At 73.7% G+C, this 46,124-nt stretch carries 36 protein-coding genes, 1 tRNA gene, 1 pseudogene and 1 riboswitch; of the genes and pseudogenes, 12 read left to right on the plus strand and 26 right to left on the minus strand.

The window, feature by feature from the left end; all coding sequences use genetic code 11:
- Positions 1–119: 119 nt before the first annotated feature.
- Entirely contained in the window at positions 120–785 is a 666-nt protein-coding gene (msrA, locus tag ABZ885_RS05885; RefSeq protein WP_360183794.1) for a peptide-methionine (S)-S-oxide reductase MsrA, read from the plus strand.
- Positions 786–928: 143 nt separating this feature from the next.
- Positions 929–1,294: a cupin domain-containing protein gene (locus tag ABZ885_RS05890; protein ID WP_360183796.1), complete on the plus strand. Its 366-nt coding sequence runs from the start codon at positions 929–931 to the stop codon at positions 1,292–1,294.
- Positions 1,295–1,329: 35 nt separating this feature from the next.
- On the opposite strand, the gene ABZ885_RS05895 is transcribed toward ABZ885_RS05890, so the two are convergent.
- The 4 genes from ABZ885_RS05895 to ABZ885_RS05910 all read right to left on the minus strand — a co-directional run bounded on the left by ABZ885_RS05895 (position 1,330) and on the right by ABZ885_RS05910 (position 5,717).
- A complete protein-coding gene (locus ABZ885_RS05895; RefSeq protein ID WP_360183798.1) occupies positions 1,330–1,821 on the minus strand; it encodes a DUF1203 domain-containing protein in 492 nt (163 codons plus the stop codon).
- Positions 1,822–1,986: 165 nt separating this feature from the next.
- The gene (locus ABZ885_RS05900) at positions 1,987–3,279 is read right to left on the minus strand and encodes an Ig-like domain-containing protein (protein WP_360183800.1); all 1,293 of its coding nucleotides are present in this window, start codon (positions 3,277–3,279) and stop codon (positions 1,987–1,989) included.
- Positions 3,280–3,469: 190 nt separating this feature from the next.
- Positions 3,470–3,805, minus strand: coding sequence for a hypothetical protein (locus ABZ885_RS05905; protein WP_360183802.1), 336 nt, complete (start codon positions 3,803–3,805; stop codon positions 3,470–3,472).
- Positions 3,806–4,316: 511 nt separating this feature from the next.
- Positions 4,317–5,717, minus strand: coding sequence for a cystathionine beta-synthase (locus tag ABZ885_RS05910; RefSeq protein ID WP_360183804.1), 1,401 nt, complete (start codon positions 5,715–5,717; stop codon positions 4,317–4,319).
- A 264-nt stretch (positions 5,718–5,981) separates the two neighbouring features.
- Here ABZ885_RS05910 and ABZ885_RS05915 point away from each other — a divergent pair, with 264 nt between their 5' ends.
- The 3 genes from ABZ885_RS05915 (at position 5,982) to ABZ885_RS05925 (ending at position 9,797) form a co-directional block, all read left to right on the plus strand.
- Positions 5,982–7,145, plus strand: coding sequence for a GDSL-type esterase/lipase family protein (locus ABZ885_RS05915; RefSeq protein ID WP_360183806.1), 1,164 nt, complete (start codon positions 5,982–5,984; stop codon positions 7,143–7,145).
- A 117-nt stretch (positions 7,146–7,262) separates the two neighbouring features.
- The gene (locus ABZ885_RS05920) at positions 7,263–8,483 is read left to right on the plus strand and encodes an acetyl-CoA C-acetyltransferase (protein WP_360183808.1); all 1,221 of its coding nucleotides are present in this window, start codon (positions 7,263–7,265) and stop codon (positions 8,481–8,483) included.
- A gap of 333 nt (positions 8,484–8,816) precedes the next feature.
- Complete coding sequence (locus ABZ885_RS05925; protein WP_360183810.1) at positions 8,817–9,797, plus strand: hypothetical protein; 981 nt, start codon at positions 8,817–8,819, stop codon at positions 9,795–9,797.
- 152 nt (positions 9,798–9,949) lie between these two features.
- Here the strand turns inward: ABZ885_RS05925 and ABZ885_RS05930 are convergent, their stop codons facing one another.
- From ABZ885_RS05930 to ABZ885_RS05940, 3 genes are all read right to left on the minus strand, one after another.
- Positions 9,950–10,291: a hypothetical protein gene (locus ABZ885_RS05930; protein ID WP_360183812.1), complete on the minus strand. Its 342-nt coding sequence runs from the start codon at positions 10,289–10,291 to the stop codon at positions 9,950–9,952.
- 81 nt (positions 10,292–10,372) lie between these two features.
- Positions 10,373–11,284 (minus strand): Bax inhibitor-1/YccA family protein, encoded by a 912-nt coding sequence (locus ABZ885_RS05935; RefSeq protein ID WP_360183814.1) that lies wholly within the window; start codon positions 11,282–11,284, stop codon positions 10,373–10,375.
- A 146-nt stretch (positions 11,285–11,430) separates the two neighbouring features.
- Positions 11,431–11,512 (minus strand) — tRNA-Leu (locus tag ABZ885_RS05940).
- Positions 11,513–11,915: 403 nt separating this feature from the next.
- Between ABZ885_RS05940 and ABZ885_RS05945 the strand changes: the two genes are divergently transcribed.
- Together ABZ885_RS05945 and ABZ885_RS05950 are read left to right on the plus strand one after the other, a co-directional pair.
- Complete coding sequence (locus ABZ885_RS05945) at positions 11,916–12,689, plus strand: ABC transporter ATP-binding protein (RefSeq protein WP_360183816.1); 774 nt, start codon at positions 11,916–11,918, stop codon at positions 12,687–12,689.
- Positions 12,690–12,733: 44 nt separating this feature from the next.
- Complete coding sequence (locus tag ABZ885_RS05950) at positions 12,734–15,292, plus strand: FtsX-like permease family protein (RefSeq protein WP_360183818.1); 2,559 nt, start codon at positions 12,734–12,736, stop codon at positions 15,290–15,292.
- A gap of 276 nt (positions 15,293–15,568) precedes the next feature.
- Here ABZ885_RS05950 and ABZ885_RS05955 read toward each other — a convergent pair whose 3' ends face one another.
- From ABZ885_RS05955 to ABZ885_RS05985, 7 genes are all read right to left on the minus strand, one after another.
- Positions 15,569–16,942, minus strand: a complete 1,374-nt coding sequence (locus ABZ885_RS05955) for an NAD(P)/FAD-dependent oxidoreductase (protein ID WP_360183820.1) — start codon at positions 16,940–16,942, stop codon at positions 15,569–15,571.
- A gap of 442 nt (positions 16,943–17,384) precedes the next feature.
- On the minus strand, positions 17,385–18,326 hold the full coding sequence (locus ABZ885_RS05960; RefSeq protein ID WP_360183822.1) for a Ppx/GppA phosphatase family protein: 942 nt from the start codon (positions 18,324–18,326) through the stop codon (positions 17,385–17,387).
- Positions 18,323–18,985, minus strand: coding sequence for a DUF501 domain-containing protein (locus tag ABZ885_RS05965; RefSeq protein ID WP_360183824.1), 663 nt, complete (start codon positions 18,983–18,985; stop codon positions 18,323–18,325). The genes ABZ885_RS05960 and ABZ885_RS05965 overlap by 4 nt, the downstream gene beginning before the upstream one ends.
- Positions 18,975–19,448 (minus strand): septum formation initiator family protein, encoded by a 474-nt coding sequence (locus ABZ885_RS05970; protein ID WP_360183826.1) that lies wholly within the window; start codon positions 19,446–19,448, stop codon positions 18,975–18,977. Before ABZ885_RS05970 ends, ABZ885_RS05965 begins: the two co-directional genes overlap by 11 nt.
- Before the next feature lie 133 nt (positions 19,449–19,581).
- Positions 19,582–20,868 carry a phosphopyruvate hydratase gene (gene eno, locus ABZ885_RS05975; RefSeq protein ID WP_360183828.1) on the minus strand — a complete coding sequence of 429 codons (1,287 nt, stop codon included), beginning with the start codon at positions 20,866–20,868 and terminating at the stop codon, positions 19,582–19,584.
- Positions 20,869–21,246: 378 nt separating this feature from the next.
- Positions 21,247–22,164: a transglycosylase family protein gene (locus ABZ885_RS05980; protein WP_360183830.1), complete on the minus strand. Its 918-nt coding sequence runs from the start codon at positions 22,162–22,164 to the stop codon at positions 21,247–21,249.
- Between the two features lies 1 nt (position 22,165).
- Positions 22,166–22,335, minus strand: a riboswitch (cyclic di-AMP (ydaO/yuaA leader).
- 226 nt (positions 22,336–22,561) lie between these two features.
- On the minus strand, positions 22,562–23,851 hold the full coding sequence (locus tag ABZ885_RS05985; protein ID WP_360183832.1) for a cytochrome P450: 1,290 nt from the start codon (positions 23,849–23,851) through the stop codon (positions 22,562–22,564).
- Positions 23,852–24,174: 323 nt separating this feature from the next.
- Between ABZ885_RS05985 and ABZ885_RS05990 the strand changes: the two genes are divergently transcribed.
- Positions 24,175–24,600 carry an SDR family NAD(P)-dependent oxidoreductase gene (locus ABZ885_RS05990; RefSeq protein ID WP_360183834.1) on the plus strand — a complete coding sequence of 142 codons (426 nt, stop codon included), beginning with the start codon at positions 24,175–24,177 and terminating at the stop codon, positions 24,598–24,600.
- 88 nt (positions 24,601–24,688) lie between these two features.
- On the opposite strand, the gene ABZ885_RS05995 is transcribed toward ABZ885_RS05990, so the two are convergent.
- The 3 genes from ABZ885_RS05995 to ABZ885_RS06005 form a co-directional block, all read right to left on the minus strand.
- Complete coding sequence (locus tag ABZ885_RS05995) at positions 24,689–25,717, minus strand: MazG family protein (RefSeq protein ID WP_360183836.1); 1,029 nt, start codon at positions 25,715–25,717, stop codon at positions 24,689–24,691.
- Positions 25,718–25,926: 209 nt separating this feature from the next.
- A complete protein-coding gene (locus ABZ885_RS06000) occupies positions 25,927–26,523 on the minus strand; it encodes a hypothetical protein (protein ID WP_360183838.1) in 597 nt (198 codons plus the stop codon).
- 375 nt (positions 26,524–26,898) lie between these two features.
- Positions 26,899–27,219, minus strand: coding sequence for a hypothetical protein (locus ABZ885_RS06005; protein WP_360183863.1), 321 nt, complete (start codon positions 27,217–27,219; stop codon positions 26,899–26,901).
- Between ABZ885_RS06005 and ABZ885_RS06010 the strand changes: the two are divergent.
- A pseudogene (locus tag ABZ885_RS06010) lies at positions 27,116–27,340 on the plus strand (phosphatase PAP2 family protein); the annotation flags it as partial. The gene ABZ885_RS06005 and the pseudogene ABZ885_RS06010 overlap by 104 nt on opposite strands.
- A 147-nt stretch (positions 27,341–27,487) precedes the next feature.
- On the opposite strand, the gene ABZ885_RS06015 reads toward ABZ885_RS06010, so the two are convergent.
- The 5 genes from ABZ885_RS06015 to ABZ885_RS06035 form a co-directional block, all read right to left on the minus strand.
- Positions 27,488–28,213 carry a response regulator transcription factor gene (locus tag ABZ885_RS06015; RefSeq protein WP_360183840.1) on the minus strand — a complete coding sequence of 242 codons (726 nt, stop codon included), beginning with the start codon at positions 28,211–28,213 and terminating at the stop codon, positions 27,488–27,490.
- A gap of 7 nt (positions 28,214–28,220) precedes the next feature.
- On the minus strand, positions 28,221–29,666 hold the full coding sequence (locus ABZ885_RS06020) for a histidine kinase (protein WP_360183842.1): 1,446 nt from the start codon (positions 29,664–29,666) through the stop codon (positions 28,221–28,223).
- A gap of 179 nt (positions 29,667–29,845) precedes the next feature.
- Positions 29,846–31,516: a protein kinase gene (locus tag ABZ885_RS06025; protein WP_360183861.1), complete on the minus strand. Its 1,671-nt coding sequence runs from the start codon at positions 31,514–31,516 to the stop codon at positions 29,846–29,848.
- A gap of 59 nt (positions 31,517–31,575) precedes the next feature.
- Positions 31,576–32,391 carry a hypothetical protein gene (locus tag ABZ885_RS06030; protein ID WP_360183843.1) on the minus strand — a complete coding sequence of 272 codons (816 nt, stop codon included), beginning with the start codon at positions 32,389–32,391 and terminating at the stop codon, positions 31,576–31,578.
- 160 nt (positions 32,392–32,551) lie between these two features.
- A complete protein-coding gene (locus ABZ885_RS06035) occupies positions 32,552–34,765 on the minus strand; it encodes an N-6 DNA methylase (RefSeq protein ID WP_360183845.1) in 2,214 nt (737 codons plus the stop codon).
- 227 nt (positions 34,766–34,992) lie between these two features.
- Between ABZ885_RS06035 and ABZ885_RS06040 the strand changes: the two genes are divergently transcribed.
- Positions 34,993–35,637 carry a DUF4352 domain-containing protein gene (locus ABZ885_RS06040; RefSeq protein WP_360183847.1) on the plus strand — a complete coding sequence of 215 codons (645 nt, stop codon included), beginning with the start codon at positions 34,993–34,995 and terminating at the stop codon, positions 35,635–35,637.
- Between the two features lie 245 nt (positions 35,638–35,882).
- Here ABZ885_RS06040 and mfd read toward each other — a convergent pair whose 3' ends face one another.
- Complete coding sequence (mfd, locus tag ABZ885_RS06045) at positions 35,883–39,542, minus strand: transcription-repair coupling factor (RefSeq protein WP_360183849.1); 3,660 nt, start codon at positions 39,540–39,542, stop codon at positions 35,883–35,885.
- 591 nt (positions 39,543–40,133) lie between these two features.
- Here mfd and ABZ885_RS06050 point away from each other — a divergent pair.
- Entirely contained in the window at positions 40,134–41,447 is a 1,314-nt protein-coding gene (locus tag ABZ885_RS06050) for a nucleotide sugar dehydrogenase (protein WP_360183851.1), read from the plus strand.
- A 139-nt stretch (positions 41,448–41,586) separates the two neighbouring features.
- On the opposite strand, the gene ABZ885_RS06055 is transcribed toward ABZ885_RS06050, so the two are convergent.
- Positions 41,587–42,012 carry a beta/gamma crystallin domain-containing protein gene (locus ABZ885_RS06055; protein ID WP_360183853.1) on the minus strand — a complete coding sequence of 142 codons (426 nt, stop codon included), beginning with the start codon at positions 42,010–42,012 and terminating at the stop codon, positions 41,587–41,589.
- Positions 42,013–42,399: 387 nt separating this feature from the next.
- Here ABZ885_RS06055 and ABZ885_RS06060 point away from each other — a divergent pair, with 387 nt between their 5' ends.
- Positions 42,400–43,068: a hypothetical protein gene (locus tag ABZ885_RS06060; RefSeq protein WP_360183855.1), complete on the plus strand. Its 669-nt coding sequence runs from the start codon at positions 42,400–42,402 to the stop codon at positions 43,066–43,068.
- Positions 43,069–43,092: 24 nt separating this feature from the next.
- On the opposite strand, the gene ABZ885_RS06065 is transcribed toward ABZ885_RS06060, so the two are convergent.
- Entirely contained in the window at positions 43,093–44,472 is a 1,380-nt protein-coding gene (locus ABZ885_RS06065) for a hypothetical protein (protein WP_360183857.1), read from the minus strand.
- Between the two features lie 265 nt (positions 44,473–44,737).
- Positions 44,738–45,967, minus strand: a complete 1,230-nt coding sequence (locus ABZ885_RS06070) for an SUKH-4 family immunity protein (protein WP_360183859.1) — start codon at positions 45,965–45,967, stop codon at positions 44,738–44,740.
- Between the last annotated feature and the right edge of the window lie 157 nt (positions 45,968–46,124).

A 46,124-nucleotide genomic window follows, 5' to 3' on the forward strand; every position in this document is an offset into this window, starting at 1 on the left:
GGGCCTGATCCCGGGATCAGGCCCCGATCAGGCCCCGCCACGGCCGCTCCCGGAATCCGGGAGCGGCCGTCCGCGTTTCAACCTGCGCCACCACCGATCCCGACCCGCTGGAGCAGGCCGTGCTGTTCAACCGCCACAAGTCCTCGCTCGTCCCCGCCGACCAGGCGCTGCCCGGCCGGGAGACGCCGGCCTTCGCGCTGCGCGAGCCGCACACCGTGCTCGGCAACCCGCTCACCGGCCCGTACCCGGAGGGGCTGGAGGTGGCCGACTTCGGGCTCGGCTGCTTCTGGGGCGCCGAGCGCACGTTCTGGCGGCTGCCCGGCGTCTGGACGACGCTGGTCGGCTACCAGGGCGGCTACACGCCCAACCCCACGTACGAGGAGGTGTGCAGCGGGCTGACCGGGCACACCGAGGCGGTCCGGGTGGTGTTCGACCCGGCGGTCCTCCCGTACGAGCGGCTGCTGAAGACGTTCTGGGAGGCGCACGACCCGACGCAGGGCAACCGCCAGGGCAACGACGTCGGCACCCAGTACCGCTCCGCCGTCTACACCCACTCCCCCGCCCAGGCGGCGGCAGCCGTCGCCACCCGGGACGCCTTCCAGCCCGCGCTGACGGCGATCGGGCTGGGCGGGGTCACCACCGAGATCGCCCCGGCAGGCCCGTTCTACCCGGCCGAGCCGTACCACCAGCAGTACCTGTCCGACGCCAAGAACCCGAACGGCTACTGCGGTCTCGGCGGCACCGGCGCCAGCTGCCCGATCGGCGTCGCCCGCACCGAGGGCTAGCACTGCAACGGTCCTTACCGTGACGGTTGCAGTACTAACGCCGCGCGGCGCCCGCGCTCCGGGCGCAGACTGAAGGAAACCGTCCGCCGGCCCCTGTCACCGAACGCCGGTGGCAGGGGCCGGCGCCGTCCCGAGGAGCAGCGATGGCCGGTCTCGTGCGCAAGAGCTTCGACGAACCCGAGGAGGTCCGCCCCTTCGAGGCGGGCATGGGGGAGCTCCGCCTGGTCAACCAGGAGAGCGGCGGTGTCGGACGGGCGGTGTTCCAGCCCGGCTGGCAGTGGTCCAAGCACATCAAGCCGCTCGCCGGCACCGACAGCTGCCAGGCCTCCCACATGGGCTACGTGCTCTCCGGCCGGATGAAGATCGTGATGGACGACGGCCAGGAGGCCGAGTTCGGCCCCGGCGACTTCATGATCTGCCCGCCGGGCCACGACGCCTGGGTGCTGGGCGACGAGCCGTGCGTCGCGCTCGACTGGCAGGGCTTCGTCGACTACGCGAAGAAGGGCTGAGCCACCGTTCCGGCACGCGGTCCGGCCGGGCGCGCTCAGCCCCGCCGGACCTCGTGCAGGAAGCAGCCGAACCGCAGCGCCCTGACGTGCACCACGGCCACCTCCGGATCGGCGAACAACGCCGCGGCGGTCGCCTCGGCGGTCTCGGGGGTGACCGGCACGCCGCCCAGGATGTGCCCGCGCCGGTCGTACGCGCGCAGCACGCGCTCGCCGTCGTGGAACCCGGCCGGCCAGCCCGGTCCGGTGCCGGGGCACGGGCCGTCGTGCAGGAAGACCGGGCCGACCTCGTCGTACGGGCCCGGGTCGGCCCCGGTCTCGGCGGCCCAGCGGCGGAGCGGGGCGTAACCGGCCAGGGCGATCCGGTCGCCGGGCAGCGCCCGGGTGAGGCAGCAGCGCAGCGGGGCACCGCCGGTCTCGTCGACCGAGCGGACGGGCGGACGCCCGGCGTCGTCGCGCACCAGCAGGGTGCGGTGCACGGCCGGGTCGACCGGGCGGACGGCCAGGGCGGGGGCGGTGATTGGCGTCATGCGTCCACCCTGCCGCCGCGCCCGCCCGCCGTCCGGCGGTTTCCCGCCGTCGCGTTCGCCGGCCCGCCCGGGCCCGCGGGACGGCGGCGAACGCGCTGAACCCGGCCAACGCGCGCTGCCCCCGGAGTCCGGGCGGGCCGAGGAGATGTTCCCGGCCGGGCGGGATCAGACCGCGCTGCCGGCCTTCCAGGCGGCCCAGCCCACGTTCCAGCCGTTCAGGCCGTTGGACGGCTCGACGGTCCTGTCGCCGGAGTTCACGACCTCGACCACGTCGCCGACCATCGAGCTCCGGTAGAACGCGTAGCCGTCCACGCCCTGGTCCTGCCCGCCCTTGGCGTCCCTGAGGCCGACGCAGCCGTGGCTGGTGTTCTGGCTGCCGAAGATCGACGGCTGCGACCAGTAGTTGCCGTGGATGAAGGTGCCGGAGGTGGTGAGCCGCTGGGCGTGCGGCACGTCGGCGATGTCGTACTCGCTGCCGAGGCCGACGGTCTGCGAGTTCATCCGGGTCTGCTGGTACTGCTCGGAGATGACCATCCTGCCGCCCCAGGTGCGGTGATCGGGCGCGCCGCCGGAGATCGCGTAGACGGCGCTGACCCGGCCGTCGGTGGTGACGGTGAGCTTCTTGGCGGCGAGGTCGGCGACGCTGGTCTGCGCGCGGCCGATGGTGAAGCGGACGTCCTTGGACTGGGTGCCGTACACGCCCCTGGCGCCCTCGACGTCCTTGAGCCGGAGCTTGAGGGTGACCACGGTGCCCTTGGCCCAGTACTCCTGCGGCCGGAAGTCGAGGCGGGTGCTGGAGAACCAGTGCCCGACGATCTCGACGCCCGGCTCGGCTATGACGGTGATCGCCTGCTGGACGGCCTTGCGGTCGGTGACCGGCTTGCTGAAGTTGATCGAGACCGGCATGCCGACGCCGACGACGGAGCCGTCCTCGGGGGTGAAGTAGCCGACGAAGGTGTTGGCCGGGGTGGCCGTGGTGAAGCCGGTGTTGGCGATCGCCTCCAGCTTGTCCTTGTCGGTGGCAGAGGCGGTGACGGTGTACTTGGTGCCGCTGGCCGGGGCGGTGGCCGAGGTCCAGCTCGTGCCGTCCGCGGAGAGCTCGCCGGCCAGCGCCTTGCCGGCGGAGTCGGCGACCTTGACCGCACCGAGGGTGCCGCCGGCGACGGCGACCCGGACCGGGTCGCTGAAGCTGGCCGCGGTGGCGCCGTCGGCGGGGGTGACGGTGATGACGGCCACGGAGGTCTTCGGCGCGCTGGTCGCGCCGTCGGCGCTGCCGGTGGCGCCGCCGGACGCGGTGCCGGTTCCGGGGCCCGGGGATCCCGCGGTGCCGCTCTCGCCGCTCTTGGTGTCGTTGCAGGCCGCCAGCAGCAGGACCGGAGCCCCGATCAGACCGGCCAGCACGCCCCGCCGGCTCCAGTTGCTTCCGGCCGCGCGGCCCTGACCGTCCCGTGTCGTCACGTCGCGCTCTCCCTGCTGATCATCCGGGCATTACGGATACGGAAACGCAAATTACCCCTTCACGGTTCCATCACCAATGGGAATCGATCGTATGAGATGACCCAACTTCCTACCAAATATGGACAAAACGCCCGACCTGCCGAAGGCAGACCGGGCGTTCACCCACCGTGCGGTGGTGGCGGGGCGGCGACTACTCGGCGGACTCCTCCACCGTGTACTCCCAGCTCTCGTCCTCGGGGTCGAACTCGGTCTGCGCGGACTCCCAGGTCGCCGAGGCGAGCTCGACGCCCGGGACGTCGCCGAGCAGCGCGACCGGGTCGATGAAGTGGGCGAGCGAACCCGACGGGTCCACCTCGATGGCCTCGACGGACTGGGCGCGCTCGTCGTCGTCGAGGTACTCGTCGTCGGCCACCTGCTGGAGGGCCGCCGCCTTGAGCGCCCCCTCGTCGGTGATCTCGGCGATGAGCTCGATGCTGAGCCGGACGTAGCGCGGGGCGTCCTGGCCGGAAGTTTCAGTGCTGGTCATGCGTGCGAGCGTACGGGAAACCGCCGCCCGCCCCGCGCAGCACGCTGCCACCTGCCCGGCCCCGGGGGCCGGCGGGCGGAACGACCGCCGGGCCGGTCCCCCGGAGAGGGACCGGCCCGCCGTCCCCGCCGGGGCTCCCCCACCCGGGAGCCGCGGAGACGCGCCTGGTGGCGCGGTGGTCGCCGCAGGAGCCGCCGCACCCTGTCGACCGGCCGGAGCCGGACAGGGGCGGGACGACGGCGCCCCCTGCGGTGAGGCCCTCCTGCCCGTTGCCGGGCGCGGAGGGAGGACACGGCCTGCCGGGTCGGGCCCGGCCGGTGTGTCCGGGGACGGCCGCGGTCGCCGGGGAGCCGCTCCCGGACGTTGCCGCCGTCCCGCTCGGCGTCTCGCCGTGGTCACCACGATGACGCACGGTTGTTAACCACGTGCTGCGTGCACGTGACGCCGGTGTACCACTTCGCCCGCGGACGAACCCTCAGCCACCCGGGCGGATGGCCGGGGTGACCGGGCGTCAGTGCCCGGCGCGGGCGGTGAGGAAGCCCAGCAGGTCCTGGCGGGTGACGATGCCCTGCGGCTTGCCCTCCACCAGCACCACCGCGGCGTCGGCCTTCTCCAGCACGGTCATCAGGTTGGTGACCGTCTCGCCCGAGCCGACCACCGGCAGCGGCTTGGACATCACCTTGTCCAGCGTGTCGGTCAGCTGGATCTCGTTCGAGAAGACGCCCTCCAGCAGCAGCTTCTCGACCACCGAGCCGATCACCTCGCCGGCCATGATGTCGGGGTGCCCGGCGCCCGGGGAGACCACCGGCATCTGCGAGACGCCGTACTCGCGCAGCACGCGCACGGCCTCGTCGACGGTCTCGTTCGGGTGCATGTGGACGAACTGCGGGATGCCCTCGTGCTCGATGGCGTCCTTGCGGGCGAGCACCTCGCCGATGTGCGCCTCGTCGGTGGCGGACGGCAGGAAGCCGTAGTCGGCCATCCAGTCGTCGTTGAAGATCTTGGACAGGTAGCCGCGGCCGCCGTCCGGCAGCAGTACGACCACGACGTCGTCCGGGCCGAGCCCGCGGGCGACCTCCAGCGCGGCCACCACGGCCATCCCGCAGGAGCCGCCGACCAGCAGGCCCTCCTCCTTGGCGAGGCGGCGGGTCATCTGGAACGAGTCCTTGTCGGAGACGGCGACGATCCCGTCCGCGACGTCGCGGTCGTAGGCGGTCGGCCAGAAGTCCTCACCGACGCCCTCGACCAGGTACGGCCGGCCGGTGCCGCCCGAGTAGACCGAGCCCTCCGGGTCGGCGCCGATCACCTTGACCTTGCCGCCGGAGACCTCCTTCAGGTAGTTGCCGGTGCCGGAGATGGTGCCGCCGGTGCCGACGCCGGCCACGAAGTGGGTGATCTTCCCCTCGGTCTGCTCCCACAGCTCCGGGCCGGTGGAGTAGTAGTGCGAGGCGGGGTTCTCCGGGTTGGAGTACTGGTCCGGCTTCCAGGCGTTGGGGGTCTCGCGGACCAGGCGGTCGGAGACGTTGTAGTAGGAGTCCGGGTGCTCCGGGGCGACGGCCGTCGGGCAGACGACGACCTCGGCGCCGTACGCGCGCAGCGTGTTGATCTTGTCGGTGGACACCTTGTCCGGGCAGACGAAGATGCACTTGTAGCCCTTCTGCTGGGCCACGATCGCCAGGCCGACGCCGGTGTTGCCGGAGGTCGGCTCGACGATGGTGCCGCCGGGCTTCAGCGCGCCCGAGGCCTCGGCGGCCTCGATCATGCGCATCGCGATCCGGTCCTTGACCGAGCCGCCGGGGTTGAAGTACTCGACCTTCGCCAGCACTGTCGCGCTGATGCCCTCGGTGACCTTGTTCAGCTTGACCAGCGGCGTGTTGCCGACCAGGTCGATGATCGAGTTGTGGTACCGCACGGGGGTCCTCCCGGTCTGTGGGCATGCGAGTGCTTGTGCTTTCGGTACTGCAAAGCCTAGGCCGTGCCACCGGCCCCAGCCCGCCCTCTCGCCACACCCGCCCCCGCGCGCTCCTCCCCCCTCTCCCCGCCCCGCCCCCGTCCGCCCCCGCCCACGGATGGCCCACCACCGTCGTAGCGCGCCGCCAACGCGGGTAGGAGGGGGTGTACAGGTGCACTGGAGAGGCCCCGTCGGGGCGGCACGAGACCGTGAAGGGGGCACCGGATGCCAGGGGCACAGGAGTCGCGGGCCCGGGTGGCCCGCCGGATCGCCACCGCGGCGGCCTACGGCGGCGGGGGGCTCGGCCTGCTGGGGGTGGGCCTGGTCGGCCTGCTGCTGACCGAGAGCAAGCTCGCCATCCAGGCCATCGGCATGCTGGAGGGCGACCCGCCCAAGGCGGACGGCGTCTACGGGGAGGCCTTCGCCGACGGCACCGACCCGCAGCCGCCGCTCGTCCTGGCCTTCCTCGGCGACTCCACCGCCGCCGGCCTCGGCGTGCTGCGGGCCCGCGAGACCCCGGGCGCACTGCTCGCCGCGGGCGTGGCCTCGGTGGCCGAGCGGCCGGTCCGGCTGGTCAACGTGGCCCGCTCCGGCGGGCGCTCCGGCGATCTCCCCGGCCAGCTGGAGCTGGCCCTCCGGCACCGCCCCGACATCGCCGTGATCATGGTCGGCGCCAACGACGTCACCCGGCACAGCCCGGCCCAGGTCGCGGTGCGCCAGCTCGGCGAGGCGGTCGCGGCGCTGCGCGCCAACGGCTGCGAGGTGGTGGTCGGCACCTGCCCGGACCTCGGCACCATCAAGCCGGTGCGCCCGCCGCTGCGCTGGGTGGCCCGGCGGCTGAGCCGGCAGCTGGCCGCCGCGCAGACGATCGCCGTGGTGGAGTCGGGCGGCCGGACGGTGTCGCTGGGCTCGCTGCTCGGGCCGGAGTTCGCGGCGCGCCCGGAGATGTTCGCCGCCGACCGCTACCACCCGTCCGCCCAGGGCTACGCGACGGCGGCGATGGCCGTCCTGCCCTCGCTCTGCGCCGTGCTCGGCCTCTGGCCGGAGGAGGAGCGGCCGGCCGGCCCGGTCCCGGGCGAGGCGGTGCTGCCGGTGGCGGTGGCCGCGGCGGCCGCGGCCGGCCGGTCCGGCACCGAGGTGACGGCGGTGGGCGCCGAGGGCACGATCCGGCGCTGGGCCCTGCTGCGGCAGCGGCTGCGGATCGGCCTGCCCGCCGCCTGGACGGTGGAGGCCGCCACGGCGGGACCCGTGACGGACCCTGCGGCGGACCCCACCACAGGCCCGCCGGCGGCCCCCACGGCAGGCCCCACGACGGGCCCGGCGGCGGGACCTGCGGCGCAGGACGGGAACACGTCGGCCAGCTCACACGCCGGGGCGGGTGACGCCTGACCTACCAGGCGGTAACTTTCCTCCCGGACGTCCGCGTCCGACCGGCCCCGGCCGGGCGGCCGCCCGGGCGCCCCAGCCCGAAGGACAGTCCGAAGGTCACCCAGCGAGGAGCCCGCCATGCCCGAAGCCGTCATCGTCAGCGCCACCCGTTCGCCGATCGGCCGGGCCTTCAAGGGCTCGCTCAAGGACGTCCGCCCGGACGACCTGACCGCGCACATCATCCAGGCCGCGCTCGCCAAGGTGCCGCAGCTGGACCCGCGCGAGATCGACGACCTGATGCTGGGCTGCGGCCTGCCCGGCGGCGAGCAGGGCCACAACCTGGCCCGCATCGTGGCCGTCCAGATGGGCATGGACTACCTGCCGGGCGCCACCATCACCCGCTACTGCTCCTCGTCGCTGCAGACCACGCGGATGGCACTGCACGCGATCAAGGCCGGCGAGGGCGACGTCTTCATCTCGGCCGGCGTCGAGACCGTCTCGCGCAGCGTCAACGGCACCTCGGACGGCATGCCGGGCACCATGAACCCGCTGTTCGACGCGGCCCAGGCCCGCACCGCCAAGCGCGCCGAGGAGGGCGGCGGCGAGTGGCACGACCCGCGCGAGGACGGCCTGGTGCCGGACGCCTACATCGCGATGGGCCAGACCGCGGAGAACCTGGCCGCGCTCAAGGGCATCACCCGCGCCGAGCAGGACGAGTTCGGCGTCCGCTCGCAGAACCTCGCCGAGGCCGCCATCAAGGCCGGCTTCTGGGAGCGCGAGATCACCCCGGTCACGCTGCCGGACGGCACCGTGGTCAGCACGGACGACGGCCCGCGCGCCGGCGTGACCCTGGAGGGCGTGTCCGGCCTGAAGCCGGTGTTCCGCCCGGACGGCACGGTCACGGCCGGTAACTGCTGCCCGCTGAACGACGGCGCCGCGGCCCTGGTCATCATGTCCGACACCAAGGCCCGCGAGCTGGGCATCACCCCGCTCGCCCGGGTGGTCTCCACCGGTGTCAGCGGCCTCTCCCCCGAGATCATGGGCTACGGCCCGGTCGAGGCCTCGAAGCAGGCGCTCAAGCGCGCCGGGCTGTCCATCGGCGACATCGACCTGGTCGAGATCAACGAGGCCTTCGCCGCGCAGGTCATCCCGTCCTACCGCGACCTGGGCGTCGACCTCGACCGCCTGAACGTCAACGGCGGCGCCATCGCGGTCGGCCACCCCTTCGGCATGACCGGCGCCCGGATCACCACCACCCTGATCAACTCCCTGCAGTGGCACGACAAGCAGTTCGGTCTGGAGACCATGTGCGTCGGTGGCGGCCAGGGCATGGCGATGGTCATCGAGCGCCTCAGCTGACCCCTGGGCGTCACCCGACACGGGGGCGTCTCCGCCGGGGCGCCCCCGGCTGTCAATCCCGGGCGGTCCAGACCACCCATTTGGAGTGACAGTGCGTAATTGAGGGCCGGATCACACCGAGAGGTCGATCCGGCCCTCTTTTCTTTCGGATCCGGACCGGAAATCGACAGTGCGGAGCGGATCAACTCCGCTGCGTAGAACGGTGTTACCTAACAATTTGGGGACAAGGGCGAAACTCACGGACAAATTAGACATTCGCCACTGCGGTAACAGCCCCGTATGCGGCAGTGTGGAGACGTAACCCCGTTCCACTCCTCCCTAGGAGTACGTTCCGTGAGCGCCGTCTACACCATCCTGCTGCTGGTCCTGATCGCCGCGTCGACCGCCGTACTGCTCCACCTCCGGGGAATCTCCCGCCGGCTGGACGCGCAGGCCGCGGCCGCCGCCGCGCCCGCACCGGTCGACGAGGCCGCGATACGCCGCGCCGTCGCCGAGGCGCTCGCCGCCGACCGCGAGCGGGAGATCACCGAGGCCCGGGCCTTCTGGGCCGAGCAGGAGGCCCGCGCGGCCGAGGACGCGCCGCTGTTCGACTCCCCGTTCGCGAGCGTGCTCGGCACCACCGACGAGTGGCCGCTCTTCTTCCCCCGGCCGACCGGGCCGCAGGACGCCGCCGACAACTCCGGGACCATGGACCCGGAGTTCGGCGAGGCGCTGCGCTCCGCACTGGAGGACCTGATCAACGACGGCGGCGCGGGCCCGGCCGACGGGCCCGGCACCGAGGGCGGCGCTCCGCTGCGCCCCGGCCACCCGGCCGGTCACCCCGCCGGTCACCCGGCCGCCCACCCGGCCGACGGGAGCGGCGGCGACGCCCGGGCCCGGCGCGAGGCCGACCTGCTGGCCACCGGCCTGGAGGCCGGACTGCTGGACACCGAACCGGCCGTCGAGGACGCGCCTGCGGCCGCTCCCGACCCGCGCCGCCACCCCTCGCACCCCGACTTCGTGCCCAGCCAGGCCCCGTCCCGCGAGTGGACCGACACCCGGCTGACCGCGCTCGCCGAGGACTGCGTCGCCCTGGTGGACGTCCGTCCCGGCCCGCTCGGCACGCTGGACGTGTACGCCTTCGCCGACGGCACCACGCTCTGCGTCGCCCCCGGCGACCGCGAGGCCGCGTACCGGCTGATCGACGCCGTCCGGGCGGGCGAGGACGTCCGGCTGCTCGGCGGCTCGCGGTTCTCCGGCTCGTACTCGCTGACCTTCTCCACCGACGAGGACGCCGTCTACGTGCTCGCCGACCGGGTGGTCGCCAGCATCTGACGACTCCCGCCGCTCCCGAGGGCCGACCGGATCAAGGGGTTACCGATCCGGGCGGCCTTCGCCGTGTCCGGCCCCGCACCCCGCCCTCACGTCCGGGCCCCCGCACCCGGCCCTCGCACCCGCCACCGCGCCGTACGGCAACCGCACCACGCTCACGCGCAGAGCGCCGCCGTCTCGCCGACCGCCGCCACCGCACCGGCCAGCACCGCGGACGCCCCGTCACCCTCCGGCAGCGCCGCGAGCGCGGCCGCCAGGTCGTGCCCGGCGACGGCCACCTGGTCGCCCGCCGCGAACGCCCCGGCGTCCGGGAACTCCCGCGCCGGCCCGCCCTCCGCCTCCAGCGCCAGCGCGGCCAGCCGCCGCGCCAGCGCCAGCACGGCCGCCGCCCGGGACTCGTACCCGGGTACGGCGCCCAGCAGCTTGCTCTGCGGCATCGAGCGGAAACGGTCCGCCAGGGCGTCGACGGCTTCGACCAGGGGCTGTGCATCAGGCATGCCGTGAGCCTAACCAAAAGCCGCCGGGCCCCGGAGCGGAGAGCTCCGGGGCCCGGCGGCAGTGCACCGACGGCGCGGTGATCAGTCGTCGCCGCGCAGGCTCGCGATCAGCCGCAGCATCTCGATGTAGATCCAGACCAGCGACAGGGTGAGCCCGAAGGCGGCCCGCCAGGCCTCCTTCTGCGGCGCGCCCTGGGCGATCGCCCGCTCGATCTCGTTGAAGTCCAGCGACAGGTAGAAGGCGCCGATGGCGATGCCGATCAGACCGACCGCCACGCCCAGCGGACCGGCCCACAGGTTCAGTCCGGAGCCGAACATCCCCGCGAGCATGTTGACCATCAGCAGGACCGCGAAGCCCATGCCGATCGCGATGCCGATCCGGGTGTACCGGGGGGTGACCCGGATCCGGCCGGACTTGTACGCGAACAGCATCGCCCCGAACACCGCCGCCGTCCCCAGCACCGCCTGGATCGCGATGCCCTCCCAGATGGAGTTCAGGACGTGCGTCACCGCACCGACCGCAAAGCCCTCCAGCGCCGCGTACAGCAGGATCAGCGGCGGGCTGACGGTCGGCTTGAAGGTGATGACCAGGCCGACCACGAACGCGATCAGCGAGGCGGCACCGGCGAAGCCGAAGTTCCGCGCCGGCAGCACGAACCAGGCGAGCGCGCCGAAGGCGACCAGGGTGAGCAGCGTCATCGCGGTGCGCGCGACCACGTCGTCGAGCGTCATCCGCCCGGTCGACAGCGGACCGGCGGACGGCGCGCGGTACATCTCGACCAGCTGCTCGTCCGTCAGCGGACCCTGGCCCGGCACCTGCTGGGCGTACGGGTTGTTGCCGTACGGGTTGTCACCGTACGGGTTGCTCTGGCCGTAGGGGCTTCCGGCGTGCGGGCTCCCGGCCTGCGGGGTCTGTGGGGTGCCGAAACCCGCGTAGCCGGGCTCGCGGGTGAACGACCCCTCCCGCGAGAAGACCGGGTTGCTGCTTCTCATTGCTCATTCCCTCCGTGGCGGCACTGCACCGCCCGAACGACAAGGGTAATGGCTTGGCAAAAATATGGGGATACGCCGCGAGGAGGATCCGGTGAACGAAGCCCGGCGGGGACGCCTCTGTTCGGCGCCCCCGCGGGGTCGGTCGGTGCCCGGAGCCGGACTCGAACCGGCACGGCCTCACGGCCAAGCAGTTTTAAGCTGCCCGTGTCTGCGTTCCACCATCCGGGCTTCCCGTGGAGCAGCCCCGGCGGTGATTCGGAGGCGATGTGCTCCACCTTCACCGGGACCACCCCTGAGCCTAGTCGCCCACATCGCCCTTTCGCATGTTCCCAGCCGGGGAAGTTGTCATGTTTCCTTGCCATCTGACGAACAGTTCGTGATTTGGCCACGCGAGGCACGCGATCCGGCCACCGGGTCCCTGCTCAGGGTTGGTGTCATACCGCAGGAGGAGGGGCTCACCTGGGCGTACTCCCAGCGGTGGTCAGGCCAACCGTCCGGCGGAGCGACGCATGACCGCGATCACGTGCCGGAGCATGGAGGTACGGCCGGAAGCCCCCCGGGGACCGGCCGTCCGACCACTTCCGGCCCTCTCCGGCGCCTCCCGCAGCCCGCGACCCCAAGGAGCACCCCCGTGACCACGTCGACCGCAACCGCCGTCCGCACCGGCCGGGCGGCCGCCCGCGCCACCGGCCTGAACAAGGTCTACGGGGAGGGCGAGACCCGCGTCGTCGCCCTGGACAACGTCAGCGTGACCTTCCCCCAGGGCGAGTTCACCGCCATCATGGGCCCCTCCGGCTCCGGCAAGTCCACCCTCATGCACTGCATGGCCGGCCTCGACACCGTCTCCTCCGGCTCCTCCACCATCGGCGACACCGAACTCGTCGGCCTCAAGGACAAGCAGCTCACCCAGCTGCGCCGCGACCACATCGGCTTCATCTTCCAGGCCTTCAACCTGCTCCCCACGCTCACCGCGCTGGAGAACATCACCCTCCCGATGGACATCGCCGGCCGCAAGGCGGACAAGGCCTGGCTGGACCGCGTCGTCGACACCGTCGGCCTCTCCGGCCGCCTCTCCCACCGCCCCAGCCAGCTTTCCGGCGGCCAGCAGCAGCGCGTCGCCTGCGCCCGCGCCCTCGCCGGAAAGCCCGACATCATCTTCGCCGACGAACCCACCGGCAACCTCGACTCCCGCTCCGGCGCCGAAATCCTCTCCTTCCTCCGCAACTCCGTGCGCGAACTCGGCCAGACCGTCGTCATGGTCACCCACGACCCCGTCGCCGCCGCCTACGCCGACCGCGTCGTCTTCCTCGCCGACGGCCGCATCGTCGACGAACTCGCCGACCCCACCGCCGACACCGTCCTGGACCGCATGCGCCGCTTCGACGCCAAGGGCCGCACCAGCTGACACACCGCCAGCCGACCGACCCTCCGCACCCCACAGGACACCCCATGTACCGCACCGCACTGCGCAACGTGCTGGCCCACAAGGGCCGACTGCTCATGACGGCCCTCGCCGTCATGCTCGGCACCGCCTTCGTGGCGGGCACCATGGTCTTCTCCGACACCTTCGGCCAGGCCATGCGGGACAGCAACTCCAAGAGCTACTCCGACGTCTCGGTCCAGATCGTCGACCGGGCCGCCGGGTCCGGCGCCACGGCCCGCGAGAAGAGCGAGAAGAGCGCCGCCACCCTCACCGACGCCACCGTCCAGCAGCTGGCCGCCCTGCCCGGTGCCGCCGGCGCCCGCGGCGTGGTCAGCGGCTTCACCGGCGTCGCCGACAAGAGCGGCAACCTGATCGGCAAGGCCTGGGCCGCCAAGGGCGCCAACTTCGCGCCCGGCGCGGACGGCAAGGACGCCCGCTACCCGCTGGCCGAGGGCCAGGGCCCGAAGAACGCGAAGGAGATCGCGCTCGACCGGAAGACCGCCGAGAAGGGCGGCTACAAGGTCGGCGACACCGTCCGGGTCGCCTCCAACGGCCCGGTGGTCGAGGCGAAGCTCACCGGCGTCTTCACCACCGACGACCCGGTGGTGAACACCGGCGGCACGCTCACCCTGTTCGACCGCGCCACCGCCCAGCAGCTGCTGCTGGAGCCGGGCCGCTACAGCAGCATCGTGCTCGCCGCCAAGTCCGGCACCAGCGAGGGCGACCTGCTCGCGCAGGCCGCGTCGAAGCTCCCGGCCGGCCAGCAGATCCACTCCGAGACCGGTCAGCAGCTCAAGGACGACGAGCAGAAGATGATCGAGACCGGCACGTCGAGCATGCGCACCATGCTGCTCGCCTTCGCCGGGATCTCGCTCTTCGTCGGCATCTTCATCATCGCCAACACCTTCACCATGCTGGTCGCCCAGCGCACCAAGGAGCTCGCCCTGCTGCGGGCGATCGGCGCCAGCCGCAAGCAGGTCACCCGGTCCGTCCTGATCGAGGCCCTGGTGATCGGCACCCTCTCCGCCGCGGCCGGCCTGGTGGCCGGCATCGGGATCGGCGCCGGGCTGCAGGCCCTGGTCGCCGGCCTGGACAGCGGGATGCCCACCGGCTCGCTGGTGATCAAGCCGATGACCGTGGTGGTCACCCTGGTGGTCGGCGTCCTGGTGACGGTGCTCTCGGCCCTGCTGCCCGCCATGCGCGCCTCGCGGATCGCCCCGGTGGCCGCGATGAGCAGCGGTGACCAGCCGAGCACCCAGAAGAGCCTGGTCGTCCGCAACAGCATCGGCTCGGTGCTCGCCGCCGGCGGCGGCGCGCTGATCGCCTACGGCGCCTCGACCGGCACCGGCGACGGCCGGATGCCGGTCGCCATCGGCGCCCTGCTGACCCTGGTCGGCGTCTTCATCCTGCTGCCGCTGCTCTCCCGCCCGGTGATCGCCCTGGTCGGCCCGGTCCTCGGCAAGCTGTTCGGCATGCCCGGCAAGCTCGCCCGGCAGAACGCGGTGCGCAACCCGCGCCGCACCGCCGCCACCGCGGCCGCGCTCACCATCGGCCTGACCCTGGTCAGCGGTCTGACCGTGCTCGGCGCCTCGGTCGGCGGCGCGATCGACAAGGCCGTCACCAGCTCGATGCGGGCCGACTACGTGGTCGGGACGGCGAACGGCATGAGCCTCTCCGAGAAGGTCCCCGCCGAGATCGCCAAGACCCCCGGGGTCACGGCCTCCTCCCCGATGACCACGGTCTACTGGGAGCTGAACGGCACCACCAAGGCGATCACCGGCCTGGACCAGGAGACCTTCGACAAGCTCGTCTCGGTCGAGCTGACCAGCGGCTCCCCCGCCGCCCTCGGCCAGGGCCAGATCCTGGTCGACGAGGACGTGGCCAAGAAGAACGGCGTCACCGCCGGCTCGGCCATGACGGTCACCTATCCCGACGAGTCGACCGGCAAGGTCACCGTCGGCGGGGTCTACAAGGCCGGCGGCATGCTGGGCCCGGTCCTCCTGTCCAACAGCGAGATCACCAAGCACGAGCCCCAGCCCTACATCAGCGACGTCCTGGTCAAGGGCGCCGACGGCGCCACCGACAAGCTGAAGCAGGGGCTCAAGGACGCCACCGGCGCCAACCCGGTGATCGAGGTCAAGTCCAAGCAGGAGGTCCGGGACGACTTCAGCCAGATCATCAGCTTCGCGCTGAACATGATGTACGGCCTGCTGGCGATGTCCGTGATCGTCGCGATCCTCGGTGTGATCAACACGCTGGCCATGTCGGTCTTCGAGCGCAAGCGCGAGATCGGGATGCTGCGGGCGATCGGCCTGGACCGCGGCGGCATCAAGCGGATGGTCCGGCTGGAGTCCGTGGTGATCTCGGTCTTCGGCGCCGGCATCGGCATCGTGCTCGGCTGCTTCATGGCCTGGGCGATCAACGGCACGCTGGAGTCCAGCATGCAGGGCCTCACCACGGTGCTCCCGTACGGGCAGCTGGCGCTCTTCCTGGCGCTGGCCGGCCTGGTCGGCCTGGTGGCCGCCTTCTGGCCCGCCCGCCGGGCGTCCAAGCTGGACATCCTGGCGAGCATCAAGACCGACTGACCCCGCGTCACCGGCCACCCCGGCCCCGGGCCCCGCGCCCGGGGCCTTCGCCGTGGCCGTGGCCATGGCCGCGCCGGGCGGGGGGCCGCCCCGGAACCGCCCCGGAACAACGGGAAAGGCCCCGCCGGAGGGTTCGGCTGGGGCCTTTCTCGTACTGCTGTACTCCGCCCGGTCGCACGGCCGGCTGAGCACCACGGAGGTCGTGGTCCGGCGACACTGCCGGGCGGAGGGCCTCCGACTCATCTCCCGGTGCTCCCACACCGGGATCACAGTCGCTTACTTGCTGCTGGCGAGTTCCTTCTCGGCGGCCGGCTTGGCGGCCTCGACCGGCTTCGGCGCGGGCGCCGCAGCCTCCTGGAACGCCTCGAACGGCTTCTCCATCTGGGCCAGACCCACGGTCTCGCGCTTCAGGAACATCGCCAGCGTCCAGTCCGTGAAGACGCGGACCTTGCGGTTCACGGTCGGGACCATGGCGCCGTGGTAGCCACGGTGGAACCACCAGGCGAGGCGGCCCTTGAGCTTGACCTTGCCGAAGAGGATCGCGACGCCCTTGTGCAGGCCGAGACCGGCGACCGCACCGAGGTTCTTGTGCTTGTACTCCTTCTGCGGGAAGCCGCGCATGCCGGAGATCACGTTGTCGCCGAGGACGACGGCCTGGCGGCAGGCGTGCTGCGCGTTCGGCGGGCACCAGGCGCCCTCGCCGGAGGCGAGGTCCGGCACCTGGGCGTTGTCGCCGGCCGACCAGACGTAGTCGAAGCCCTGGACCTGGAGGGTCGCGGCGGTGTCGACGTGGCCGCGCGGGCCGAGCGGCAGGCCAAAGTTGGCCAGCACCGGGTTCGGCTTCACGCCGGCCGTCCACACGATGGTGGAGGCGTCGACCTCGACACCGTTCTTCAGCACCACGTGCTGGTCGACGCAGGAGTCCATGGAGGTCTCGATGAAGACCTCGATGTTGCGCTCCTCGAGCTTCTCCTTGGTCCACAGACCGAGGTCCGGGCCCACCTCGGGGAGGATGCGGTTGGCCGCCTCCACCATGATGAAGCGCATGTCGTCGCGGCTGACGGTCTTGTAGATCTTGGCGGCGTCGCGCGCCATGTCCTCGATCTCGGCGATCGTCTCGACACCGGCGAAGCCACCGCCGATGACGACGAAGGTCAGGGCCTTGCGGCGGATCGCCTCGTCCGTGGTGGACTCGGCCTTGTCCAGCTGCGCCATGACGTGGTTGCGGAGGCTGATGGCCTCCTCGACCGTCTTCATGCCGATGCCGTGCTCCGCCAGACCCGGGATCGGGAAGGTGCGGGAGACCGAGCCGGTCGCGACGACCAGGTACTCGAAGGGCAGCTCGTACGAGTCGCCCGCCGCGGGCTGGATGGTGGCGACCTTGCGGGCGTGGTCCACACCGGTGACCGCACCGGTGAGCACCTCCGCCTTCTTGAGGGCGCTGCGCAGCGGCGCGACGAGGTTGCGGGGCGCGACGTTGCCGCCGGCCGCCTCGGGAAGGAAGGGCAGGTACGTCATGTACGACCGCGGGTCGACGACCGTGACGGTCGCTTCGCCGTAACGCATCTTCTTGAGGATGCGCATCGCGGCATACAGGCCGACGTAACCACCGCCGACAATGAGGATGCGAGGACGCTCCGTGGTGCTCATATCCGAAAGTATCCAGCACCGTCCGGAGCAGCCTTCGTGAGCCCGGTCACAAGCTCCTGGACACCCCGTGCTACACTTCGCGCCCCCTCCGGCCGGCCCTGAAGGTCACCTCACGGCCCCCACGGCCCCCTTGTGAGCACAGGCGTCCGGACGGCCCACCTGAGCAGCAACGATCCGCAGCAGGCCCCGGTTCCCGCGTGTGATTTCGATTTTCAAACCTTCACGGGAGCCCAGCCTGCGATCCAGCGGGCGCTGCGACGGCCAGACCTTCAGTCCCACATTTCGGACGTTGCGGGCACCCGGGCACGACGAATGGCGGGATCGCCATGTGAAGAAATTCACGAACCTTTTCGCGTGACCCCGGGCGCGCCCCGGCCCCGGAGCCCGCGAGGGGGCTCCGGGGCCGGTGGGGTAAGGCCTGCAAGGGATCGGGAGGCCGTACTCAGGAGGCCATGCTCCAGGCGATGCCGTCCAGGATGTCGTGCTCGCTGACGACCACCTCGGCGGCGCCGGTCCGCGTCATGATCTCCAGCAGCTCCAGTGCGCCGGCCGCGATCACGTCCACCCGGCCGGGGTGCATCGACGGGATGGCCGCCCGCTCGTCGTGCGTGGCGGCGAGCAGCTCGTCGGCGATCCGGGCCACCTGCTCGCGGCTGATCCGCGAGTGGTGGATCGCCGCCGAGTCGTAGGCCGGCAGGTCCTGGGCGATCGCGGAGACGGTGGTGACCGTCCCGGCCAGGCCCACCAGGGTGGCCGCGCCGGTCAGCGGGACGACCTCCTCGGCCTTGTCCAGCTCGGCCCGGACGTGCGCCCGGGCCTCGGCGACCTGCTCCGCCGACGGCAGCTCGGCGCCGCCGAAGTGCCGCTCGGTGAGCCGGACGCAGCCGATGTCCACCGAGCGGGCCGCCTGGACGTCCTCCGCGCCGAGCACGAACTCGGTGGAGCCGCCGCCGAGGTCGAAGACCAGGTACGGCGCCGGGAACTGACCGCCGGTGAGCTCCTTGGTGGCGCCGACGAAGGAGAGGTGGGCCTCCTCCTCGCCGCTGACCACCTGGGGCTCGACGCCCAGGGCGTCCCGCACGCCCTTGACGTACTCGTCGCTGTTCTCGGCGTCCCGGGAGGCGCTGGTGGCGACGAAGCGGATCCGGTCCGGGCCGACGCCGAAGCCGGCGATGATCTCCGCGTACTCGCGGCAGGCCGCGAAGGTGCGCTCCAGCGCGTCCGGGTGGAGCCGGCCGGTCCTGTCCACGCCCTGGCCCAGCCGGTTGATGATCATCCGGCGGTCGAGGTCGGTGATCGCCCCGGTCTCCGGGTCGAGGTCGGCCACCAGCAGCCGGATCGAGTTGGTGCCGCAGTCGATCGCGGCAACCCTGGTGACGGTCATTCGCCGGCCTCCTCGGTGGTCCCGGCGGAGGATTCCTCCTCCGCGGCCCGCTTCGCGGCGCGCTCGGCGGTCTTCTGCTGCTTGGCGGCGATCACCGCCGCGTGGTCCTGCTCCTTGGCGCGGTTCCGCGCGACCCGCTCACCGGCGGCCTCGACCTCGGCGGGGGAGACGCACGGGCCCTTGGCCCACCAGTCCTCCAGCATGCCGATCGCCTCGTCGCCGAGCGGGTTGACGCCCTCGCCGGCCGCCAGCGAGTGGCCGACCAGCACGTGCAGGCACTTCACCCGGTCCGGCATGCCGCCGGCGCTCGGGAAGCCCTCCAGCACCTCGATGGCGTCCCGGCGGGCGATGTAGTCCTCGTGCGCCTTCTGGTAGGCGGCGGCCAGCTCCGGGTCCTCGGCGAGCCGGGCGGTCTGCTCCTTCATCACGCCGTCCGCCTCCAGCGTGCCGATCAGCGAGGCGGCCTTGGGGCAGGTCAGGTAGTAGAGGGTCGGGAACGGCGTGCCGTCCGCGAGCCGGGGGGCCGTCTCCACGACGTCCGGGTTGCCGCAGGGACAGCGGTGCGCCACGCCGCGCAGGCCGCGCGGGACCCGGCCGAGCTGCGCGGCGATCGCCGCGATGTCGGTGTCGGAGACGGAGGGGTGGTTCTCAGTGGTCATGGGGGGAGCTGGCTCCAGCGGGGGCAGGGGCGGGTGGAGAGGGCGGGGCGAGGGCGGCGGTGTCGGCGGAGTCCACCGAGTCCCAGACGCTGGCGTACCAGGGCTTGGCGGCCTTCACCGGAGCGGCGGCCACGCCGCCGGACGGCGCGGGCGCGGGCACGGAGGACTTGGCGGCGCCCTGGCCGGCCGGGTCCACCGCAATGTACGGGGTCTCCCCCGGCATCGCGTAGTGCAGCCGGGCGCGGGCCTGCGCCTTGACGTACTCCGGGTCCTGCCAGCGGGCCTTCTCCCGGCGCAGCTGTTCGACCTGCTGCCGGGCGTGCTCGGCCTTCGCCCGCTGGGCGGAGATCTCGGAACGCTGGGAGATGAACTGCCGCGTCGGGTAGGCGAGGATCGCCACCAGCGAGCAGAGCACCAGGACGAGGACGGTCGCCCGGCTCGTGAAGCGAGGCCGGGCCGCCAAGCCCGGGATCCTCCAGCCTGCCATCTCCCGTTTCCCCTCCTGGTCGCGCCGGTGCCCCACCGTCCACCCTACGGGGTGAACGGCGGGGCACCGGTGCGATCAGTGTGTGTCAGCCCTCGTACTTGCGGGCTGATCAGTCCGCGAAGCGGAACCGCGGGAAGGCGCCGCGGCCGGCGTACTCGGCGGCGTCGTCGAGGATCTCCTCGATGCGCAGCAGCTGGTTGTACTTGGCGACGCGCTCGGAGCGGGCCGGGGCACCGGTCTTGATCTGGCCGCAGTTGGTGGCGACGGCCAGGTCGGCGATGGTGACGTCCTCGGTCTCGCCGGAGCGGTGCGACATCATGCAGCGGTAGCCGTTGCGCTGGGCCAGCTCGACGGCGTCCAGAGTCTCGGTCAGCGAGCCGATCTGGTTCACCTTGACCAGCAGCGCGTTGGCGGTGCCGGTCTCGATGCCCTTGGCCAGGCGGGCCGGGTTGGTGACGAACAGGTCGTCGCCGACCAGCTGGACCTTGTCGCCCAGCTTGACGGTCATGGCCTTCCAGCCGTCCCAGTCCGACTCGTCCAGCGGGTCCTCGATGGAGACCAGCGGGTACGCGGCGACCAGCTCGGCGTAGTACTCGATCAGCTCGGCGGCCGAGAGGGCCTTGCCCTCGAACTGGTAGGCGCCGTCCTTGTAGAACTCGGAGGCGGCCACGTCCAGGGCCAGCGCGATGTCGCGGCCGGGCACGTAACCGGCCTTCTGGATGGCCTCGGTGATGAGGTCCAGGGCCTCGCGGTTGCTGTCCAGGTTCGGGGCGAAGCCGCCCTCGTCGCCGAGGCCGGTGGAGAGGCCGCGCTCCTTCAGGACGCCCTTGAGGGTGTGGTAGACCTCGACGCCCCAGCGGACGGCCTCGGAGAAGGACTCCGCGCCGATCGGGGCGATCATGAACTCCTGGATGTCGACGTTGGAGTCCGCGTGCGAGCCGCCGTTGAGGATGTTCATCATCGGGACCGGCAGGACGTGCGCGTTCGGGCCGCCCAGGTAGCGGAACAGCGGCAGGTCGCTGGCCTCGGAGGCGGCGTGCGCGACGGCCAGCGAGACGCCCAGGATGGCGTTGGCGCCGAGCGAGGACTTGTCCGGGGTGGCGTCCAGGTCGAGCATGGCCTGGTCGATCAGGCGCTGCTCGGTGGCGTCGTAGCCGACCAGCTCCGGGCCGATCTGCTCGATGACGGCCAGGACGGCCTTCTCCACGCCCTTGCCGAAGTAGCGGTTCTTGTCACCGTCGCGCAGCTCCAGCGCCTCGAAGGCACCGGTGGAGGCACCCGAGGGGACAGCGGCACGGCCGGTGCTGCCGTCGTCGAGGCCGACCTCGACCTCGACCGTGGGGTTGCCACGCGAGTCGAGGATCTCACGGGCTACGACGACATCGATGGACGGCACGAGGCATCTCCTAGCGGAAGCAGGTCCGGCTGACGATGGGTGCTGCCGGCCGGACGATTGCGGAGTCGTTACGACCAGAGCCTAACCGCACGGGCTCTCGGGGCCACGCTGACCTCGGCCCCGTCTCAGCGTGTGGCCGCTCTACCCACCGGTAGTTCACCTGGTTGCCCGGTGGAAGGCACACAGATGCGGACGAAGGGGGCCGAATCCGGCCCCCTTCGTGACGTCGGCGCGCTCGCGGACGTGCTGCGGCCGCGGTCGGCGGCGCTGGTCGTGGTCGGCGGCGTCGGCCGCGGTCAGCGGTCAGCGGCCAGCGGTCAGCGGTCAGCGGCGGTCCGGGCTGGCGTCGGCCTGGCCCGGCCCCGGGCCGACGCCGGATCAGCCGAGGTTGAGGACCTGGCCGGGCAGGATCAGGTTCGGGTCGGCGCCGACGGTGCCGCGGTTGCCGTCGTACAGCGTCTGCCACCCCCCGGAGACGTCGTGGGCGGCGGCGATGCCGGCCAGCGTGTCGCCGGACTGGACGGTGTAGCCGTGGCCGGAGCGCTGCTGGGCGGCGGGCGCGGCCGGGGCGCTCTGCGCGGCGGCCGGGGCCTGCTGGCCCGCGGACTGGCCCGCGTACTGCTGGTAGACGCCCGGGTGGCTGGTCCAGTACCAACCGCCGTCGTTCTGGTACCAGTACACCTTCGCGTCGGCGTCCCAGCCGGCGTGGCCCGAGAACTCCGGGGCCTGGGCCTGCTGCTGGGCCTGCGGCTGCGCGTACTGCTGGGCGGCGGGCTTCTGGGCCTGCGACTGGGCGGGCTGGGCCGGCTTCGACTGGGCGGGCTTCGGCTGGGCGGGCTTCTGGGCCGGCTTCGGCGCGGCGGGCTGGTGCGCGGCGGGCTTGGAGTCCGTGGAGGTGTCGACCGCGGCCGGGGCGCCGCCCTTGCTCAGGCCGGCCTTCTGCGAGCAGACCGGCCAGGCGCCCGGCCCCTGCGAGGCGAGGACCTTCTCGGCGACCGAGATCTGCTGGGCCTTGCTGGCCTGGTTGGCCTGCGGCGCGTAGGACGTGCCGCCGTACGCCTTCCAGGTGCCCGAGGTGAACTGCAGGCCGCCGTAGAAGCCGTTGCCCGTGTTGATGCTCCAGTTCCCGCCGCTCTCGCACTGGGCGACTGCGTCCCAGGTGGAGACCGGGGCGGCCGAGGCGCCGGCGGCGGTGAGGATCGGCATCGCGAGTCCGACGCCGGCCACGCCCGCGACGGCGATGGCCTTCTCGGCCTGGGTGCGACGACGGTGACGGCCAGTTCCAACGAACAGCATGAAGGTCCCTCTCCGCACGCCTGCGAGGTGAGCTGTCGGGTTCGGACCGGGAGGTGGCCCGGCCGCCGCGTGCGGAATCGATTCCGCTCGGGCGGCTTCACCCCAAGCCGTAGGGAAACGGCAACAAACCTGGTTCCCCCGCCCCTGCCCAGGGTCTGGTCGGTTTCCCGTGACGCGGCGGGCAGGATTCGGCGTTCCGCGCACGAGGTTCGCAGCTGCGAACTGAACGGAGAGTAGACAGATCCTCTTACCAATCACAAGCTCATATCGCCGATATCACACAGAAATTACGGCGCGTGGTCGATCGTCTGCCAACGAAGGCGATATGTCCGGTTTGATGGTGATTCAACCCCCGCGAAAGGACGTGCTGGCGACGCTCCGTCAGCGTGTCGCAGTCTCAGCCGGAGGTGCCGGAAGCCTCGGCGGACGCGTTCCCGGCCTTCTGCTCCGGGCTGAATTCGACCGGAAGTTCACGAAGTCCACGCATGATCAGACCACCGCGCCAGCGCAGATTGTCCGGGCTTTCGGCCAGCTGCAGATCGGGCAGCCGGGTGAGCAGGGTGGCCAGCGCGGCCCGCCCCTCCAGCCGGGCCAGCGGAGCGCCGATGCAGTAGTGGATGCCGTGCCCGAAGCCCAGGTGCGGGTTGTCCGTCCGGGCCAGGTCGAGGGTGTTCTCGTCGGCGAACCGCGCCGGGTCCCGGTCCGCCGCCGCGAGCACCACCAGCACCGGGTCGCCGACCGGGATCTCCACCCCGCCGATGGTCAGCGGGCTGGTCGCGAAGCGCCAGGTGGCCAGCTCCACCGGCCCGTCGTAGCGCAGGAGCTCCTCGATCCCGGTCTCCAGCAGGCCGCTCTCGCCGCGGGCGATCGACTCCTGCAGCAGCGCCCGCTGCCCCGGGTTGCGCAGCAGCGCGTAGGTGCCGTTGCCGATCAGGTTCACGGTCGTCTCGAAGCCGGCGAACAGCAGGATGAAGGCCATCGCCGCGGCCTCGTTCTCGGTCAGGTGCTCACCGTGGTCGCTGGCCCGGATCAGGCCGGAGATCAGGTCGTCGCCGAGGTCCGCCCGCTTGCGGTGGATCAGCTCCGCGAGGTACGCCCGCATCCGCTTCACCGCCCGGCCGACGCCGCCGCGCTGCCCGCCGCCGTGCCGGATCATCATCCCGGCCCAGTCGCGGAAGTCGTCCTGGTCCTCGGCGGGCACGCCGAGCAGGTCGCAGATCGCGTAGATGGGGAGCGGGAAGGCGAACTCGTGGATCAGGTCGGCGCTGCCGCGGGCCGCGAAGCCGTCGATCAGCCGGTCCGTGAGCTGCTGCACCCGCGGCGCGAACTCGGCCACCCGGCGCGGCGTGAACGCCTTCGACACCAGCCGGCGCAGCCGGGTGTGGTCCGGCGGGTCGATGTTCAGCAGGTGCGTCATCAGATCGGCCTGGCGCTCGCCCGGGATGCCGACCCGGCCGGTGCGGTGCGCCTGCTCGCTGTGGTGCACCGGGTTCTTGGAGAGCCGGCTGTCGGCGAGCGCCTGCCGGGCGTCCGCGTACCGGGTGACCAGCCAGGCCTCGACCCCGCTCGGCAGGGTGGTGCGGTGCACCGGCTCGTGCTCGCGCAGCCAGGCGTACGCCGGGTACGGGTCGGCGGCGAACTCCCAGGTGAAGAGCGGCGGGCGGGCGGAATCGGGCTGAACTGGCATGGGTCGACGGTATCCGGTGGGGATCCCGGCGCAGGTCCGGGTGCGGGTCCGGGTCGGGTGACGTGTGCGGGGCCCGCGTGCGGCCGCGGGTGCGGCTCCTGGGTGCGGCTGCGGGTTCGGCTCCTGCGTGCAGTCCTGCGTGCGTCCCGGCTCGGTTCGGGCGGGCCCGCCGGGGCCGGTCCCGGGGGTTCCGCGGGACGGCAGGAGTGAGCCTGGTCACCTGCGGGGTAATCCCTGTTGCGGAGGGTCAGGACCTGCCTACGATCCTCCGCAAAGCAAAACGTGGGCGCCTGTGCGGAGCCGCCCACAGGGAGGAGCGCACCATGCGGGTCACCGGGGCAGTCGTCGTCATCGCGGTACTCGACGGCGGGTCGGGCGCCGACCTGGCACGCCGCTTCACCGCCGCCGGCGCCGCCGGGGTGCTCGTCGCCGACCAGCGGGAGGGCGTCGCCGAGGACCTCGCCACCGAGCTCGACCGGCCGGGCTGCCCGGTCGTCGGCGTCTGCGGCGACATCCGCCGCCCGAGCGACATCGCCGCCCTGGTCGACACCGCCGAGAAGCACCTCGGCCCGATCGACCTGTTCTGCGTGGCCGGCCCCGACGGCGAGCGGATCATCTCGCTCGCCGACCTGCCCGACCACCTCGACCTGGAGCGGCTCGCCGAGCTGCTCGCGCTGGTCGGCGAGGCCATCGGCGAGGTCGTGGTGCCGCCGCAGCGCCGTCCGGTGGAGGACGCCGCGGCGGTCTGACCCGCCGTACCGGACCCGTTGCCCCGGCGACCGGCGGCTCCGGCCGGTCGGGCTGCTCCCGGTGTGCGGCCTGCTCCGGCCGTCCGGCCTACTCCGGCCGGTCGGGCTTGAGCCCCTCGGCGGCGCGGACCGCGTCCCGGTAGCCGCGTGCCGCCGCCCGCAGCGCCGCGTCCACGTCCACCCCCGCGTCGTGCGCCCGCTGCGCCACGGCGAGCAGCAGGGTGCCCGCCGACTCCGCGGTCAGCTCCGCCGGCAGCTCGTACGGCGCGTCCGGCACGCCCGCGACCCCGCCCCGGCGCACCCGCGACACCAGCTTCGCCGCGTACGCCAGCGACGGCAGCCCGGCCGGCACGCCGTCCAGCACCGACTCCCGGTCCGACTTCTCGGCCGCCTTCAGCGCCTCCCAGTTCGCCTCCACCTCGGCCGCGCCCGCGGCCTCGGCGTCCCCGAACACGTGCGGGTGGCGGTACATCAGCTTGTCCACGATGTCGCCGGCCACGTCGTCGATCGAGAAGGCGTCGGTGGGGTGCTCCTCGGCGATCCGGGAGTGGAAGAACACCTGGAGCAGGACGTCGCCCAGCTCCTCGCGGAGCGTCTCGCGGTCCCCCTCCTCGATCGCCTCGACCAGCTCGAACGACTCCTCGACGAGGTACTTCACCAGGCTGGCGTGGGTCTGCTCGGCGTCCCAGGGGCAACCGCCGGGCGAGCGCAGGCGGTCCATCACCGAGGCCAGGTCCAGCAGACGCGCGCCCGGCAGGTCGTACGAGCCCGGCAGCACCTCGATCTCGGGCACCTCGCCCGCGTGCTCCACGGCGAGGCGCGCCAGCGCGTCGGTCAGCCCCGGGTCACCGTCCGGGCTGCCCAGCCAGACCGTCGGGCCCGCCTCCGAGGCCTGCCCGGTCAGCAGGCGCGCCAGCGCCGGAGCCGAGCCGGGCGGCACGATCTCCACCTCGACCCCGGCCTGCCGTACCGCGGCCACCTGCGGGTTCCCGGCATCCCCCGCCAGCACCCGCCCGGCCGACCGCAGCGCCTCCCACGCCGGCCACGCCAACAGCCCGGGAGCCACCCGGTGGGTAGTGGTGAGCAGGATCAGCTTCGCGCCCGGAAGATTCGTCACACCTCGAACCTACCCGCCCCCCACCAGCCCGGCCGACCTCCCACCAACCCCCTCGCTCTGCCTGCCTGCGCCAAAAGTCGGCCGGCCCGACTTCCCGTGCGCACCAGCCCGCACCCCCCGCGCACCAGAAGCCGCCCCCCAGCAGCCCAAGCCCCACCCGGCCTGCGCCAGAAAGTCGGCCGGGCCGGCTTCCCGTGCGGCGTTGCCGGTCAGGGGGCCAGCCAGAGTGGGGTGTCGGGGAGGAGGGCGGCCTGGATGGGACTCCAGCTGCCGTAGCGGGGGTTGATGCGGAGGTGGAGGGCGGTGGCGGCGTCGGCCAGGGCGAGGCGGACGGTGGCGTCGCCCGCCGGGGTGTCGGCGTCCTGGCCCGCCGCGGCGGCCAGGTGGCGGATGCCCAGCCGGCGGCGGTAGTAGTCGTCGATCCCGCTGCCCGGAACGCCCTGCGCGGCCAGTGCCCGGGCGAGCGCCCCGGCCCCGCCGTACCGCGCCTCGTCCGTCGCGCGGGCCGCCGCCACCTCACCGCTGCCCACGGTCAGCCCGTGGTCGGCCAGCGCACGGACGACCACCGCGTCGAGCACCAGGTCGGCGACGGCCCGCCGCGCCGGACCGTCCGGCTGCTGCCGAGCGTCCGCCGAGGCGCTGCCGGCCGGGTCCCGCAGCTCGGCGACCCGGGCCTCGACCGCGCGCACCGGGATCCGCCGTCCGTCCAGCACCGCCGCCGTGCCCGCGGTGAGCCCGCCGCCCCCGCAGGCGGTGAGCCCCGAGGCGGCGAGCAGGACGCCCGCGACGACGGTCCGACGGTGCATGGCTGGTCTCCGGGGTGGCGGCGGGCCGAGCGATGTCCCGAGAGTAGGGCGGGCGGGGGCGTGTCGCGCGGACCGTGGCCCGAACGGGTCACCCGCGCGGAGCACGCCGGATGTCAACCCTGACAATCGTCCAGGTCGACCCCTGCCTTTCGGGTCGGGTGGCGACCCGCCCACCCGACCTACCGTCCTGGCCATGACGAACACGGTCAGGAGAACGGTCAGGGGAACACCGGCCACGCCGACGGGCACGGCCACCCGCGTGGCCGCCGCGGTGGCGTTGCTCGCGACGGGCACGGGCGTGGTCGGGTGGCTGGCGCCGGCCCGCGGCGACCGGGACGCACCGGTCCGGGTGGTCGACGGTCCGTCCGCCGTCGGCTACCGGCAGGTGACCGGGGCCGTCGCCGATGCCCCGGCCTGGTTGGCCTCGTTGCCGGAGCCGGCGACCGAGGCCGGCCTGCTGGCGCTGGGGCTGCTGCTGGCGCTCTGCTGGTGGACGGCGCGTCGGCGACGGGCCGCCCGCCCGATCGCGGCGGTCTCGCTGACCGGCCTCGGCACCGTGCTCGCGTACGGGGCGAGCGAGGTGCTGAAGGTGGTGATCGACGAGGAGCGGCCCTGCCGGGCGCTGCCCGGCCCGGCGTCCGTGCGGTCGGCCCTCGCCGAGTGCCCGCCGCCGGGCGACTGGTCGTTCCCCAGCAACCACGCGACGCTGGCTGCAGCCCTCGCAACCGGCCTGGTGCTGCTGCGCCCGCGCTGGGCACTGGTGGCCGTCCCGGTCGGCCTGGTGACCGCCGCGCTGCGGGTGGCCGCGGGCGTGCACTACCCGCACGACGTGGTCGCCGGCGCCGTCCTGGGCGGAACGGTCACGGCCGCCGCGGTCGTGGCCCTGCTACCGCTCGCCACGACTGCGGTGACCGCGTCGGCCGGCAGACGCGTCCTGGGGCCCCTGCTGCTGCGGCCCCCGGTCTCAGGTGCGCGGACCGCCCGCGCACGTTCCGCCGGGGGTCAGGCCGGCCTCGTGCGCGAGAACGGCGGCGGCCGCCCGGTTGGCGACGCCGAGCCGCGCCAGGACGGAGCTCACATGGGCTTTCACGGTCCCCTCCACCACCCCGATCCGGCGGGCGATCTGGCCGTTGGAGAGCCCGGCCGCGACCAGCGCGAGCACGTCCCGCTCCCGGGAGGTCAGCCCGGCCACCTGTTCCCGGGCGGTGGCGCTCCGGTCGGCCGGGCCGCCGGTCCCGGCCGACGCCAGGTGGGCGACCACGCGGGCGGCCACCTTGGGTGAGAGGTAGGCGGCGCCGTCCGCCACTGCGTGCACCCCGGCGATCAGCTCCTCCGGTTCGCCGGACTTGATCAGGAACCCATGGGCGCCACCGCCGAGAGCCCGCAGGATGTAGTCGTCCTCGCCGAAGGTCGTCAGCATGACGATCCCGGTGGCGACACCGGTCCGGCGGATCTCGGCCGCGGCGGTGATGCCGTCCGTGCCAGGCATCCGGATGTCCAGCACGGCGACGTCCGGACGGTGGCGCCGCACCAGCTCGACGGCCTCCCGGCCGTCCCCGGTCTCGGCGACCACCTCGATGCCCGGGTCGGTGGCGAGCACCGCCCTGATGCCGGCGCGGACCATCGGCTCGTCGTCGGCGATCACCACCCGGACCGGTGCGGTCCGCGCGGGCCGGTCCCCGCCGCTCATCCGGCGCTCACGAGAGCAAGGCGTCCAAGGAGATCAGCACGTCCCCCCGGAAGCAGAGCCGGTACGCGTCCCCGGAACGGTCGTTGTGGAACGGCTCGGCCGTGATCGCGTAGTACTCGCACGTCACTCCTTCTCCCCGGGGCGGCGGGTTGCCCTCCTCGGGATGGTACGGAAACTGACGATCCGGTAGGAACCTCTGCACCGTCGCCCGGTCCTGCCCGACCCGCAGCAGCGCGTAGTCCGCCGGGTCCAGAACGGCACGGCCGGCGGTGTAGATCGTCCAGCCGCGCAGGACGGTCATCAGCACCAGCACGGTGGCCAGCGGCACCACCACGGTCGCCACCAGCATCCGGCCCACCCGGCGGCGGGCGTGGCGCAGTTCGCGGGCCGGTGACACCGGACCGGGGCCGGGAGCCGGAGCGGCAGGGGCACCGGAGCGCGGCAGGTACGCGGAGACCTCGAAGCCCGCGCCGTCGACGCCAGGACCGTGACGGAGGGTGCCACCGACCAGCCTGACCCGCTCGGCCATGCCGATCAGGCCGCAGCCGCCACCGGGCGGCGTCCCCGGGCTCTCCGGGCTCGCGGCCTGCCGGCCCACCGGCGGCGGGCCGTTGACCACCCGGATCCGGACGCCGTCCGACGCGTAGGCCACCCGGACCGTGACCGGCGCCCGCGGAGCGTGCTTGGCCGCGTTGGTCAGTGCCTCCTGGACCACCCGGTACGCCGCGTGCTCGGCCGCCCGCGGCAGAGCGTCGGGCGCACCGGTGACGATCAGCCGGACGTCCAGGCCCGCCGCGGCCGACTCCTCGACCAGCTGTGCGACACCCGCGTCGGCGGGGCCGCGGGCGGACGCGTCGTCCGCCTCGTCCCGCAGGACCCCGATCACCTCGGCGAGGCGCTCCACCGCCGCCCCTGCACCGGCGCGGATCTCCTGGGCCGCCTCCCGATGCGGCGGCGCCAGGTCGGGAGCCAGCTTCAGGGCCCCTGCCCGCAGGGCGATCAGGCTCAGGTCGTGCCCCAGGGCGTCGTGCATGTCCTGCGCGATCCGAGCCCGCTCACGCAGCCGGGCCTGCTCGGCCACCAGCTGCTGCTCACGCTGCAGCCGCTCCGCCCTCTCCCAGCCGGCCCGCACCAACTCCTGCGACTGCCGCCAGAACCGGCCCACCATCCAGGGCGCCATTCCGGCGCAGACCAGCAGTGACAGGAACGACGTCCCCGGCACCATCCACGCCGGCACCGCGACGGCCGCCACCACCCCGACGGCAACCATGGCGGCCAGCACCACGGCCGCCGGCCGCACGCGCTCCATCCGCCGCCCCGCCAGGAACGCCGCGCCGATCGCCGGCACGGCCCACCAGATGCTCACCCCGCTCAGCCCGATGGACGCCGATGCCCCCACCAGCAACCCGCCGTCGAGCCGGCCGTCGCACCACCGCTGTCCATTCGCACGCACGCCCTTGACCCTAATGAGACCCGGGCAGCACCGAATCTGCCGAAAGGCATGCCCGCACCCTGCACAGAAAGCCGGTCCCACCGACTTCCCCCTCCCGCGAGCAACGACCTGCCCGGGGAGCTGCATCGCGCGGCCGCCCAGGAAGTCGGAGCCACCAACTTCCCACTGGGGTGGCGAGGTCAGGGGGTGGGGGGCCAGGGGGTGGTGCGGGGGTCGGGGGGATGGGGGGTGTTGGTGGTGCGCTGGGGTTGGAGGGTGTCGAGGTTCTGGCGGAGGCGGCGGACGGCCGGATGGTGCGGGCCGTCGCGGCGTTCGCGGTCGAAGAGGAGCTGGAGCAGCCACTGCCAGGCGGTATCGGCGTCGCCGGACGCCGCGAGCAGGAGGCCGATCCGCTCGCGCAGGTCGAACGCCCGGTCCGGGTCGGCGCCCGGCGTGGTGGTGAGCAGCGCGCGGTACTCGGCGAGCGCCTCCTCGGTGTGGCCGAGGCGTTCCAGGCATTCGGCGGCGCGGTACCGGTGTTCGTGGGCCTGCGGCCCGAGCGGGCCGCCGTCCGCGGTGGCGGCGAGACGCCGGTACTCGGGGAGCGCCTGGGCGTAGCGCTGCTCCTGGTGGAGGGTGCGGGCGTAGATGGTCCGGATGGTGCGGACGAGCGGTGCGCCGTCGCCGAGTTCGGTCCGGGCTCGGGACAGCAGGGTGGCGGCGAGGTCGAGGACTTCGGTGCGCCGGCCGGCGTCGACCAGGTCGGAGAGGCGGGCGCAGGCGGCCGCCAGCTCCGGTTCGCCGACGCCGGGAGTGCCGGGGATCGGAGCACCGGGGAGCCGGGGACCCGAAACCGAAGCCGGCGCAGGCGCGGGCACCGCCGCCATCAGGAACGGGTGCGGCTCCGCGCGCGGGGCGGGCGGAGCGGCCGCCGCCGTCGGGCGGGGCTGCGGCTGGAGCGGGTGGCGGTACGGGCGGGTGGGGTCGGGCAGCGGCCCGTACCGGGGCTGCGGGGCCGCGGCGGCCGCCGGGAGCAGCGGGAGCAGCCGGGCGTGGACCTCCTGGGCGTCGGCCGGGCGGTCGTCGGGATGCTTGGCGAGCAGGTCGAGGACCAGCCGTTCGAGGGGTGCCGGGACGTCGGGCCGGAGTTCGCGCAGCGGGACCGGCGGTTCGTCGACGTGCCGCCGCAGCACGCCGAGGGCGCTGGGCGCCCGGAACGGCTCCTCGCCGGTGAGCATCGCGTGCAGCAGGCAGCCCAGCGCGTACAGGTCGCTGCGCGGGTCGATGGTGGCGGCGAGTGCCTGTTCGGGGGCCATGTAGGAGGGGCTGCCGATCGGGACGCCGGTGAGGGTGAGGCGGGTGGCCTCGGTGTCGAGGGCGGTGGCGATGCCGAGGTCGAGCAGGACGGTCCGGCCGTCGTCACGGACCATCACGTTGCTGGGCTTGAGGTCGCGGTGGACGACCGGGACGGCGTGGACGGCGGCCAGCGCCGCGCACAGCTGGGCGGCGACGGCGACGGCGCGCTCGACCGGGAACGGCGCGTCCTCGGCGATCAGGTCGGCCAGGCTGACGCCCGGGACCCGCTGCATGACGAGGTACAGCTCGCCGTCGTCCTCGCCCGCGTCGAAGACGGTGACCAGACCGGGGTGGTCGAGCGCGGCGGTGATCCGGCACTCGCGCAGGAAGCGGCGGCGCAGCTCGTCGCCGTGGCGCCGCCGCTCGGTCCCGGCGGCGGTCCCGGCGGCGGTACCGCCGCCGGGGCCGCCGAGGCTGCCGGACGGGTCGGCGGGGAGCAGGTGGTCGGTGCGCAGCAGTTTGACGGCGACCGGGCGGTCGAGCCGTTCGTCGTAGCCGCCCCAGACCTGGCCCATCCCGCCGTGGCCGATCTTCTCGGCCAGCCGGTAGCGGCCGCCGATCACCCGGGCGGTGGTCACGGCCGGCCGCCCTCGCGGGCCTGACGGCGCAGCAGTTCGCCCAGCTCGCGCAGCTCGTCCCCGGTCGCGTGGGCGGGTGCGGCGGCGGGCCCGGGCGGAGCGTAACCGGGAGCCGGGACCGGAGCCGGACCCTGGACCGGACCCGGGACCGGCGCGGAGCCGTACGGCGCACCCGGCACCGTCGGCGCGTAACCGGCCGCAGGGGTGCCCGGGTACGTGGCGGCGGGCGCGACGGGCGGCGCGTAGTACGCCGCCGGGGCCGGGGTCTTGGGCCGCCCCGCGTCCCAGACCACCCGCAGGTCCATCGCCAGGAAGTGCAGCGGCGCGCCGAACCACATCAGCATCATCGACACCATGCCGATGGTGTCCGCGGTGGGCGCGTCCTTGATGCTGCCCGCGACGCCGGCGCAGATCAGGTAGCTGGCGAAGAGCCCGGTGAAGACCACCGCGCCGATGACGTCGTAGACCCGGCGCCGGCGGATCGCCAGCAGCAGCGAGGGGATCACACCGAGCAGACCGATCGTCACCAGCGGGACCAGGGCCCACAGGATGCGGCCGAGCACGCCGAACGGCCCGGCCGCCATCCCGGGGCGCAGCGCCGGAACGGGCTGGGTCGGCGGGACGGGGTACGGCTGGGTGCCGTAGGGCTGCGCCGGGTACGGCTGGACCGGCTGCTGCGGGGCGTACGGCGCCTGGCCGGCGTAGGGCCGGGCTCCGTACGGCGACCCGTCAGGTATCCCGCCGAGGGGCGCGCCGCCGGGGTACGCGCCGCCGGACGGTGGTCCGAACTGCCCGGGGTAATGCCCTGACATCTGCGCTCCTGAGCGGGTGAGGACGGCGGCCGGTCCGCGGTACGAACGACCCGCACACCGTACCGCCCGCCACCGGCCGGGCGGAGGGCGTTCCACCGCCGCGGGCCGCCCGCGGGAGCCGTCAACCGCCCGCGGAGCCGTCAGCCGCCCTCAAGAGCCGTCAGCCGTCCGCCGGCGACCGGCCGCCCGCCGGGCGGGTGCCGGTGGCGAGGGCGTCGGTGAGGGCCTGGGTGAGCGTGCGGGCCAGGGCGGCGGCCTGCTGGAGGGTGGTGTCGAAGGTGTCGAGGCGGGCGAAGTCGGCACCGAGGGCGCGCTGTTCGGTGAGCGGGAGGCGCGGGAGCTCGACCCGGCGGATGTCCAGGCGGGCGGTGGTGGAGGCGTGGCTGGCGGCCCGGCGGGTGGAGGCGGTGGAGCGGAACTGGCCGGCCAGGAAGTCGGGGTCGAGCGCGGCCGGGTCGGGGCGCAGCAGGTGCAGCTGGCGGCCGAGTGCCGCGCCCGTGAGCGGACTGCCGGGCCGGACGACCCGGGCCACGCCGCCGCCGAGCGCGGGGACGAGGACGTCACCGGGGCGGATCCGGACGTCGCCGGCGGACGCACCGGCCGCACCCGCCGGGTCGAGGACGGCGCTGGGCGCGTGGCCGGCGACGAGGTCCTGGTCCGTCAGCACGGGGGTGCCGGCGGGGTCCGCGCCCGCCGGGCGGGTCGGCACGCCCGATCCGGACGAGTGCACCTCCAGCGCTCCGTTGCGGACCAGCTCGCCCACCGTGACCACCGGCGCACCCGGCACACCTGCCGACCCACCCGGCGCCCCCGCAGCCCCCGGTTCCGGCAGCAGCGAGGCCGGCCCGGCCAGACCGGCCAGCAGCTCGGTCAGCCGGCCGCTCAGGTGGGCGATTTCGGCGGCCCCGCCGACCGGCGAGGCGGGCGGCACGTGGCGGGCCGGCGAGAGGTCGGTCTCGTCGTCGAGCAGGTCGATGGCGGCCATCGTCCGGTGGACGCCCGGCCGGTCCGCCGGCAGCGGCAGACCTTCGCGGGCCGCCAGGTCGAAGGCGCGCCAGGTGTCCAGGACGGTCCGGCGCAGCTGCGCCCAGTCGACCTTGTCGCGCCCGCCCTCCCCCGTGTCGGCGGCCGGGAAGGGCGAGGACGGCGAGGCGGACGAGGCCGCGGCGAACGACGCCGGGGACGCGTCCAGCAGCAGCACCTGCCGGAAGTCGTCGCCGGGCCGCGGCGCGCGCAGCACCCACAGGTGGAGCGGCACCCCGTACGGCGGGGCGGCGCCGGCCGGCAGGGCGACCACGGCGCGCAGGGCCCCGGAGCGCAGCAGCTCGGCGCGGCCCCGGCGCCCCGCCCGGCGGCCGGCGACGGTCGGTGGCAGCAGCAGCGCGGTGAGGCCGCCGGGGCGGGTGCGGGCGAGGCAGTGCAGCAGCCAGGCGAGTTCGGACTCGCCGCGCGGCGGGACGAGGCCGCCCGGCCAGCGCGTGTCGAACTGCAGCTCGTCGTGGCCCCAGTCCCGCTCGTTGTACGGCGGCTGGCAGAGCACGGCGTCGAAGGTGTCGCCGGGGTAGCCGTCGGCCCGTAGGGCGTCGCCGGCGCGGACCTCGACCGGGAGCGGCCCGGGGTCGCCGGCGGGCGTGTGCAGGGCGAGCCGGAGCCCGGCGAGCGCTGCGGTCACCCCGTCCGCGTCCTGGCCGTAGCGGCCGGTGGTGGGCGGGAGGGCGAGCAGCACGGCGCCGAGTCCGGTGGCCGGGTCGAGCACCGTGGCGGGGACGCCGGCCACGGCGGCGAGCAGCTCGGCGGCCTCGGGCGGGGTGGGGCTGAGCTGGCGGCTGTTGGCCTCGGCGTACCGGGTGAGCAGCTGCTCGTACGCACCCGGGGCACCTGCGGCGTCGGCGGCGGCGAGCTCGGCGAGCAGGCGGGCCAGGTCGGTCTGGGTGGAGCCGAACAGGCCGGGGAGGCGGAGGGCGGCGGCGCCGTCGCCGAGGGTGCGGGCGGCGGTGTCGGCGAGTGCGCGGGGCAGGGCGGTGGCGAGCCGGGTGTCGGGTTCTCCGGCGAGTGCGGGCCAGCGGCCGGGGTCCCGGTGCAGCAGCAGGAGGACGGCGCCGGCCTGGACGAGCGGTGCGGCGGGGTGGCCGGCCGGGTCGCGGAGGGTCTCCAGCAGCTGCCAGACGCGTTCCAGCAGGGGCAGTTCGGCGATCTTCCCCTGCCCGCGGAGCCAGTCGGCCACCTCGTCGAGCGCGAAGGTCGGGCTGCTGTCGGTGCCGCCGACCGGGCGGGGGAAGTCGGCGTGGCGGCGCCGCCAGTTGCTGACGGCCGCGCGGCCGACGCCGGCCAGCCGGGCGATCTCGACGGCGGTCACCTCGGGACGGTCCGGCATGGGGGGGCTCCTTCGGCGGACGCGGGCCGGCACGGGAGGGCGGGACCGGACGGCGGGCGGGGTGTGACCACACAGCATAGCCAGCGCACCCATTCTCGAAGTTCACACGTGAACAGAGACGTTTTTCGATTGGCTGTTGACATCGTTCACAGCAGATGGTGTGATCCTCCTGTCGACAGCGCAACAGAGCGCCGCCGGCCCAGGACCCGAGAACAGGGGAGAGCCTCATGTCCGCCACCACCACCCGCCGCCGCACCGCCACCCTCCTGCTGGGCGCCGCCCTGATCACGCTCAGCGCGACGGCCTGCAACTCCACCGGCGGGCCCTCCGTCGCCACCGAGCCCAAGCAGTCCGCCGCCGCGACCACCGCCCCGGGCGGCGCCACGGGCGCCACCGGCGCGGCCTCCGGCGCCGCCAAGCCCGCGGAGTCCAAGCCGGCCGACGCGCCGAAGGCCGCGGCCAAGCTGGGCGACACCATCGCGCTCAAGGGCATGGAGAAGAGCAACACCGCCGACGTCACCGCGGTGAAGCTGGTCGACCCGGCCGAGAGCGCCAACGAGTACTTCAAGCCGGCCGACGGCAAGCGCTGGGTCGCCGTGCAGTTCCAGATCAAGGCCACCGGCGCAGCGGCCTACGGCGAGGCCCCGCTGAACAGCGCCAAGGTGGTCGACACCCAGGGCCAGGCCTACGGCCCGACCGTGGCCGAGACCAAGGCCGGCCCGGACTTCCAGACCCCCACCAACATCGCCCCCGGCGAGTCCGGCAAGGGCTTCATCACCTTCGAGGTCCCGGCCGACGCCAAGATCGACAAGGTCCAGTTCGCCCTGGACAACGGGTTCGCCAACCAGGTCGGCCAGTGGAAGATCGGCTGACAGCCCGGTTCACGGCTCGCCGGCCGCACCCGCAGGCGCGGGGCGTCGGCCGAGCAGGACACCGGACACACAGGCCGCACGCCGCAAGCTGCAGGCCGCCGGACACCGGACCCATCGGCCACCGCCCCACAGAACGCCGCCCCGCGGAACGCCGGACATGCAGAACGCCGGACATGCAGAACAGCGGTCCCAGGCGCCACCGCCCGAGACCGTCGCTTCGCCGGAGGCCGCTCCCGGCCCGCCTGCTACTTCTTCGACCCCGCCAGGTCGTCGAACATCGCGGACAGGAACTCCCGGCACCAGCCGAGCAGTTCACGCCCGACCAGCGGCTTGCCGCCGATCCGGCCGGTGGACGGCCGCGGCACCAGCAGCTGCTGGGTGGCCGCCCTCACCTGGCTGCGCGGGTAGAGCCGGTTCAGCCGCAGCTGCTGCGACTCGCGCAGCTCGACCGGCCCGAACCGGACGTTGGCCCCCTGCAGCGTGATGTCCGCGATCCCGCAGCGCCGCGCGTACAGCCGCAGCGCGGCCACCAGCAGCAGGTTCTCCACCGGCTCGGGCAGCTTGCCGTACCGGTCGACCAGTTCGTCGCGGACCTGCTTGATGTCGTCCTCGGAGTTGACGGCCGCGATCGAGCGGTAGGCCTGGAGCCGCAGCCGCTCGCCCGGCGCGTAGTCGTGCGGCACGTGGGCGTCCACCGGCAGCTCGATCTTGACCTCCAGCGGCTCCTCCTCCGGCTCGCCGCCACCGCTCGCCAGCGACTCACGGAACTCGGCCACCGCCTCGCCGACCATCCGCATGTAGAGGTCGAAGCCGACGCCCGCGATGTGCCCGGACTGCTCGCCGCCGAGCAGGTTGCCGGCCCCGCGGATCTCCAGGTCCTTCATCGCCACGTACATGCCGGCACCCATCTCGGTGTGCTGGGCGATGGTGGCCAGGCGCTCGTGGGCCGTCTCGGTCAGCGGCCTCTCCGGCGGGTACAGCATGTACGCGTACCCGCGCTCGCGGCCACGGCCGACCCGGCCGCGCAGCTGGTGCAGCTGGGAGAGGCCGAAGGTGTCACCGCGTTCCACGATCAGGGTGTTGGCGTTGGAGATGTCGATGCCGGACTCCACGATCGTGGTGGAGACCAGGACGTCGAACTCCTTCTCCCAGAAGTCGACGACCACCTTCTCCAGCTGGGTCTCCCCCATCTGCCCGTGCGCGGTGGCGATCCGCGCCTCGGGGACGAGGTCCTTCAGCCGGGCCGCCGCCTTGTCGATCGACTCGACCCGGTTGTGGATGTAGAACACCTGGCCCTCGCGCAGGAGTTCACGCCGGATCGCGGCCGAGATCTGCTTCTCGTCGTACGGGCCGACGAAGGTCAGCACCGGGTGCCGCTCCTCCGGCGGGGTGGTGATGGTGGACATCTCGCGGATGCCGGTGACCGCCATCTCCAGGGTGCGCGGGATCGGCGTCGCGGACATGGTCAGCACGTCCACGTTGGCCCGCAGCTTCTTCAGCTGCTCCTTGTGCTCGACGCCGAAGCGCTGCTCCTCGTCCACGATGACCAGGCCGAGGTCCTTGAACCGGGTCTCGGAGGAGAACAGCCGGTGGGTGCCGATGACGACGTCCACCGAGCCCTCGAAGAGCCCCTCCAGCACGGCCTTCGCCTCGCTGTCGGTCTGGAAGCGGGAGAGCGCCTTCACCGTCACCGGGAAGTTGGCGTACCGCTCGGCGAAGGTGGAGAAGTGCTGCTGCACCAGCAGCGTGGTCGGCACCAGCACCGCCACCTGCTTGCCGTCCTGCACCGCCTTGAAGGCGGCCCGGACCGCGATCTCGGTCTTGCCGTAGCCGACGTCGCCGCAGATCAGCCGGTCCATCGGGACGGACTTCTCCATGTCCGACTTGACCTCGGCGATGGTGGTCAGCTGGTCGGGCGTCTCCGCGTACGGGAAGGCGTCCTCCAGCTCGCGCTGCCACGGGGTGTCCGGGCCGAAGGTGTGGCCGGGGGCGGCCATCCGGGCCGAGTACAGCTTGATCAGGTCGGCGGCGATCTCCTTGACCGCCTTCTTGGCCCGCTGCTTGGTCTTCGCCCAGTCCGCGCCGCCGAGCCGGTGCAGCGTCGGGGCCTCGCCGCCGACGTACTTGGTGACCTGGTCCAGCTGGTCGGTCGGCACGAACAGCCGGTCGCCGGGGTGGCCGCGCTTGGCGGGGGCGTACTCCAGCACCAGGTACTCGCGGGTGGCGCCCTGCACGGTGCGCTGCACCATCTCCACGTACCGGCCGACGCCGTGCGCCTCGTGCACCACGTAGTCGCCGGCCACCAGCGCCAGCGGGTCGATCGCGTTGCGGCGCCGGGACGGCATCCGGCGCATGTCCTTGGTGGAGGACTTCTGGCCGGAGAGGTCGGTCTCGGTGATGACGGTCAGCTTGAGCGCCTCGTCGACGAAGCCGTGCTCGATCGAGCCGCAGGAGACGTACACGACGTCCCGGGTCGGCGCCTCGGCGAGGTCGGCGACCAGCCGGGCCGGGATGCCCTCGTTGCCGAGCACCTCCGCCAGCCGCGAGGCCGGTCCGTGGCCCTCCGTCACCATGACGACCCGCCAGTCGGCGGCCAGCCGCTCCTTGGCGTCGGCGATCGCCCGTGCGGTGTCGCCCCGGTAGGCCTCGACCGCGTGCATGCCCAGGGTCAGCGTGTTGACGTCGAACTCCAGCACCGTGCCCACCGAGGCGTCGCTGGTCGCGAACGGGCTGACCGACCACCACGGCAGCCCGATCTCGGCGGCGTGTTCCCGCACCTCGGCGAGCGAGCGCAGCGAGGCGGCGGAGACGTCGATCGCCTCCAGGTCGATCGGCCGGTCGCCGCCGGCCGCGGCCGCCACCCAGGAGGCGTGCAGGAACTCCTGGCTGGTGGCGACCAGGTCGGCGGCCCGGGTGCGGACCCGCTCCGGGTCGCAGACCACGGCGACCGAGCCGAGCGGCAGGACGTCCAGCAGCAGCTCCATGTCGTCCACCAGGACGGGCGCCAGCGACTCCATGCCCTCGACCGCGATGCCCTCGGCGATCTTGTCGAGGATCTCGGCCAGCCCCGGGTGCTCGGCGGACAGCTCGGCGGCCCGCGCCTTCACCTCGTCGGTCAGCAGCAGTTCGCGGCAGGGCGGCGCCCAGAGGCCGTGCTCGGCGATCTCCAGCGAGCGCTGGTCGGCGACCTTGAAGTACCGGATCTCCTCGACGTCGTCGCCCCAGAACTCCACCCGCAGCGGGTGCTCCTCGGTCGGCGGGAAGACGTCCAGGATGCCGCCGCGGACGGCGAACTCGCCGCGCTTCTCCACCAGTTCGACCCGGGCGTAGGCGGCCGCGGCGAGCCGGCGGGCCACCTCCCCCAGGTCGTGCGACTCACCGCGCTGAACGGCCACCGGCTCCAGCTCGGCCAGCCCCTTGACCTGCGGCTGCAGCACCGAGCGGACCGGCGCCACGATCACCTGCACCGGCCCGGCCACGGCGTCTCCGCCGGCCTCCGGCTGGGAGGTGCCCCCGAGCCGCGGGTGCACGATCCGGCGCAGCACGGCCAGCCGGCGGCCGACCGTGTCCGAGCGCGGCGAGAGCCGCTCGTGCGGCAGCGTCTCCCAGGCCGGGTACTCGGCGACCGCGTCGGGCGGCAGCAGCGACCGGAGCGAGGCGGCGAGGTCCTCGGCCTCCCGTCCGGTCGCGGTGACGGCCAGCACCGGGCGGCCGCGCTCCCCCGCCGACTGCCCGGCCAGGGCGCGGGCCAGTGCGGCGATGGCGAACGGCCTGGCGGCGGGCGGGCCGACCAGGTCCAGGTGGTGGCGGCCACCGGCCGCGGCACCGGGGGCGGTCGCGGCCTCGATCGCCTCGGCGAGCGCCGCGTCCCGCGCGACGACATCGAGCAGTCCGGTCAGGCTCATCTGGAGTCTCTTCTTCGTCCCGTGGCTGGTGCTGTCCCGGGGCGGCGAAGGCCCGCCGGGGCAACGCGAACGGCCCGGCACGCCGAGCGGCCGGGGGTCTCCAGCCTACGCCGCGGCACCGACACGCACGCGGCGCACGGCCGGGGCGCGCACGGGACGGCCCGGAGCCGGCCCCACGACGACGTCCGGACGCGGACGAAGCACCGGCCGCCGGCCGCGGCTACGGCTCGGTGATCCGCCACGAACTGGACATACTCCTGTCACTGCCCGTCCATGGAGATCGCGCAGCATGGTGTGCGTGCCCGCCGCACCCAACCGTGGGGGATGGCTGCGGAGGACACGGTCGCACACCCGATGGGGGTCGGGGGTGCGAGGCCGGGCGACCCTGGGTGGGGGCGCCCGCCCAAGCGCCGGGAACCGTGGCGCCCTTTCCTGGAGGGCGCCACGGGTCTCGGCCTCCTCCGTTTCCGGTGCGCTCCCGTTTCGCGCATCCGCGCACACGGCCGGTCGCCGCTCCATACCCTGGTGTGAAGACCGTGTGGGAACGCCCGGAGGGGCCAGGGGGCGTCGCGATGAAGGGGGTTCTTCGTCATGCGCGTTGTCATCGCCGGCCAGGGCTACGCGGGGCTGCCCCTGGCGGTCCGGGCGGCCGAGGTGGGGCACCAGGTGATCGGCTACGACGTGGACGAGCGCCGGATCAAGCGGCTGGCGGTCGGCGAGTCCTACGTCGAGGACGTCCCGGCCGAGCGGCTGCGGCCGCTGCTGGAGAACGGCTCGTACCTGCCGTCGGCCGAGCCGGGCGACGTGGCGGACTTCGACCTCGCGGTGATCACCGTGCCGGCCCCGCTGCGCGACGGCGTGCCCGACCTCTCGTGCATCGAGGCCTCGGCCCGGCTGCTCGCCCAGCACCTGCGGGCCGGGGCGACCGTCGTGCTGGAGTCCACCACCTACCCGGGCACCACCGAGGAGCTGCTGGCGCCCCTGCTCGAGGAGGGATCCGGGCTCACCGCGGGCCGGGACTTCCACCTCGGCTACAGCCCCGAGCGGATCGACCCGGGCAACCCGGACTGGCGGCTGGAGAACACGCCCAAACTGGTCTCCGGCATCGACCCGGCGGCGCTGGCGGCGGTGGACGGCTTCTACCGGCAGCTGGTGGAGCGGACCGTGCCGGTCTCCTCCTGCAAGGAGGCCGAACTGGCCGAGCTGCTGGAGAACGCCTTCCGGCACGTGAACATCGCCCTGGTCAACGAGCTGGCCATGTTCGCCCACGACCTCGGCATCGACGTCTGGGAGGCGATCGACGCCGCCTCCACCAAGCCGTTCGGCTTCCTGCGCTTCGACCCGGGCCCCGGTGTCGGCGGGCACTGCCTGCCGGTCGACCCCTCCTACCTGCCCTGGCGGGTGGAGCGGGCGCTCGGCCGGTCGTTCCGCTCGGTCGGGCTGGCCAACGACGTGAACGGGCAGATGCCCGACTACGTGGTGAGCCGGCTCGGCGCGGCGCTCAACGACCGGCGCCGCCCGGTGAAGGGTTCCCGGGTGCTGCTGCTCGGGCTCGCGTACAAGAGGAACACCGGCGACGCCAGAGAGACCCCGGCGGCCCGGATCGCCGGGCTGCTGACGCGGATGGGTGCCGAGGTCCGGGCCGCCGACCCGCACGTGGTGGTCGGGGTGCACGCCCCGGAGCCGGTGATCCCCGGTCAGCGCGCGGCCGAGCAGGACCGGAACGGCGATCCGTTCGCCGCCGTCCGCCTCGTCGAGGCGACGCCGGAGGAGCTGGCGGCGGCGGACGCGGTGGTGCTGCTCGCCGACCACGACGACTTCGACTACGACGTGGTGACCGCGCACGCCCGGTACGTGCTGGACTGCCGGCGCCGGCTGGCCGGCGCGACGGTCGAGGTGCTCTGACGGTCAAGATGCTCTGACCGTCGAGGCGCTCTGCCGTCGAGCTGCTCTGCCGGTCAGGTGCTCTGCCGGTCGACGCACCCCGGGCGACGCGGTGCCGGGCGTCCGCACCCGCCCGGCACCGCACAGAGCTCCGCCCCGGCTACCAGCGGGAGAGGTTGACGTCGTACATCATCACCTCGTAGCCCTGGTGGCCGTTGAAGTCGTACTGCTCCCAGTTGAAGACGGTCCACGAGCCCAGGCCGCCCCCGAGATAGGTGATGACCCGGTTGTTGCCGGCGTCGATCCGGTCGACGTTGTAGACGCGGACCGCCATCCAGCCGTCATTCGCGAAGCACAGCTGTCCGCTGTAGCCGTAGTTGTAGACCTTCGCGAAATCGGTGCGGTTTCCGCAGTCGACCCGGTTCACCGCGTTCGCCCCGGTGGCCGGCAGCAGTGCGGCCGCGGCGGCGGCGAGAACGGCGACCGCCCCGGCGCGACGGGCCAGGCCATTTCCGGTACGGCGCTCCTTGCGGGAACGCGCGGAGCGGGTCCGTGCAGGATGTGCGGGATTTGTGCGGCGAATCATGAAACCCCTCCATCAGCAGCGATTGCAACTCCAGAGATTTACATGGGGGCTCGTCGCCGAACAGTTGATTTCCGGCCAAGCCGCACTCCCCGTACAGGCTCCGGAACGCTCCGAAGCGGAATGCGCTAGGGTCCGAACAAGCTTGCCGCGCTTGAGGATCGGAGCAGAAGCTTGGTACGTCCACCACATTTCGGGCGATTCGCCGCCATCGCCCTGGCGAGCGTTTTATCGGCCTTTTCCGCGGGCTGTACCGGATCCTCCGGGAGTGGCCCGGCGGAATCCCCGCTGACCCCGCCCCCGGTCAATGCGCCGAAACCGCCGGAATCCGGGCGGGCCGGAATGACCGGACTGCCGCTCTCCGCTTATCAGGCCAATGACCAGGCGGCCGTGAAAGAGATTCAGGCGCGCAATATGCTGGTCGTCTCCTGCATGCGGAAGGCCGGCTACACCGCCTTCGACGGCGACGGCCTCCAGGCGGCCCAGGCCCCGGACAACGCCACGGCCCTGCCGGCCGGCGCGTGGGGCTACCTCGGGACGGCGGTCGCCGGCGTCCAGGGCTTCCACCCGCCGAAGCGGAACGCGCCGCGCCCGACCGGGCCCGCGGCCGGCTCCGGCGAGGCCTACGACAACACCCGGGTGGACTGCGACCGCCAGGCCGCGGAGCGGATCGGCACCCCGCCCGGGGCCGGGACGGACCTGGTCGGCCGGCTCTTCGACGAATCGATCGGCGCCGCCAGCCGCGACGCCAGGGTGACCGCGGCGACCGGCGCGTGGTCCGCCTGCATGACCGCCGCCGGCTTCCGGGCGGACGACCCGGCGGCGCTGCCGGAGCGGTTCCGCACCACCCCGGAGATCACCCCCACCGAGCTCGCCACGGCCCGCGCCGACGCGGACTGCACCGGCAGCAGCAACCTCGCCGGGATCTGGTTCGCCGTCCTGGCCGGCTACCAGCAGCAGCAGATCGAGCGCAACGCACAGGCCCTGGCCGCCCGGCAGGAGGCGGTCAGGGCCCAGGACGCGAAGCTCGCCCGGCTGCTGGCGGGCGACGGCTCCTGAGCAGGGACCGCCGCCCGCCGGCCGTCAGCGCCCCTTGTAGCCGACCGTGTTCGGGGTCGCGTAGTCGCTCCCGTCGTCCACGATCACGATCTTCGGGATGATCCGGGTCTGCTCCTCCGAGCGCCCCTTCCCCTCGGCGGCCGCGGCCGCGTCGGAGGACGACGGCTGCGACGGCGGCGAGGACGGCCGCGGCGGCACCGCGGCCGGAACGGCGGGCGCCACCGGCCCGGAGCCGACCGCACCGGAGCCGACCGCACCGGGGGTGACCGGGCCCGGAGTGACCGTGCCGGGCGCCACCGGCCCGGGAGTGACCGCCGGCATCACCTCGGTGGCCGCCTCGGTCACCGCACCCGGCTGCCCCGCTCCCGCGGCGTCCTCCTTGCGCAGGTTCGCGGCCTCCTTGCGCAGGTTCGCGACCTCCTTGCGCAGGTCCGCCACCGCGATCTCACCGGTGTCCGCCTCCGGGTCCACCGGCGGCAGGTCCGCCGCCGGCACCGGGGCCGGGGCGTCCTCGACGGGCTCGATCGCGCCCACCGCCGCACCGGTCAGCGAGGCGAGGGTCCCCTTGATGTGGTCCAGGTGCTGCTGCACCGTCTCCTGCCGGGCCGCGAACTCGCGCTGCTCCCGCTCGCTGGCCGCGTTGATCCGCTCGGCCTCGCGGCGCGCCTGCTCGATCAGCTGGTCCGCCCGCGCCTGCGCCTCGGCGTCCGACTGCTTGATCTGCCCGAGCACGGTCTCCCGGTGCTGCTCGGCCTCCTTGAGCCGGCGTTCGGCGGTCGCCGAGATCTCGTGGTCCTCGGCGTCGGCCTTGGCCTCGGCCCGGGCGAAGTTCTCGTCGGCCTTGCGGCGCAGCTCGGCGAGCTTGGCCTCGGCCTGCTCGGAGGCCTCGGCGGCCGCGACCCGCACCTTGGCGGCGTGCGCGGTCGCGGTGTCCCGCAGGGTCCGGATCTCGCGGTCGGCCTCGGCCCGGACCGTCTCGGCCTCGGACCTGGTCCGCTCGTCGGTGCGCCGGGCCGCCTGGTCGGCCTCGGAGCGGGTGGTGGCGGCGTACTCCTTGGCGGACCGGGCGAGGTCCTGGCCGCTCTCGTAGACCTCGTCGCGCAGGTCCTCGGCGAACCGCTCGGCGGCCTCGCGGACCGCCCGGGCCTCGTTCTCGGCCGTCCTGGCCAGGCCTGCGGCCTGCTCGCTGAGCACCTGGTAGTCGGGCTCCGGGGCGTCGGCGGCGGCCTGCCGGATGTCGGCCAGGCGGCGCTCCATCTCCCGGATCCCGGCGCCGAGGACGCTCAGCCGTTCCCACGCCTCGTCGCGTTGGGCGGTGAGTGCGGTCACTGCTCGGTCGACCTGCTCTGGCGCGTAACCACGCCTGGCAGCGGTGAAGCCGTACTGGGGGACGGCGTCGCTCATGGGCTCTTCCCCTCGGGTCGCGGGCTGCGGAGCCCATGATCGGACGGATCGGACGGATCGGGAACCGGATCGAGGACCGGGTCTGAATATCGACGAGGTCCTGATCGGAACGTGGCGAGGACCGGGCGAATCGACCGATCTTCTTGACCTATTTTGCGCAGATCGGGGCGAAACCCCAACGAGGCAGTGCCGCGGCGGCAGGCCGAAGGGGTCGTTCCGGACACCGGAACGACCCCTTCCACCTGCGCGGTTCGGTGACCGCCGGCTACAACAGGCCGTCCCAGAACTGCTCCAGCAGAACGGCCCACCAGGTGTCCGCCGACTGCAGGGCCGCCGGGTCGATCGCGGCGAGCTGGGCCTGGAAGTCGGTCGTCCAGCGACCGGCCTGATCCGGCGTCAGCCCGTACCGCAGCCGCCACATCCGGCCCAGCAGGGCCAGGGAGCGGACGAACTCCGGTACACCGCTGTTGACGAACCGCGGCGGCTCTCCGGTTCCTTCGAGATCCACCGCGACCACGTGCGCGGTGCCGTACTGCACACAGAGCTGCCGGCCGTAGTCGTTGCCGAGCACCAGGTAGCCGCCGAAGTCCGGCCCGCCGGCCAGGCCGCGCTCGGCGGCCAGCTCGGCGAGCGTGGGGATCGGACGGCCCTCCTGGGCCTGCGCCCAGAAGAACGGGCCGAAGTCGCGCGGCAGGCCGGCCCACATCAGGGTCTGCGCCACCGGCTCGGGGACGCCCTGCCGGGAGACGGCACGCTGCTCGAAGCGGAACACGTTCTGGCTGAAGGCCTGGCCGAGCTCCTGGGCGAGCTGCTGCGGGGCGATCGGCGGCAGCGGCGGGACCGTCCCGGGGGCGGGCAGCGGCACCCGGAACGGGCGGACCCGCTGGGCGCCGGAGGCCAGCTGGTGCAGCTCGTCCAGGTGGTCGAGCAGCTGGGCCATGCCGGCCTGCCGGGAGTGGTGGTCGCGGCCGTAGTCGGCGGTGTGGGTGAGCCTGACGTTCGGCCAGGAGGCGGCGATCATCCGGTTGCAGTAGCCGCCGGGGAGGTCGCAGGACTCCAGCTCGGTGTAGAGCTCCAGCACCTGCTCCGGCGGCACGTTCAGCCGGCGCAGGTCCTGGAGGATCTTCCACTCCGGGTGCGGCGTACCGGGCTCGCTGCGGTGCAGCAGCTTCTGCTCGGACCCGTCCGGGCCCCGGTAGCTGAGCGCGGCGAAGTAGCCCGGGCCGACCGCGGGCACCCCGGGCGGCACCGGGGCGCCCTGCGGCGGACCGGGGACGGGCGCCGGCGGGACGGCCGCCGCGGCCGGAGCCGGGGCGGCGGCGCCGGACACGGGCGCACCGGGGTAGCCGTAGCCGGCCGCGGGCGCGCCGGGGCCGGGGGCACCGGGCGGCGGCGGGACGGCCGGGCCTCCGGACGGCGGGGTGCCGGGGTCGAGCGGCGCACCGAGCAGCGCCGGGTCGATCGCTCCGGCCAGCTGGGTGCGCTCGTAGGCCACCCCGGCGGCGGGCGTGCCGCCGGCCGGAGCGGGCGCGGCCGGCGGCCCGGGCGGGGCGTGGCCGCCCCCCCGGCCCCCCCGCGGGGCGGGGGGGGGGGGGGGGGCCGGGGCCCGGCCGCCCCCGGCGGAAGAGGGGGGGGGAGGGGGATCGTGGTAC

The organism is Kitasatospora sp. NPDC047058 (assembly GCF_040643935.1).
Taxonomy (GTDB): domain Bacteria; phylum Actinomycetota; class Actinomycetes; order Streptomycetales; family Streptomycetaceae; genus Kitasatospora.

What these genes read in the sequence shown, in the direction of transcription:
- ABZ885_RS05890 (WP_360183796.1), top strand. Translation starts at nt 929, where the DNA reads ATGGCCGGTCTCGTGCGCAAGAGCTTCGACGAACCCGAGGAGGTCCGC.
- ABZ885_RS05895 (WP_360183798.1), bottom strand. Translation starts at nt 1,821, where the DNA reads ATGACGCCAATCACCGCCCCCGCCCTGGCCGTCCGCCCGGTCGACCCG.
- ABZ885_RS05905 (WP_360183802.1), bottom strand. Translation starts at nt 3,805, where the DNA reads ATGACCAGCACTGAAACTTCCGGCCAGGACGCCCCGCGCTACGTCCGG.
- ABZ885_RS05915 (WP_360183806.1), top strand. Translation starts at nt 5,982, where the DNA reads ATGCCAGGGGCACAGGAGTCGCGGGCCCGGGTGGCCCGCCGGATCGCC.
- ABZ885_RS05920 (WP_360183808.1), top strand. Translation starts at nt 7,263, where the DNA reads ATGCCCGAAGCCGTCATCGTCAGCGCCACCCGTTCGCCGATCGGCCGG.
- ABZ885_RS05930 (WP_360183812.1), bottom strand. Translation starts at nt 10,291, where the DNA reads ATGCCTGATGCACAGCCCCTGGTCGAAGCCGTCGACGCCCTGGCGGAC.
- ABZ885_RS05935 (WP_360183814.1), bottom strand. Translation starts at nt 11,284, where the DNA reads ATGAGAAGCAGCAACCCGGTCTTCTCGCGGGAGGGGTCGTTCACCCGC.
- ABZ885_RS05950 (WP_360183818.1), top strand. Translation starts at nt 12,734, where the DNA reads ATGTACCGCACCGCACTGCGCAACGTGCTGGCCCACAAGGGCCGACTG.
- ABZ885_RS05955 (WP_360183820.1), bottom strand. Translation starts at nt 16,942, where the DNA reads ATGAGCACCACGGAGCGTCCTCGCATCCTCATTGTCGGCGGTGGTTAC.
- ABZ885_RS05960 (WP_360183822.1), bottom strand. Translation starts at nt 18,326, where the DNA reads ATGACCGTCACCAGGGTTGCCGCGATCGACTGCGGCACCAACTCGATC.
- ABZ885_RS05965 (WP_360183824.1), bottom strand. Translation starts at nt 18,985, where the DNA reads ATGACCACTGAGAACCACCCCTCCGTCTCCGACACCGACATCGCGGCG.
- ABZ885_RS05980 (WP_360183830.1), bottom strand. Translation starts at nt 22,164, where the DNA reads ATGCTGTTCGTTGGAACTGGCCGTCACCGTCGTCGCACCCAGGCCGAG.
- ABZ885_RS05985 (WP_360183832.1), bottom strand. Translation starts at nt 23,851, where the DNA reads ATGCCAGTTCAGCCCGATTCCGCCCGCCCGCCGCTCTTCACCTGGGAG.
- ABZ885_RS05990 (WP_360183834.1), top strand. Translation starts at nt 24,175, where the DNA reads ATGCGGGTCACCGGGGCAGTCGTCGTCATCGCGGTACTCGACGGCGGG.
- ABZ885_RS06000 (WP_360183838.1), bottom strand. Translation starts at nt 26,523, where the DNA reads ATGCACCGTCGGACCGTCGTCGCGGGCGTCCTGCTCGCCGCCTCGGGG.
- ABZ885_RS06015 (WP_360183840.1), bottom strand. Translation starts at nt 28,213, where the DNA reads ATGAGCGGCGGGGACCGGCCCGCGCGGACCGCACCGGTCCGGGTGGTG.
- ABZ885_RS06025 (WP_360183861.1), bottom strand. Translation starts at nt 31,516, where the DNA reads ATGGGCCAGGTCTGGGGCGGCTACGACGAACGGCTCGACCGCCCGGTC.
- ABZ885_RS06030 (WP_360183843.1), bottom strand. Translation starts at nt 32,391, where the DNA reads ATGTCAGGGCATTACCCCGGGCAGTTCGGACCACCGTCCGGCGGCGCG.
- ABZ885_RS06035 (WP_360183845.1), bottom strand. Translation starts at nt 34,765, where the DNA reads ATGCCGGACCGTCCCGAGGTGACCGCCGTCGAGATCGCCCGGCTGGCC.
- ABZ885_RS06040 (WP_360183847.1), top strand. Translation starts at nt 34,993, where the DNA reads ATGTCCGCCACCACCACCCGCCGCCGCACCGCCACCCTCCTGCTGGGC.
- mfd (WP_360183849.1), bottom strand. Translation starts at nt 39,542, where the DNA reads ATGAGCCTGACCGGACTGCTCGATGTCGTCGCGCGGGACGCGGCGCTC.
- ABZ885_RS06050 (WP_360183851.1), top strand. Translation starts at nt 40,134, where the DNA reads ATGCGCGTTGTCATCGCCGGCCAGGGCTACGCGGGGCTGCCCCTGGCG.
- ABZ885_RS06055 (WP_360183853.1), bottom strand. Translation starts at nt 42,012, where the DNA reads ATGATTCGCCGCACAAATCCCGCACATCCTGCACGGACCCGCTCCGCG.
- ABZ885_RS06065 (WP_360183857.1), bottom strand. Translation starts at nt 44,472, where the DNA reads ATGAGCGACGCCGTCCCCCAGTACGGCTTCACCGCTGCCAGGCGTGGT.